Source organism: Vibrio chagasii (genome assembly GCF_024347355.1).
GTDB lineage: Bacteria > Pseudomonadota > Gammaproteobacteria > Enterobacterales > Vibrionaceae > Vibrio > Vibrio chagasii.
On record NZ_AP025466.1, the window covers coordinates 1729567 to 1787237 of the forward strand.

Annotated in this window: 50 protein-coding genes, 2 pseudogenes and 1 riboswitch; of the genes and pseudogenes, 35 read left to right on the plus strand and 17 right to left on the minus strand. The window is 43.5% G+C overall.

Going from position 1 to position 57671, the window contains the following annotated elements; all coding sequences use genetic code 11:
• Positions 1-180: 180 nt before the first annotated feature.
• A complete protein-coding gene (locus OCV52_RS23440; protein ID WP_137406781.1) occupies positions 181-732 on the minus strand; it encodes a hypothetical protein in 552 nt (183 codons plus the stop codon).
• 313 nt (positions 733-1045) lie between these two features.
• Positions 1046-1789: a hypothetical protein gene (locus OCV52_RS23445; protein ID WP_137406782.1), complete on the minus strand. Its 744-nt coding sequence runs from the start codon at positions 1787-1789 to the stop codon at positions 1046-1048.
• A 971-nt stretch (positions 1790-2760) separates the two neighbouring features.
• Between OCV52_RS23445 and OCV52_RS23450 the strand changes: the two genes are divergently transcribed.
• Positions 2761-3168 (plus strand): GFA family protein, encoded by a 408-nt coding sequence (locus tag OCV52_RS23450; protein WP_004738846.1) that lies wholly within the window; start codon positions 2761-2763, stop codon positions 3166-3168.
• A 134-nt stretch (positions 3169-3302) separates the two neighbouring features.
• Entirely contained in the window at positions 3303-3794 is a 492-nt protein-coding gene (gene lspA, locus OCV52_RS23455) for a signal peptidase II (protein WP_004738847.1), read from the plus strand.
• Between the two features lie 199 nt (positions 3795-3993).
• On the opposite strand, the gene OCV52_RS23460 is transcribed toward lspA, so the two are convergent.
• Both OCV52_RS23460 and OCV52_RS23465 read right to left on the minus strand, forming a co-directional pair.
• Positions 3994-4980 carry a hypothetical protein gene (locus tag OCV52_RS23460; protein ID WP_137406783.1) on the minus strand — a complete coding sequence of 329 codons (987 nt, stop codon included), beginning with the start codon at positions 4978-4980 and terminating at the stop codon, positions 3994-3996.
• Positions 4981-5195: 215 nt separating this feature from the next.
• On the minus strand, positions 5196-5519 hold the full coding sequence (locus tag OCV52_RS23465; RefSeq protein ID WP_137406784.1) for a hypothetical protein: 324 nt from the start codon (positions 5517-5519) through the stop codon (positions 5196-5198).
• Between the two features lie 458 nt (positions 5520-5977).
• Between OCV52_RS23465 and OCV52_RS23470 the strand changes: the two genes are divergently transcribed.
• The 12 genes from OCV52_RS23470 (at position 5978) to thiM (ending at position 16570) form a co-directional block, all read left to right on the plus strand.
• Entirely contained in the window at positions 5978-6949 is a 972-nt protein-coding gene (locus OCV52_RS23470) for a hypothetical protein (protein ID WP_137406785.1), read from the plus strand.
• Between the two features lie 350 nt (positions 6950-7299).
• On the plus strand, positions 7300-8397 hold the full coding sequence (locus tag OCV52_RS23475) for a YdcF family protein (protein WP_137406786.1): 1098 nt from the start codon (positions 7300-7302) through the stop codon (positions 8395-8397).
• 107 nt (positions 8398-8504) lie between these two features.
• On the plus strand, positions 8505-8756 hold the full coding sequence (locus OCV52_RS23480; RefSeq protein WP_004738856.1) for a DUF2999 family protein: 252 nt from the start codon (positions 8505-8507) through the stop codon (positions 8754-8756).
• 227 nt (positions 8757-8983) lie between these two features.
• Positions 8984-9373, plus strand: a complete 390-nt coding sequence (locus tag OCV52_RS23485) for an ASCH domain-containing protein (protein ID WP_008216358.1) — start codon at positions 8984-8986, stop codon at positions 9371-9373.
• 129 nt (positions 9374-9502) lie between these two features.
• Positions 9503-10240 (plus strand): helix-turn-helix domain-containing protein, encoded by a 738-nt coding sequence (locus OCV52_RS23490; protein WP_102424256.1) that lies wholly within the window; start codon positions 9503-9505, stop codon positions 10238-10240.
• An 80-nt stretch (positions 10241-10320) separates the two neighbouring features.
• The gene (locus OCV52_RS23495) at positions 10321-11238 is read left to right on the plus strand and encodes a DMT family transporter (RefSeq protein WP_137406787.1); all 918 of its coding nucleotides are present in this window, start codon (positions 10321-10323) and stop codon (positions 11236-11238) included.
• A gap of 97 nt (positions 11239-11335) precedes the next feature.
• Positions 11336-11447, plus strand: a riboswitch (TPP riboswitch).
• 98 nt (positions 11448-11545) lie between these two features.
• Entirely contained in the window at positions 11546-12430 is an 885-nt protein-coding gene (thiD, locus tag OCV52_RS23500) for a bifunctional hydroxymethylpyrimidine kinase/phosphomethylpyrimidine kinase (RefSeq protein ID WP_170222419.1), read from the plus strand.
• Positions 12420-13184, plus strand: a complete 765-nt coding sequence (locus OCV52_RS23505) for an ABC transporter ATP-binding protein (RefSeq protein ID WP_137406788.1) — start codon at positions 12420-12422, stop codon at positions 13182-13184. The genes thiD and OCV52_RS23505 overlap by 11 nt, the downstream gene beginning before the upstream one ends.
• The gene (locus OCV52_RS23510; protein WP_137406789.1) at positions 13177-13992 is read left to right on the plus strand and encodes an ABC transporter permease; all 816 of its coding nucleotides are present in this window, start codon (positions 13177-13179) and stop codon (positions 13990-13992) included. The genes OCV52_RS23505 and OCV52_RS23510 overlap by 8 nt, the downstream gene beginning before the upstream one ends.
• Before the next feature lie 118 nt (positions 13993-14110).
• On the plus strand, positions 14111-15067 hold the full coding sequence (locus OCV52_RS23515) for an ABC transporter substrate-binding protein (RefSeq protein ID WP_105023691.1): 957 nt from the start codon (positions 14111-14113) through the stop codon (positions 15065-15067).
• A gap of 8 nt (positions 15068-15075) precedes the next feature.
• The gene (gene tenA / locus OCV52_RS23520) at positions 15076-15756 is read left to right on the plus strand and encodes a thiaminase II (RefSeq protein WP_061032307.1); all 681 of its coding nucleotides are present in this window, start codon (positions 15076-15078) and stop codon (positions 15754-15756) included.
• Between the two features lie 28 nt (positions 15757-15784).
• Positions 15785-16570, plus strand: a complete 786-nt coding sequence (gene thiM, locus OCV52_RS23525) for a hydroxyethylthiazole kinase (protein WP_137406790.1) — start codon at positions 15785-15787, stop codon at positions 16568-16570.
• Positions 16571-16706: 136 nt separating this feature from the next.
• On the opposite strand, the gene OCV52_RS23530 is transcribed toward thiM, so the two are convergent.
• Complete coding sequence (locus OCV52_RS23530; protein ID WP_137406791.1) at positions 16707-18650, minus strand: methyl-accepting chemotaxis protein; 1944 nt, start codon at positions 18648-18650, stop codon at positions 16707-16709.
• Positions 18651-18911: 261 nt separating this feature from the next.
• Between OCV52_RS23530 and thiE the strand changes: the two genes are divergently transcribed.
• The gene (thiE, locus tag OCV52_RS23535; RefSeq protein WP_137406792.1) at positions 18912-19529 is read left to right on the plus strand and encodes a thiamine phosphate synthase; all 618 of its coding nucleotides are present in this window, start codon (positions 18912-18914) and stop codon (positions 19527-19529) included.
• A gap of 99 nt (positions 19530-19628) precedes the next feature.
• Here the strand turns inward: thiE and OCV52_RS23540 are convergent, their stop codons facing one another.
• Both OCV52_RS23540 and OCV52_RS23545 read right to left on the minus strand, forming a co-directional pair.
• A complete protein-coding gene (locus OCV52_RS23540) occupies positions 19629-19973 on the minus strand; it encodes a hypothetical protein (protein ID WP_004738871.1) in 345 nt (114 codons plus the stop codon).
• Between the two features lie 381 nt (positions 19974-20354).
• On the minus strand, positions 20355-21257 hold the full coding sequence (locus OCV52_RS23545) for a LysR family transcriptional regulator (protein WP_137406793.1): 903 nt from the start codon (positions 21255-21257) through the stop codon (positions 20355-20357).
• Positions 21258-21267: 10 nt separating this feature from the next.
• Here OCV52_RS23545 and OCV52_RS23550 point away from each other — a divergent pair.
• The 4 genes and pseudogenes from OCV52_RS23550 to OCV52_RS23565 all read left to right on the plus strand — a co-directional run.
• Positions 21268-21894: pseudogene (locus OCV52_RS23550) on the plus strand (HlyD family secretion protein); the annotation flags it as partial.
• A complete protein-coding gene (locus OCV52_RS23555; RefSeq protein WP_137406794.1) occupies positions 21884-22903 on the plus strand; it encodes a DUF2955 domain-containing protein in 1020 nt (339 codons plus the stop codon). The pseudogene OCV52_RS23550 and the gene OCV52_RS23555, both read left to right, overlap by 11 nt.
• A gap of 24 nt (positions 22904-22927) precedes the next feature.
• Positions 22928-23995 carry an AI-2E family transporter gene (locus tag OCV52_RS23560; protein ID WP_137406795.1) on the plus strand — a complete coding sequence of 356 codons (1068 nt, stop codon included), beginning with the start codon at positions 22928-22930 and terminating at the stop codon, positions 23993-23995.
• Positions 23996-24655 (plus strand): potassium channel family protein, encoded by a 660-nt coding sequence (locus tag OCV52_RS23565; RefSeq protein WP_102423266.1) that lies wholly within the window; start codon positions 23996-23998, stop codon positions 24653-24655.
• Positions 24656-24694: 39 nt separating this feature from the next.
• On the opposite strand, the gene OCV52_RS23570 is transcribed toward OCV52_RS23565, so the two are convergent.
• Both OCV52_RS23570 and OCV52_RS23575 read right to left on the minus strand, forming a co-directional pair.
• Entirely contained in the window at positions 24695-26032 is a 1338-nt protein-coding gene (locus tag OCV52_RS23570; RefSeq protein ID WP_261900889.1) for an IS4 family transposase, read from the minus strand.
• Between the two features lie 121 nt (positions 26033-26153).
• Positions 26154-27524: an L-serine ammonia-lyase gene (locus OCV52_RS23575; RefSeq protein ID WP_019820442.1), complete on the minus strand. Its 1371-nt coding sequence runs from the start codon at positions 27522-27524 to the stop codon at positions 26154-26156.
• A gap of 307 nt (positions 27525-27831) precedes the next feature.
• Between OCV52_RS23575 and OCV52_RS23580 the strand changes: the two genes are divergently transcribed.
• Positions 27832-28710 (plus strand): YdcF family protein, encoded by an 879-nt coding sequence (locus OCV52_RS23580; RefSeq protein WP_137409103.1) that lies wholly within the window; start codon positions 27832-27834, stop codon positions 28708-28710.
• Positions 28711-28714: 4 nt separating this feature from the next.
• Here the strand turns inward: OCV52_RS23580 and OCV52_RS23585 are convergent, their stop codons facing one another.
• Together OCV52_RS23585 and OCV52_RS23590 are read right to left on the minus strand one after the other, a co-directional pair.
• A complete protein-coding gene (locus OCV52_RS23585; RefSeq protein WP_137409104.1) occupies positions 28715-29392 on the minus strand; it encodes a hypothetical protein in 678 nt (225 codons plus the stop codon).
• 206 nt (positions 29393-29598) lie between these two features.
• Complete coding sequence (locus OCV52_RS23590) at positions 29599-29862, minus strand: putative hemolysin (protein ID WP_137409105.1); 264 nt, start codon at positions 29860-29862, stop codon at positions 29599-29601.
• A 367-nt stretch (positions 29863-30229) separates the two neighbouring features.
• On the opposite strand from OCV52_RS23590, the gene OCV52_RS23595 reads away from it, so the two are divergent.
• The 8 genes from OCV52_RS23595 (at position 30230) to OCV52_RS23630 (ending at position 40052) form a co-directional block, all read left to right on the plus strand.
• Positions 30230-30748, plus strand: a complete 519-nt coding sequence (locus OCV52_RS23595; protein ID WP_004742421.1) for an NUDIX hydrolase — start codon at positions 30230-30232, stop codon at positions 30746-30748.
• A 579-nt stretch (positions 30749-31327) separates the two neighbouring features.
• A complete protein-coding gene (locus OCV52_RS23600) occupies positions 31328-33439 on the plus strand; it encodes an LruC domain-containing protein (protein ID WP_137409106.1) in 2112 nt (703 codons plus the stop codon).
• A gap of 13 nt (positions 33440-33452) precedes the next feature.
• Positions 33453-33965, plus strand: a complete 513-nt coding sequence (locus OCV52_RS23605; RefSeq protein WP_137409107.1) for a hypothetical protein — start codon at positions 33453-33455, stop codon at positions 33963-33965.
• Between the two features lie 229 nt (positions 33966-34194).
• Positions 34195-35958, plus strand: coding sequence for an ABC transporter ATP-binding protein (locus OCV52_RS23610; protein WP_137409108.1), 1764 nt, complete (start codon positions 34195-34197; stop codon positions 35956-35958).
• A complete protein-coding gene (locus OCV52_RS23615; RefSeq protein ID WP_137409109.1) occupies positions 35952-37736 on the plus strand; it encodes an ABC transporter ATP-binding protein in 1785 nt (594 codons plus the stop codon). The genes OCV52_RS23610 and OCV52_RS23615 overlap by 7 nt, the downstream gene beginning before the upstream one ends.
• A gap of 231 nt (positions 37737-37967) precedes the next feature.
• Complete coding sequence (locus OCV52_RS23620; protein WP_061031198.1) at positions 37968-38234, plus strand: hypothetical protein; 267 nt, start codon at positions 37968-37970, stop codon at positions 38232-38234.
• Between the two features lie 47 nt (positions 38235-38281).
• Positions 38282-38716, plus strand: coding sequence for a hypothetical protein (locus OCV52_RS23625; RefSeq protein WP_137409110.1), 435 nt, complete (start codon positions 38282-38284; stop codon positions 38714-38716).
• A gap of 142 nt (positions 38717-38858) precedes the next feature.
• Positions 38859-40052 (plus strand): ISL3 family transposase, encoded by a 1194-nt coding sequence (locus OCV52_RS23630; protein ID WP_261900840.1) that lies wholly within the window; start codon positions 38859-38861, stop codon positions 40050-40052.
• A 24-nt stretch (positions 40053-40076) separates the two neighbouring features.
• Here OCV52_RS23630 and OCV52_RS23635 read toward each other — a convergent pair whose 3' ends face one another.
• Complete coding sequence (locus OCV52_RS23635) at positions 40077-40967, minus strand: LysR family transcriptional regulator (RefSeq protein WP_137409114.1); 891 nt, start codon at positions 40965-40967, stop codon at positions 40077-40079.
• A gap of 263 nt (positions 40968-41230) precedes the next feature.
• On the opposite strand from OCV52_RS23635, the gene OCV52_RS23640 reads away from it, so the two are divergent.
• Entirely contained in the window at positions 41231-42406 is a 1176-nt protein-coding gene (locus OCV52_RS23640; RefSeq protein ID WP_137409115.1) for an MFS transporter, read from the plus strand.
• Between the two features lie 247 nt (positions 42407-42653).
• Here OCV52_RS23640 and OCV52_RS23645 read toward each other — a convergent pair whose 3' ends face one another.
• The 3 genes and pseudogenes from OCV52_RS23645 to OCV52_RS23655 all read right to left on the minus strand — a co-directional run bounded on the left by OCV52_RS23645 (position 42654) and on the right by OCV52_RS23655 (position 47249).
• Entirely contained in the window at positions 42654-45410 is a 2757-nt protein-coding gene (locus OCV52_RS23645) for an immune inhibitor A domain-containing protein (protein ID WP_137409116.1), read from the minus strand.
• Between the two features lie 37 nt (positions 45411-45447).
• Positions 45448-45747: a hypothetical protein gene (locus OCV52_RS23650; protein ID WP_102478859.1), complete on the minus strand. Its 300-nt coding sequence runs from the start codon at positions 45745-45747 to the stop codon at positions 45448-45450.
• A gap of 536 nt (positions 45748-46283) precedes the next feature.
• Positions 46284-47249 (minus strand): annotated as a pseudogene (locus OCV52_RS23655) (hypothetical protein).
• A 141-nt stretch (positions 47250-47390) separates the two neighbouring features.
• Between OCV52_RS23655 and OCV52_RS23660 the strand changes: the two are divergent.
• The 5 genes from OCV52_RS23660 (at position 47391) to OCV52_RS23680 (ending at position 53023) form a co-directional block, all read left to right on the plus strand.
• Positions 47391-47858, plus strand: a complete 468-nt coding sequence (locus OCV52_RS23660) for an Lrp/AsnC family transcriptional regulator (protein ID WP_102479705.1) — start codon at positions 47391-47393, stop codon at positions 47856-47858.
• A gap of 165 nt (positions 47859-48023) precedes the next feature.
• Positions 48024-49586 (plus strand): methyl-accepting chemotaxis protein, encoded by a 1563-nt coding sequence (locus OCV52_RS23665; protein WP_137409117.1) that lies wholly within the window; start codon positions 48024-48026, stop codon positions 49584-49586.
• Positions 49587-49745: 159 nt separating this feature from the next.
• Entirely contained in the window at positions 49746-50939 is a 1194-nt protein-coding gene (locus OCV52_RS23670; protein ID WP_261900840.1) for an ISL3 family transposase, read from the plus strand.
• A 98-nt stretch (positions 50940-51037) separates the two neighbouring features.
• Positions 51038-52246: an IS256 family transposase gene (locus tag OCV52_RS23675; RefSeq protein WP_137409203.1), complete on the plus strand. Its 1209-nt coding sequence runs from the start codon at positions 51038-51040 to the stop codon at positions 52244-52246.
• A 228-nt stretch (positions 52247-52474) separates the two neighbouring features.
• Complete coding sequence (locus OCV52_RS23680) at positions 52475-53023, plus strand: hypothetical protein (protein ID WP_240700702.1); 549 nt, start codon at positions 52475-52477, stop codon at positions 53021-53023.
• A gap of 93 nt (positions 53024-53116) precedes the next feature.
• On the opposite strand, the gene tkt is transcribed toward OCV52_RS23680, so the two are convergent.
• Both tkt and tal read right to left on the minus strand, forming a co-directional pair.
• Positions 53117-55108 (minus strand): transketolase, encoded by a 1992-nt coding sequence (gene tkt, locus OCV52_RS23685; protein ID WP_116871390.1) that lies wholly within the window; start codon positions 55106-55108, stop codon positions 53117-53119.
• A 79-nt stretch (positions 55109-55187) separates the two neighbouring features.
• The gene (gene tal, locus OCV52_RS23690) at positions 55188-56138 is read right to left on the minus strand and encodes a transaldolase (RefSeq protein ID WP_032552749.1); all 951 of its coding nucleotides are present in this window, start codon (positions 56136-56138) and stop codon (positions 55188-55190) included.
• Positions 56139-56596: 458 nt separating this feature from the next.
• Here tal and OCV52_RS23695 point away from each other — a divergent pair, with 458 nt between their 5' ends.
• Positions 56597-57589, plus strand: coding sequence for a sugar-binding transcriptional regulator (locus OCV52_RS23695; RefSeq protein WP_008216278.1), 993 nt, complete (start codon positions 56597-56599; stop codon positions 57587-57589).
• The last annotated feature ends 82 nt before the right edge of the window (positions 57590-57671 follow it).

Genomic DNA, 57671 nt, shown 5'->3' on the forward strand with positions numbered 1-57671 from the left:
AGCTTCTGCATGAACAGCGAGGGGAGAAAGTTTCAGACCCTCGCTGATCATAGGCAGATTCTAAACTGGGACTTTCTTAATCACTTGCATAATTAGCAAAAGCACGAGCAAAGCCAATGAATTTTAGAGTACAAGTACTGCTTTTTGAGTATGAAAAAGTTAAGTAATTCACTCATATTTTTAGTTAGTCATAATTACTGGAACTTCAACATCGCAAAAAGTGATTTGATTTCCTGAGTTATCTGTAAACCCGTATCTTTCATTTACTCTATCTACAATTTCATCAACTGATGTGTCATAAGCCCTGCTGTCAGAATATTTTTTAGGGCGTTTTATGCGATCAGCACCGTCCCAAGACTCATAAAAATAAAGCGACTTCGATCTTAACCAGCACTCAGCTCCTTGAGCTTTGTATGCCGTAAACCAAACACTTTCGTTTCGATTATTATCGTAGTCTGCGAAATGTGAAACTTGAAAAGAACTAAAAGAAGCAAATTTATCCCTTAATACAAACCAACTACGCCAAGAGTTTAAGTCATAACCAACAGCGAGAATATCAACGTAAATGCTTTGATCAAACCAAACATTGATATAGTGATTATCTGCAGTGATAAGGCTAACACAAAGTCCAGATGGCTCTTCACGACAATTCTGAAAATTAGCTAAAGATGAGAAACTAAGTAAAGTTAAAAATAGAGGTATTAATAGGTATCTTATCTTCCAACTGACCATATTGCTAATCCTGTTACTAAGTAAAAATTACTGATAAATTAATATAATTATATTGGTGAGAATAAAAAGCCTTTAACCATCTAGAACGTGAATAAGATAATTAATCATAATGACTTTGCGAAAGATACTGGTTTGATTGAAGAGTCAAGGCCATAATTGGTAGCCCGATTTTCATACCGTTTCAACGAGCAAAAGCCAGTGCTGATAGATTGAATGCTGGCTTTTTTATAGAGTTTGCAATATCGGGCTCATACTTGAACGCTCAAATATAGGAATCAGCTTGAGACTACCAGAGTGTATCTTTTTGTGTGTATCAATCGAGGGAAGCTCTCTTAATGTTCAATAAAACCTCGCCGCTGTTATCTTGATCTGTGTCAGCTAAGAACAAATTTATCTCGCCTTGAGTCGAAATCAATACTTCTTTATCTTCTACAGCGACAAGACGTTTAACGCCTTCAGGGTCTACAAACGTTAAGCCAACACTGCCAAATTTGTCATACGCAGTATTATATATGGCGTTATTTTTTATTATTGATACAGCATAGGTGGTATGCGGTTCAACAGTATGTGTTAGGTAGTTTCCGTTTATGGCATTCATCGTATGCTCTTCAGCGTTAATGGTTAGAATATCACCTTCAACGTCCGGCTCTCCTATGATCATTAACTCAAAATCATATATGGTTGTCTCCCGAGTACTCCAAAGAATAAAATCGATATCACCACTCAAGAAAGTGTCCCCAGAGCCTACCCAACATTGATACTGACCAGGTCGGTATGTGATTGCAAAAGATGAACTGAAAAGCTCGCCCTCTAAAAAAGGGCGAAAGTAGAACGGATTGTAATCAGCAATGCTGTTGAACTTGAAACAAAGTTCTTGGACTGATTTAAACTTAGTACCAAAGTTAACATTACCACGCTGGTTTGCCGCAAACTCGAGTTCAGGATAAGGTATTTCTATTGGGAAACCATTGTCCATTTGTGCTTTGGCAGTTAGCTCAATAGCTGCATTGGCATAAGTCGCAAGCAACAGAGACGCGCAAAGGATCTGTTTTTTCATAATATATATCAGCCTAACTTGTTGTTTTAATGAGCCTGCTTAATATATTTACATTTTCCAGATATGCAACCTGTTTGTTATCGAGTTGTGTGTTGATTACATTCTTCTTTTGACCTCAAACGTTGTGACCTGATTAATTCGTTTCTACAACCACTTTTTATTACCATTATGTAAATCTACTGAACTAGTAAAAACGGCTCTATCAAGTGAATGGATCGTTTTGTCGACTTACTTCTACTGCTGATGGGATTAAAAGATTCCCTAAATCAATATTTACTAAAGATAACCCCGAGAATCTGCCTCTGAAAGCATGGAGGACTATGCGGAATAGCGGTTCGAGAAGCGTTGGAAAGGAAATGCTGTCACATGCTGAATTGTTTTCACTCAGACTATAGGGCATTTTTGAATTAAGAGAGCATGACCACGTTAGCCTAAACCGTGGATATAAAACCGACAATGCCACCTAGGTAATCGACACATTCGAACCAACGCATAACTTCTCTTGATCAGCAGGCGATTAAAGTTAGTTAGCTCCTATTTGATTGTTTTGATGAATGGTCGGTTTGATAAAGTCAATCTTACTTGTGTAAAACTAGTTGCGCATACCGTTGCTGGGTACATGTACTTGAATTTTAGTGGACTAAGGCTGTTGCCTCCGCGAGAGATAAATTTGTATAAAATATGTTTCACAATAGTCATAGACAGAATTTGTTTGTCAATCCTAGTTGGAAGCTGTTTATCAGAAATAATCAAAAACATGTATTTAACAGATTGGAAGCTTCCTCAACGAGTAAAACGTTGTTTTCACTTGAAATTAGTAGCCTATTTTTTGATTGTGGTAGTTGAAGTGATTCCAATGACGTTTGTAAAGTGAGAGGGCCGAATACAGTCGATAGGAATTGAGATGATATTTCATGGTGTGGTGCTATAAGTGCTGACGGATATTCGTAAACTAAATTCAGGAAAAGTAGATGTACAAAGGTAGCTGTTTGTGTGGTTCAATCCAGTTTGAACTTGACGGTAATATAACTGATATTATTCACTGTCATTGCTCATTGTGTCGTAAAGCGAGTGGAAGTGCTTACGCTACAAATGGTTTTATTAATGCGCAAGATCTGAAGCTAACAGACCATAGTGATTCGCTCACCTTTTACGAGAGCAGCGAGGGTAAGCGGAAGTATTTTTGTCGGACTTGCGGTTCGCCATTATACAGTTCAAATGCTCAATCTCGAGAAAGGTATCGCCTTCGCATAGGGGCATTAGATAGCGATATATTGGAGCGTCCCCTTTCTCACAACTTCGTGACTTCGAAAGCTAACTGGGAAGATTTAAATGTAGAATTGCCTCGATACCATAGGCATGAGCCGGGGCGGAAATAGCCCTACACAAAGACTTTATAAAGGTGTTTAACTCCTTACTTTAGACGCATCTAAGTTGATACTTTTTTAGAATACGAGAAACGTTTACTGCGCTTGTGCAGGGAGCAATTAGACTTTAATAACGTAGAGGTAATATGGAATTAAAAAAGAGAATACAGGTGGTAACAGTTGTCGCCTTCTTGTGCGTTAGTATTGATCAGATAACAAAGCTTATTGCTGCTGAGTACTTGCCCAGGAACATGATGCGTAGTTATTTTTTCGACACTCTTCGTATTGGCTATACTGAAAATATTGGTGCGTTTTTAGGCTTGGGCAATGGTCTATCGGATGAGATCCGATTTGGTATTTTTGTTTTGGGTGTGAGTCTCTTCTTGTGTTTAGGCATTACTTACTTAATGACAAGTCCTCGATTAAGTACGAACTCGTTGTTTGCAATCTCAATGATTCTATCCGGAGGAGCGAGTAACCTTTATGATAGAGTGATAAATAATGGCGCGGTGGTGGATTTTCTCAATATAGGCTTTGGTTCATTTCGTACTGGTATTTTCAATATTGCTGATATAGCTATAGTCGTAGGTGCTCTGTTACTACTATTATTGGGCAGTAAACCTGAAACGGGTAGGTAATTGTCTTACGATAAACGGAGTAAGAGTTACAACATTTTGAATTGGTTGATAACAGCCACTTATTTATTGCTAACCACTAGTTTAACCCCAGCGGGGTTTGTTTTTCCTATTCTCATTTTTGAGGATAACAGGCAATGTTGTAAAAGAAGCTTAAGTGGCCAGTTTAGTTTGGTCACTTAAGCTTGAGTCACTTTTTTATTTATTCAGCTTTAATGCCAAAGTAACTATCTTGAAGTAAATATGGGGTACACATTGCCGGAGCTTGCATTGGTTGATTCATAGATTGGAAATTGATCGTACGGTTTAGTGGATCGTCTATAGGTTGTGAGACTAATGGGATAGTCCCAATATTTGTCGTGTCATCGAACAGGTTATGGTAGATGTTTGTGTAGGTACTTTTGTTATCAGACTCAGAATAAAAGAATGCATCTTCTTCTGAACGAGAGAATGTAACGTTTTCTAGGGTTAGCCCGTTGATGTCAGAGTCAGCTATCTTATCTACTATGCTGGTTTTCCCATTATCCCCAGTAGGTTCACCGATAACTGTTATATCAGCTAGTGTAACGTTCGTTAAGGTTGACCTAGATACACTCCTACTAAGCAGAGATAGCGGCGATGACGACTGGCGGCTTACAAATGCATTCAAAAGCTCTAGGTTGTTAATACTAGAGCGAGAAATACGTGAAGAGAGTAAGTCTTTAATGGCTGCCAATTTTACCCCCACAAGATCAATTGAGACATCTGTAAGCTCTTTGTTATCAAGTGAATAAAACAGCTGGTTGAATGGTGCACCTGTGGTTTCTATGTTTATGAATTTGACGTTTCTCCAATGGTCATCGATCTCAAACAAGTGATCAAAGCTGTTTTCATTATGGATAGAAGTGTTTTTAAATGTGATGTTATTTAAATTTGCCTTGGTTAATTTATATCCTCTTTCACTTTGGAAGTTCAGGTTCGTGATGGCATGGCCATTACCATTGATTACTCCCGATAGGCTTTCAACTAAGGTCGGGGCACTTGTACAATCTAGATTATCGACAATATCGATGTACAGTGGTCTGTTTTTTTCATTGTATATGTCTACTAGCTGATCACAGCTAGTTACAGAATAGTAGCTTTGAGCAAATAGCGTTGGTGAAAAGAGTACTGGTATAGAGGCAGTTAAGAGTGGTAATAAACGTCGCACGTAAATGATTCCTTTAGTTTTTTGTGGAGCATGCGAAGTTAGTTAGTCTTTCGGATGTATGCAACATAATCATATGGATTAGGTTGCACATATCACAAATATGAATGAATTGTCGATTCAAGTGTTTGGTGTCTAATCGTAGAAGCTGAACCTGAATGAGCTAAGATACGATTAGTAATACCGAATACTAATCGTAGCTTATCAAACAGTCTGGATCAGTTTGCTAACAAGCTTTCCTTCATTCCAATTTCACAACCTACAAATGTCGATTCGGATAGTTCTACATGCAAGTAATAGCGCTCCGGTTGGTTCATCGCCTGTTGGAAAGTGCCAATGCATCTATCTAAACGTTGTGGTTTCTCGTAAGCGCTTTGTCGCCACTCGATGCGAATTCTCTGCCCCGTGTACTTTTCGACGCCACTCAGGCTATGTTGCTCACCGCCGAGTTTGAAAGCGGTGACTTGATCAAATAAGAATAATTCGCTGGCTGAAGCTGTGTTGAACGATAGTAGTGCTAATAATGCGAGTTTAATTTTCATTGGGAGTAGCTCTTTAAAATAACTTTCAGTTACGCAGTTTGTGGACTTTACCTTTCACTTATGGTGTGAGAGATAAAATTAGTCATTAATAAATTAGAAATCTTAGATGTTAAATTTAATGGTGGTGATACCAATTAATTTAATTGGAGGTTAATATAAGCATGGTTTCAACTTTATAAATATTTAATTTGATATCCTTTATTTTAATTTCAGTTATTTAGAATGTGAAAGAGATAAATAAAGGTCTATATTTATATTTTTAACTTTAAACAAGATCATCAACAGCTAGTTATAACTCATAGTGTTTTGTATGTTTATTGTTTTAATTGTATTTTATTCTTCTTGTATAGTTGATTGTAATCACAGATGGATTTTTTATTTTTTAATTCATGCTTTACTGGGTTGAACTTTTTATCAGGATAAAAGATATTCTCGCCAAAATATGAAGGAAGTAAATAATGAAGAATATCACCCCACTAGTAATGTTATTAATTTCAGCGAGCGCTGCGAGTGAAACCTATATTGTTAGCCCGAATACAAAGCACGGGCTCCCAACCCTGACTGAAGAACCTAATCTGTATCAAGCACCTAGTTTTGACTTTTTCGACTTTAGTGAGGGGTATTTGGCACAGAGGGCTGAAGCCAGTGCCTTGTTACCAATAGCGCTTAATAGCATAGATAGAGTGTGTATTAGTACTACCTTTAGCGAGATAGATAGAGAGGAGCGTTACCCGCAATCCGGTGTTTTGGTCTATACGTATGCGACAAACGCTCAAGGTAAAAAAACGCACAACACTACTATCGGTGACAGAATACCGTTGGCAGAAGTATCGCAGCATTGTTTGGACGAATCATCATGGGTTTATGATAATTGGTTGGCAGACAAACGTATCGACTTTACCCCTTATAGCTCAGCGTTCGCATTGATTGAAAATGTCGATGTCGTGGTTGAAGGAGACTTATCTTTGTCTCAAGATCCTGTCGAGTTTGTTGAGCAGTATTTTGATTTCATCACTAAGGTCGGTTTTAACCAGTCTGCAAGTTTCTATCATATGGATGCCATTAGAGAACTCAAATCAATCATTATGGAAGGCCTTCAAAATGGAAATCAGAACGTTCTTGATATCGTGAATATTGCCTTTGGTACCGGAGCTGCTAGAGAAGACATCGCGGTTATGGATGATAAAGTCTTTATGAATACTTTCCTAAATATTCGCAAGATTGCTCAAGGCTCCAATACTGCTAAATTATCTTCTTTCAGTGTAATTAATGACTTTGATTACCAAGGTCAAAAGTATATTACGGTCGAGAAAAAAGAGCAGTTCGGGGACCGAGTTACTACACAGTATGAAACTATTATACTAAAGAGCGATGGAGATTACTGGATGTTAAACCTTTCCGGTAACATCAAAGCACTTCTTGCTGTGTAACTTGTTTATACGGGGTTACACGAGATTTTCTCTAAACACATTAAGAGAGACAGGAAAAGGGCCTCTATGTTGGAGGTTCTTTTGTTTGAAATTCTGTTCTTGCATTGATGTCATGGTATACGAGTTATTCTGTAGTTTGAGGGAAGCAAGGTTCGCGTAGCTTTTTCAAACTGAAATTTTATCAGCAAACACGCTTACTGATATTGTCAAAATCGTGATCTCCAGTCATACCTTATGTAACAAATGAATATCACCTGTAGATACTTTGGATTAGTTCACAGTTTTTTTGTCCCAGCTGCTTACATTAGGCAGAAAATCTGACGTGAACACTTTTCGACACAGGACCCCTCATGAAAAAGAACATTATCGCCCTCGCTCTTGGCGGCATACTAGCCTTTGGCACAGCCCCATTTTCTTTTGCTGCTAACGATGGCGCAGTTCAAGCTTCTGCCGATTACGCTCAGCTAGTGACGAAGCGACAGGTTGTCGACCAATTACTTCTTGATGCATTGCAAGCGTTTAAGTCTCCGGCGAGAATTTCTCACGCCGGTTTCACAGCAAAAATGCCAAGTAACATGGAAATTGTGACCAACCGACTGCTAGAGGCTTACCAACTAGAACCTTATCGTACTGACTTACTGATCTCGGCAGCGAACGCTCAGATTTACAACAAAAATGCAGAGCGCGCGATTGAGCTGTTTGAACAAGCACTGACGGTTGCACCAGACGATGTTGACCTTCATGCTTATCTTGCGGTTTGGCAGCGATTTGAAGGCAATGAAAGTGAATCCAATAAGCACATGGAGAAGCTAGAAAGCCTGAACGAAGGTAAGGCTGAAGATATTAAACGCATTTTTGCGACGGTTGATCGCGTGTTAGAAACACCGCTTAAAGAATCTGCAGACAAAGGTTTGCTGGATGATCACGGCGCTATCGTTACTCTAGGTTATGCGCTGAATCCAGACGGCTCAATGCATCAGATCTTGATTGAGCGTCTTGAGACAACTCTAGCTATGGCTAAAGCGAATCCGGATGCGATGATCGTGTTAACGGGTGGCGTGCCGAAGAACCACAAGACTGAAGGTAAGTTGATGGCGGACTGGCTTATTGAAAAAGGGGTAAGCAAAGATCGCATCATTGAAGAAAATTATGCGACTAGCACGGTTGGCAATGCCTTATTCAGTAGTTATGCGTTAGCTCGCCACAACATTAAACACGCGACGATTATTAGCTCGGCAAGCCACGTTCGCCGTGGTCAAACTCTATTTGAAGTGGCAAGCTGGCAAACTGGACCTCAAGGCATTACTTTCGATACGGTTTCTTACCCTGATAAGCCACTTTCAGAACTCAAGAAAGCAAGTGATGGTGAGCTGCTAGGTATCTACCGTGACGCTCTTCGTACCTATGGTATGTGGAGTTACCGCTCTTACCCGTTAGAGTCTCGCTAGGTTTAGCGTTACTTCACACTAGGCAAAGTATAAGTTGCTAGTACAATCGAGCACAGCTAGATGGTATGCTGTGCTCCTATTTTATTTAGTGTTTCAAAGGTAAAAAGATGAACCCGATTCTAGCAATGTTGAAAGAGAACAATATTAGCGACGCGCAAATTAGCGAGCTATTCCAAACGTTGACTGAAAACCCTCTTGCAGCAATGGCGACGATCAGCCAACTTGGTTTACCACAAGACAAGCTTCAAATGCTTATGGGGCAGGTAATGCAAAACCCTGCGCTAATCAAAGAAGCCGTTGAAGAACTTGGCCTAGATTTTTCTAAGGTTGAAGCCGCTAAAGAGCAACTTCAAAAGTAATTGAGTGTAGAAGGCAATTTAGTTAATGAGCGATCACCAGTTAGGTTAACAGCTCTTAGCCATGCCAATCAGACTTGAGTTAAAAAGCCGTTTGAGTAGCAATACTTAAACGGCTTTTTTGATTTTGTGATTCTGTACTCATGTGAACTAAGCTCAATATAAAGTAACGGCTGCGCTTACTTGAGTTATGGTAAGCAGCACGAAACAACATTTAAAAAAGAGGGCTTATGAATTCTTACAAGCTGGAAATCTACCAACGACCGCTAGACGCAATAAAGAGTGGCGCGAAGCGTGTTGAGATAAGAACAAATAACAGTTATGAGGCCATTCAATATGACCAGCTGACTAAAGGAGACCACATTGCTTTTCAAGTGATATCAGGTCCACCGTTTGTTGGTTTAGATGTGATTAAGCCAAACGCGCTGACTGTCGAAGTATTGGACGTAAGAAACTATCCTGACCCAAGAGCGTTATTGATGACAGAGGGACTAGGAGTGCTATCTAATTTGAGTGATTCAATTGATGAGGGCGTTGAGCTTCTCTACAGCTTTCACGAATACAAAGAGATGATCCCGGTTCACGGTATCTTTGCTATTGAGATTCGCGTTATCGAATAGTATCGCTATAGGGGAACGGTCACTATTTACGAGAAGTGTGACTAACTGCAGATGATAAGTTAATGTGTCTCAAATACTTTTACTTGTATACAGTTACCTTTACGCACTTAACCAACGTCGGCGTTGCTCATGAAATCTAGCTTAAGCATTCGATCTTACACCAAGCAATTTAATACTCATGCCCATGACGGCTACCATCAACTGGTGTTGCCTATTCAAGGGAGTATTAGTATTGAAATGGTTGGGTATGTTGGAAAGGTCGCTGTTGGTGAATGCGTGGTAATTCCAGTCACTACAGCTCATGCGTTTAAGGCGGATGAAGCGGCACGCTTTATTGTTGCGGATATGGTGGAGTTACCGCAGCACTTGTTAGAGCATGAGCTTTCGGTGTTCACGATAACACCACCTTTAATGAGCTTCTTGCTGTTCGTGGAAAAGCAGTTGGAATACCAAGTGGACAGTGGCATTGAATCATCTATCTTAGATGTGTTTTCACTGCTATTAGAGCAACAAGAAGTCAGCAAGAGCATCGACCCTCGTATTCGTGCGGTGCAAAGGCTTATTGCGGATAATTACGCCCAGTCTCTCTCTATTTCTCAGCTTGCAGAAACGGCTTGTTTGAGCCCCACTCAATTTAAGAAGCGCTTTAAAGAGTGTATTGGAATCAGTGCCCTTAAATACATCACTTGCTATCGTATGGAGAAAGCACAAGCCTTGCTAAGCCATACTGATTTACCTGTTCAATTGGTCGCAGAAAATGTGGGCTATAGCGACTTGTCTGCGTTCAGTCGACGCTTCTCTCAGCACTTTGGCATGTCTCCGAGGGCGTTTTTAGGTTCAATGAAAGAGAGTCTTTCAAAGCAATAATAGCGTCCTTTTGGCAAACTAAATCTAGCGTGTGTTCACTATTATCTAGTTCAGAAATGAAAATAGACTAGGTAATAGTAATGAATCTTGCCATCAATCGCGTTAACGAATTCCAAACGGGCACTTTAGCCATCGTGTTTGCTTCTGTTTTATGGGGTACGACAGGTACAGCCGCAAGCTTTGCGCCGGATCTCAGCCCGCTAGCGATTGGCGCGTTTTCAATGGGCGTTGGTGGCTTAATGCAAGCGGGCTTGGCGTATCGGAAGATCTTATCTTCACTTGATAAGCTTTTGCTCAACAAAAAGTTGTTAGCCGCGAGTGCATTGGCTTTGGCGATCTATCCTTTGGCTTTCTACTCTTCGATGAAATTATCGGGTGTCGCGATGGGAACTGTGGTGTCGATAGCTACTGCTCCGTTCTTTTCTGCGCTTTTAGAGTGTCTTATTAGCAAAAATAATAATATTAATAAACGTTGGCTGACGAGCTTTGCCATTGGCGTGGTTGGTATTGGACTATTGGTTTTTTCTGAGTCGTCAGTAGGGAGCGAACCTAATGATGGCCTGAAGCTTTTAGGTATTGGTTTAGGTTTGGTTGCTGGGTTGTGTTATGCCATTTATTCGTGGGCGACAAAAGCTCTGATAGACCAGGGCATCAAGTCACAAGCGGCGATGGGCAGCATATTTGGTTTAGGTGCAATGTTGTTATTACCAACGTTATGGTTCACTGGTGACAATCTATTCGCTTCAAGTACTAATATATTCGTGGTGAGTTACTTGGTGTTACTTCCTCAATGTTTGGGTTATATCGCGTTCAGTTTCGGGTTAAGACATGTCACGGCAAGTAGTGCGAATTTGATTACTTTGCTTGAGCCAGTTGTTGCCGCCGTATTGGCTGTTTGGATTGTGGGGGAGCGGATACCTTTGGTCGGTTGGATAGGTATGTTGTTGATAGTCATGTGTTTATCCATTCAATCACAACCAAATAATCAGCGAAACTAAGTGCTTGTTAACAAAGCTAAATTGAATTTTATTCATGCTTGTCTCTTATAAATGAATAAAATGAGTATCTCAGTCGCGAGAGTGCTGTTACTATCGTTATCAATAGTCGGGGGGCATCCACCTTAATTGGTATTTGCTGAGATCGTTATTCGAGACCCGTTGAACCTGATTCAGTTAACACTGGCGTAGGGAACTATGATGACTTTGTCTATGTGGTCTAACAATGAGCTCTCATTGGTTTCACTTCCACACTCTCTTTACGGCCAAAGTTCGGTTCTCTTACGTCTTTTAGATAGTAGGAGCGACCATGACGCAGCATTCCAACACTCAAGCGCCACTCAAGAATACACAAACACCACAAAACCAATCTTCGGTGGTCAATACTCCGATTGTTTTAACCATTGCAGGTTCCGATAGTGGCGGCGGCGCAGGTATTCAAGCGGATATTAAAGCCATGTCTGCAACGGGTAGCTTCGCTTGTTCGGTGATTACTGCGATTACCTCTCAGAATACCCAAGGCGTATCAGCCATTTTCCCAATCCCACTTGAGCATGTTGCCAGCCAATTAGATGCGGTGTTCACCGATTTGAATATCGTGGCGGTAAAAGTCGGTATGTTAGCGGATTCGGAAATCATCAAAGTCGTTGCAGACAAAATCAAACAATACCAGCCCAAACACTTAGTAATTGACCCTGTAATGGTCGCGACAAGTGGCGACCTTCTCTTAGAAAACTCGGCTATCACCACATTAAAACAAGAGCTGATTCCGCTCGCTGACATCATCACGCCTAATTTGCCAGAAGGCGCTGCACTGACAGGAAAAGCCGTTCCTGAAAGCGAAGCCGAAATGCAGGATATGATTGAAGACTTACGCGCTTTAGGTGCTAAAGCCGTTCTGCTAAAAGGTGGTCATCTAGAGAAAGATGAAAACAGCAATGACTTACTGATTCTACCAACTGCATCTGCTGTCATTACCGCGAAGCGTTTTCCTACCAACAACACTCATGGAACGGGCTGCACGCTCTCTTCTGCTATTGCTTCTTTCTTGGCTCAAGGCAACACGCTTCCAGAGGCTGTCGACTTAGGTAAGCAATACATTTCACGCGCGATTGCCCATGCTGACGAGTTGAAAGTAGGTCAAGGTCATGGCCCAGTAAATCACTTTTTCGCTGGGCACGGTAATGTCCGTTAATACGGTTAGCGTTCAACTTAGCAATACGACGTTGCGTTACCGAGATAGCGAGTACGCGACCCTGTCGGGGCTGTCACTTAACTTAAGCGCAGGTAAGTGGACAGTGCTGCTTGGGCGAAGTGGTTGTGGGAAAACGACGGTATTGCGTTATTTAGCAGGTTTGTTGGGCGACAAGGTGGAGTGGCAGGGCACATTGGTAACGTCTGATGAACTGCCTTTAACCAATCGCATCGCTTACATGGCACAGCAAGATTTGTTACTGCCATGGTTGTCGGTTATCGACAATGTATGCCTGAGCCATCGCTTCCAAGACACTACGAACAAGCATCAAAATGCAGACCAAAAGAACCGAGCGTTCGAGTTACTCGCTTCAGTTGGTTTGGCCGATTACGCGGATACTATGCCGGATCAGTTGTCTGGTGGTATGCGCCAGCGTGTTGCTTTGGCTCGAACCTTAATGCAAGACAAGCCAGTGGTGTTGATGGATGAGCCTTTCTCAGCACTGGACGCGGTAACAAGACACAAGTTACAGAGCTTAGCCTGTGAACTATTAAGAGATAAAACCGTTGTGTTGATCACTCATGATCCGCAAGAAGCAGTGCGTTTGGCGGATAACTTGTATGTGTTCCAAGGCACACCTGCGAGCGCTCACTCTTTATCTGTGCCTCACACGGCGACGCCACGAGTGCTCGATGGTGAGTGTGCCGAGTTGCAACAGGCGATCTTAGACCAGTTGGAGCGTGATTATGACTGATTTAACGCGAAGTGAAGCTGTCACTCAGCCAACGAACGTGCAGGCTAGGTCTGAGCGTTCAACTCAGATTAATCCCGTTATGCGTTTGCTTATCAGCAGTGTTGTGATTCTCGGCTTATGGCAACTTGTGGTCGTTGTTTTCGAAATGCCAAGCTTTATTCTGCCGGCTCCTGCTGAAGTTTTCCTCAAGCTAATTGAACGCTATGACGTGTTGCTCAAACACACTTGGGTAACTGCACAAGAAATCTTGCTAGGGCTATTACTAGGTCTGACGATGGGGCTGTTTTTCGCTCTGCAGATGTTGATGTTTGACCCATTGAAACGCTGGCTGTTGCCGATCTTGATTGCTAGCCAAGCGATTCCTGTATTTGCGATCGCGCCAGTACTGATGCTGTGGCTTGGCTATGGTATCGCCTCAAAAGTAGTGATGGCGGCGATCATAATTTTCTTCCCTGTAACTACCTGCTGTTATGACGGCCTGCGAAATACTCCGACTGGGTATCTTGATCTCGCTAAGACGATGGGTGCATCGAAATGGCAACTGCTACGCCACATTCAACTTCCTGCTGCTCTGCCAACATTGGCGTCGGGCATTCGTGTGGCAGTGGTTATCGCTCCGATTGGCGCGGTTGTTGGCGAGTGGGTGGGTTCGAGTGAAGGGCTAGGCTACCTAATGCTGCAAGCCAATGCGCGCATGATCATTGATGAGATGTTTGCTGCCTTGTTTATCTTGGCGGTGCTCTCTATCTCGCTCTACTTCATCACAGACAAATTACTCAAAAAAGCTATCCCCTGGGGGAACCAATGATGGCTAGCTCAATAACTCTTTGTTTAATAAAGCTTCGCTCAGGCTATTTATCTAAACAAACCACGTTAGAAATTAGATCGACAAACACAATAATAATATTCAAAAGGAAAGGTTAACTATGAAAAACACCAAATTGGTAGGTGCAGTGGCACTGCTTGCTTCGCTAGTTTCAGGTCATGCATTAGCGGATTCGGAACACAAGAAACTGACACTGATGTTGGATTGGTTTGTAAACCCGAACCACGGCCCCATTGTGATTGCTCAAGAGCGTGGTTACTTTGCAGATCAGGGCCTAGAGATTGAAATCCAAGAGCCAGCTGACCCAAGCACGCCAGCAAAACTCGTTGCAGCAGGTAAGGTCGATCTCGCAGTAACCTACCAACCAAGTTTAACTATGGATGTCGCTGCAGGCTTGCCTTTGGTTCGTGCATCAACCCTAATCGCCACACCACTGAACACGTTGATGGTGCTGGATAACGGCAAGAACGATTCACTAGCGGATCTGAAAGGCAAAAAGATCGGTATCGCGATTGCAGGTAATGAAGAAGCGACGATCGGCACCATGCTAGCTCAGGAAAATGTTGAGTTTACTGACGTCCAAACTATCAATGTTGGTTGGGCACTGTCGTCTTCACTGGCATCAGGCAAAGTAGATGCAATCTGGGGTGGCTTACGTAACTTCGAAACGAATCAACTAGCCCTTGAAGGCTTTAAAGCCAAAGCATTCTTCCCAGAAGAGCACGGTGTGCCAGCTTACGACGAGTTGATCTTTGTGGCGAACGCAAAGAAACACGACGACGAAGCAATCAAAGCATTCAACAAAGCACTTGAGCAAGCAACCACTTACATTGTGAACCACCCGCAAGACTCTTGGAGCGAGTTTGTGGCGTATTCGCCAGATACGTTAAACAACGAGCTTAACCAACGTGCATGGAACGACACATTGACTCGTTTTGCACTTCGCCCTTCTGCGGTAGACATGAAGCGTTACGATGATTACGCGCAGTTCATGTTCGACAAAGGCATTATCAAATCACTACCAAAAGCTGCTGATTACGTACCGGCTTTTGACTAAGGAATCTCATGAAATACCAAGACTTAATCCAAGCCTGTCAGCAAGATTGGCAAGATTACACCGAGCATGATTTTGTTAAAACGCTGGCAAACGGCACTCTTGCTCAGCCGTGTTTTCTGCATTACTTGAAACAAGATTTTCTGTTCTTGAAACAGTATGCCCGTGCTTATGCATTGGCGATTTATAAGGCAAAAACACTAGCTGATATGCGCCGTGCTCTGCCAAGTGTTCATGCTCTATTGGATTCTGAAATTTCTCACCACGTGACTTACTGTGGTCAATGGGGCTTAACGGAATCTGATTTAGAAAACGAACCAGAAGATTTCGGCACCGTCGCTTACACGCGATACGTTTTAGACGCGGGTATGACGGGGGATCTTGTTGATCTTTATGCGGCATTGGCTCCGTGTTCAATTGGTTATGCTGTGATTGGTAAAGCGCTATTAGAAAGCAGTGACACTGTTTTGGAAGGTAACCCATACGCAAGCTGGTTGCAGCTTTACGGTGGTGAAGAGTTTCAGTCTGGCGTGGCAACAGGCGCTGAGTATTTCAATCAGCTACTGGCTGAAATTGATATCAACAGCGAGCGCGGCCAGAACATCGTGCATATATTTAAAACCGCAACGCGTATGGAAGTGGCTTTCTGGCAGCAAGGTCTGAATGCACTGAATGACTCAACAACGGCTTAAAGCGACTTTTACGAATAAGGACTAATCCATGCTAACTGAACAAATCATCCAATCGCTGCGCGCAGTACGAGAGCAAAAGCCACTGGTTGTGAATATTACTAACTATGTGGTGATGAACAATACAGCCAATGCGTTATTGGCAATTGGTGCTTCGCCTATCATGGCGCACTCGCAACAAGAGCTGGTTGAGATCATGTCATTTTCTGGCGCTTTGGTGATCAACATTGGCACGCTCGACAGTGTCTGGGCGCCAAGAATGTGCTTCGCGGTTGAACAAGCGAACGCGAACAACAAGGTTGTGGTGCTTGACCCAGTCGGTTGTGGTGCAAGTACGCTGCGTACAGAGACTTCTCGTCAAATCGCACGTTTAGCGGATAAGCTAATCATTCGTGGTAACGCGTCTGAGATTATTGCATTGGCGGGCGAGCAAGCGCAGAGCAAAGGTGTGGATGCGCTTGATAGCAGTGGTGCTGCGTTAGGTGCTGCACAATGCTTAGTGGCTGAATACGGTGCAAATGTGGTGATTTCAGGCGAGACGGATTATGTTGTCACCAAAGACAGCGTAGTAACGTTAAACAATGGACACCAAATGATGCCGTATGTGACGGGTATGGGTTGTACTTTAACCGCACTGACTGGCGCATTTGCTGCTGTTGGTGATGAAAGCGGTTTGGCTGCCGCGGCGGTATTAGGTGTGGTTGGTGAAATTGCTGCTGAGAACTCTCGCGGTCCGGGTAGCTTGCAAATGAGCTTGCTTGATGAGCTATATCAGTTAGACGAAGAAACTCTGATTCAACGTTTGAAGATTCAATAAGGTTCATCTGCACCTAAGAAATCAGTTAGAAGCCTAACTTAAAACGCTTTAGTTATAGAAAAGCCCCCGACACTTATGTGTTGGGGGCTTTTTATTATTGGTTTGGAACTGTACCAGCAGTGTATAGACTAGCTGACTAGGTTCTAAATCGGTTCACTTGGCTCTCTAGGTGATGCGCAACCTCAGTTAAGTCGCTAGCTGCACCTGAAATGCTGCTGACTGACTCTTGGTTACTTTGCGCGATGGTATTCGCACCTTGCGCATTTTCACCCAGTGATTTGGTAAGACGATCCTGCTCATCAACCGAAACCGCGATTTGGCTGTTGGCTTGGTTCAGGTCTTGGATGTGTTGATTTATCACATGTAAGTTCTGAGAAGCTTGCTGCGCCTGTGTTGAAGCATCTGAAACCGTACTATGGCTCTCTTTGATCGACTCTAACGCATCTTTAGCGCCACGTTGTAGTGAGGTGATGAGCTCATCAATCTGGCTAGCAGAGTCTTGAGTACGCTTAGCAAGCGTTCTTACCTCATCCGCTACGACGGCAAATCCGCGACCTTGTTCACCTGCGCGAGCGGCTTCGATCGCGGCATTCAGCGCGAGAAGGTTAGTCTGCTCTGATACGCCTTTGATTACTTCCAGGATTGCGCCAATGTTCATCGACTCTTTGTGTAGGTCGGTCACTTTCTGGCTGCTGACCTGCATGCTCTCATCGGCGCTGCCAATTTCATGCAGTGTTTTGTCTACTTCTTTGAGGCCCATCGCGACGTTCTCAGTTGCTTGGTTGGCAACTTGAGAGGCGTGATTAGCACTTGAAGCGATTTCAGATGTACTTGAAGCCAGTTGGTCGACTGCGGTTGAGATGTTCATCATCTCGCTGTTCAACTGCGTTGCGTTGGTCGAGCTGTTGTTAGTCACTTGATTGAGTGACTCAGACATTTCACCAATACGCACACTAGAGCGGTTCACTTGGCTTACGATATCACGCAGAGATTCAATGGTGATCTCCATGTTAGTCAGCAGTTCACCAATCTCGTTCTTGCTCTCAATGTTCACTTCAACATTTAAGTTACCTTGAGAAAGCTCATTGGTGATCTGTTTAACTTGTGCGATACCTTTGGTAATAGAGCGAGTCACTAAAACGGCGCTTGTCATGCCGATAACTAACGCCACACCCGTTAGTAAGATGATGATTTGAATTGAGCGCGTTTCACTGGCTTGCAGCTCTGGTGTCAGCGCCTGTTTCTGTTGTTCTAGAATGCTTTGAGCATCAGCTACCGCGATAGCTAAGCTATCACCAATCGAAGAAAGGGTAGCGGTTCTTTGAGTGTTCTCCAGCATCTGTTGATGAACTTGCTCAAAGCCTTTCGCATAGGCTTCACGCTGGTGAGAGAAGTCTTCAATCAGCTCGCTTTGGTAAGGAGAAGACTTCAGAGACTCAATATCACCCTCAATACCTGGCAGAGCATATTCAAAGATATCTTTACCTGCTTCGTAGGTTTTGAGGTTGTTGTTGTTCGAGTGGCTAATAACCGCGATCTTAGCTGCGAGAAAGTTCTCCATTAGCATACCTGCGTACAAGCTCGCGTTTGGATCGTTGTTATTGTAAGACTCATACAACAAGCTCTGTGCGGCTTTTAGCGCGTTAGTCTCTCTTTTGACCATCTCAACATTCACTAACTGGTCGATCATTAGCTGGCTCTGCTTCATTGAGCCATAGGCAGTATCAAAGGCTGCAACACTGTCTTGAACCAGCTGTATGCTTGATAGGCTATCAGTGTTAGTGGTGTTTTCGATTAAGTTATTAAGCAGATCATCGATCGCTAGTTTGCTTGATTGATAATTCGCTTCATATTGCTCATCCAATGACTCTAAGTAACGTTCAGAGGCTAAACGCATCTGAAGAAAGTGCACTTGAATGTTGCCAGACTGAGTCGCTTTGTGGCTGAGCTCGCTGTACTCGCTAAAGCCGTTCGACAAGGTTTGAATGCCTTTGTAGCTAACAAGGCCTGAAATGACGAAAAAGAGCAAGCAGATGGCAAACCCCAGCTTGATCTTAAGCGCTATAGAAAGGTGGCGCATAACTATCCCTATATTTACCTGATTCCTTCATTTTGGAGTATTTCATAAAACGGTGTATCGGGCATGCTCAAAGTGAATAGTTTGTGTAATAAGTAACGCTTTGGTTAAAAAGTTCAGATTTTTCGATATGATTTCAACGAGTTGCGTATTTGATCTGTTCGTGCAACGCAGAGATTTTAGTATTAACTCCCATGCATAGCAGGCGATTTGTCGGTAAAATAGCAGAACATCAATGATAGAAATCGATTAGAAAGGAACGGTATGAACCCTTACAAGCTCTACTTGGTTACTGACGACCAACAAGATTTAGAAACGCTTAAGTTTGTGGTTGAAAAAGCGGTCGCTGGTGGCGTTACTATGGTTCAAGTAAGAGAGAAGCACGGAGATGTGAGAGCCTTCGTCGAGCGTGCACAAGCCGTTAAATCAGTTTTAGTTGGAACAGGTGTGCCATTGATCATTAATGATCGAGTTGATGTAGCATTAGCTGTGGATGCCGATGGTTTGCATTTAGGGCAATCGGATATGCCAGCCGCACTAGCACGTAAGCTGATTGGTTCAGACAAGATTCTTGGTTTATCGATTGAGACTGAACAGCAGTTACAAGAAGCTGATGACTTGCCGATTGATTACATTGGCCTCAGCGCACTGTTTGAGACTCAGACAAAAACAAATCTGAAAAAGTATTGGGGTTATGAAGGTATTAAGTTGGCGTTGGAAACAACCAAGTTACCGATAGTCGGAATTGGTGGCATCAACGAATCTAATATCCCACAGTTGGTTGAAACAGGTATTCACGGCTTAGCGCTAGTCTCTGCAATCTGTCACGCAGAAGATCCTAAAAAGGCGACGAAAGACTTAGTAAATCTGATGGGAGAGTGAGTTTGTAGCGACTAGAAAACAAATGAAGCGAGTCATTTGTTTTCTAGTTAGCGCGTATGAAAGCGCTCAAGGGAGCTTCAGCTGAAGATAGGACCTATCTTACTGAATACACAAAGCAATGGTGCCGATGATCATCAAAGCGATCGCTGCGTACCAACCGTACTGTGAGGTTTTATCGGCAACGAAAATCTTGATGTAATTGATTTCCTCATGTGCCATCGCAATAAAGTCGGTGTAGTTAATGGATAACTCGCGACTTGTCTCTTTTAAGTCATTTTGTAGTTTGTTGAAAGCCTCATCGATGAAGCCTTTTGTTTCCGAAGCTGACGGCGTTGCAGCCATCGTTAGGCTGTTCCAAACCGCCATACGCGATTCATATTCACTTTCACTGACACAATTAAGTACGCGTAAATCATACTCTCGTTTGTTACGCTCTTTACCCATTTTCTCAGGGCAAATGTTTCTTAAAACGTTCACGACAAATTTTCCAAAAGGTTCATTTAGATATAAAAAAGCACTCGAAGAGCACTCATAAACTGGGGCGAATTAAATTCAAAAAGTGATCTATTTGAAGCTGTTATAGTCGACGTTAGCAATGCCTACACGGGAGATTTGAGGTTAGGTCAGTAGTGTTAAAGAGCGATTTGGATTGATTCGTTAACCATGCATAGGCACGACAACCCCTTTCGGATCGCAGTTTAGTTATGTCACTTTGGGACATCAACTAGGGTGTTTTGTCCAGACGACAAAGATATTTATCGGTGAAATGTGTCGAAATGCGGTAGTGCGGCGAAACGCACTACCGATATTGCAATGTAGTTTTAGCTAGTTTGCTTGCCATTGATTGTATTGCAAAGAGTAACCTTCCAGCTTCTCAATCAGACTCGTGAGTACCGGGCCATTGATGTGACGGCGTGACACCAAGCATCCTACCGGAGTTATCCAACCGCCATGCTCGTGTGCAACAGGCAGAGCAACGAGTTTTCCTTTATTTATGCCTTCCATGACCATCATTTCAGGCACATTTGCCCAACCAACGTTTTGCTCTACTAGGTCGATGATGGTTTTGTGAGTGTTGGCATACCAAAGCATGGAGCTAATGCCATAGGTGAACCACAGCTCACGTTGCTTTGAACTGCGTTGTACACACTGCCGATAGCGTTTTAAGTCTGAATCTTGAACTACTGGCAGCTTGCTGAGCTCATGATCAGCAGAGCTGACGGTTAGGAAGCGTGCTTGGCCTAACAAAAAGAAATCCATATCAACTTTGAGCTCTCCATCCGCATAGATAATGCCGATATGTGCTTTTCCTCGTTTTACTAAATCCTCTACATCGAAGGTGGATGTCGTAATAATTTCGAAGTGTGTGATTGGAAACTGATCGGCTAGGGAGCTGATTATCTTAATGAAATTTGTATCTATGATGCTTTCATCGATAGCAATAATAAGCTCATGCTCGTCTTCTTGTGCCAGTGATTCTACTTTTTGGTCGAAGTACTTTTGTTGATCAAGAATCGATTTAGCGACAGGCAATAAAGCTTTACCTGTAGAGGTTAAAACGGGGGTGTTCTTCTCTCTATTGAACAGCTCTTGGTCGATGGCAATTTCTAAGTTGGCGATCGACTGACTAACATCGGATTGAGCTCGTTTTAACTTACGCGCTGCCGCAGAAAAAGAGCCACTTTCACACACAGTGACAAAGACTTTTAATTGCTCAAAACTGTACATGTTATCTCTCGCGACTTTGGCAACAGCGCGAGCTAACGTGACGAATGCTGAAGCAGACTTGGAACGCGCGAAGCAACAAATGGGTAAAGAGGGTGAAGAGAACAGTCAAGTGAAAGCAGCATTGCTGGCGTTGGAACAAGCTCAACTTAACCTTGAACGCACTGTTATTAAAGCACCAACACAAGGTGGTGTGTCTAACTTCAGCTTGTCGGAAGGCTTTTATGCTTCCGCAGGCCAAGCGATCATGACGTTTGTCTCGACGGAGGATATCTGGATAGAAGCTTACTACCGTGAAAATAGTTTAGGTAATGTCACGGTTGGCGATGAAGTGGAAGTCGCTCTAGATTTTGCTCCGGGTCGAATCGTGAAAGGTCGTGTAAGCAGCATTGATTGGGGTGTCGATTGGGGACAAAACGATCAAGCAGGTAAACTTGCTCAGGCGAGTCAACAAACTGGCTGGTTGCGCCAAACTCAAATGCTGCCAATTACTATCGAATTTGAACGAGATGCGATGCAAGGCATGCTGCGTGTTGGTGGTCAGGCGGATGTGATTGTTTATAGCGGCGATAACTTTGTTTTCAACGCAATAGGCAAACTTTGGATTCGATTTATAAGTGTATTGTCTTATGTCCGATAAGCCTGTACTCGATCAACAAACACAGCAACGGATCCTGCGCTATACCGTCGGGGTCACGTTAGCTGTCTTTTTAGCTGCATGGATTAACTGGCCGCTTGCATTTGTAGCGCCAGTGTTTACGGCTAAGTTCTTAATTGATAAACCAAACCTACATAAAGAAACTGTCTACGAACTGTTATTGGCGGTGGTTGCCATCATGGCTTTAGGTTTGCTGCTGTCTCGCGGGATAACCCATTATCCAATCCCTCTGTTGATTTTGGTGGGATTAATGATGTTGTGGGGTTACTACTTGTTCGTAGACCCTAAATGGAACCTATTTGCTACCGTGTTATTGATTGCTGTGTTGATGTTGCCATTTATGGCGATTGATAACCCTGGTGTCTCAGTATTACTGGCATCTGGCTTGGCGGCATCAGGTGTGGTTTCTGTGATGATCTTTGCGTTAGTCCACGTTTTTTTCCCAGAACCTAAATCTGAATTCTCAGGGTTTGCAGCGGCGCCACTCGAAAAGAGACAGCGCTGGTATGCGGCATTTCGGGCTATGATTATCTCTTATCCAGTGGTGTGTTTTTTCTTTATTTTTCAAGTCTCTGAAGCGTTACTGACAATGATGTTCATTGCGCTACTATCGTTAATGATTACGTCAGAGAAATCGATAAAGTTAAGTGCCTTTTTGGTGATCAGTAACGGTATTGGAGGCTTGTTGGCGATTGCGGCATTCTCGATTCTTTCGATTGTTCCTAACATTGTCTTCTATTCTTTGTTTATCGGTCTTGTTGCTATTCTTATGGCGACCAAGATCTATACCGTTTCAGAAAAAGCGCCGATCTTTGCCACTGCATTTAGCACCTTATTGGTACTTGTTGGGAGCACATTGATGAGCTCTGGCGATATTGATAGCAACACTTTTATTCGCATATTCCAGTTAGTGTTAATTGGGATTTATATGATTTTGGCTTCGCTTTTCCTCGAGACTAGGAATTGGAAGTTCTTACAAAATCAGCCTTAATTTTTGCCTCTACAAGGACGTGTCATGAAGTTAACCGATGATTTTTCTAAACAGGCGATTGACGCCGCAATTAAAATTGCTGCCATCGCTATACTGGTTTATTGGTGTTTTTCAATTTTACGCCCATTCATTTTGCTGGTGGTGTGGGGCGCGATTATCGCGACAGCGCTGTACCCAGTAGCTGTTGCCATCTCAAACAAAACTGGGCTGTCGAAAGGTAAAGCCAGTGCATTATTGAGCATCATTGGCGTGTTGTTGCTGCTTATCCCATTAGTGGCATTGTCTTCTGGCATCTACACGAGTGCATCCGACTTAATGACAGGGCTTCAGGACGGAACCTTGTCTCTACCTAAACCAAAAGAGTCGTTACAAGATATCCCATTCATCGGTGAAAAGGTGTATGCGACCTTAGTTCATGCCTCTTCAAATATCGAAGGCGTGTTCATCAAGTACGCGGAAGAGCTTAAGGCACTTGCCACTAAAGCGGCTTCAATATTAGGATCTCTTGGTGGTGGTTTTATTCAATTCATTATCTCGACCATTATTGCTGGCGCGTTTATGAGTAATGCAGACAAATGCCAGACGGGTGTAACGCTCTTAGTCGCGCGCTTGACTGATGGTAAGGGTGTTGAATTAGTCCAGCTATCGAAATCAACGGTGCGCAGTGTTGTGCAAGGTGTGATTGGTGTTGCTGTCATTCAATCAATTATGTCAGCAATCGGATTAGTGATTGCAGGTGTTCCTGCAGCGGCAATGTGGGCGTTGGCTGTGTTACTTATTGCGATTATCCAGCTACCTCCGATTCTTGCGCTATTGCCTGCAATTATCTACATGTTCAGTGTTGAATCGACTCTTGCGGCAAGCTTGTTCTTGGTGTGGTGTATTTTGGTGAGCGGTAGTGACGCTATCTTAAAACCTATGCTGTTAAGCCGTGGTTCTCATATTCCAATGTTGGTGATTCTGCTCGGTGCGTTAGGTGGTATGGCGATGTCTGGTATCGTAGGCTTGTTTGTCGGTGCAGTTATCTTGAGTTTGTCTTACGAGCTAATGGTCTCTTGGTTAGACTTGGAGCCAAAAGAAGAGGACAAATAGATGAAGGCAGTCTCGAAAGACGACAACTTCTATTTCCTGTTTTACGCACTATTGGTGTTGTTTTTTGGTTGCGCGGTGATGCAGCAGTTTTATCCGCAAGGCCAAAAAACGATTCTGTTCTTGATCATTATTACCTTAGCGGTTTCGATTGTCGGCATTCATAAAGAGCGGTCTCTGTATCGCTCTTGGTACGGTTTGTTATTGATTACTGCATCGGTGTCGGGTGTTTTCTCCTTTCTAGAAGGTTACAACTTGTCGATAGTGACGCTAACGGCATTAACCATGTTCCTGTTTTCGCATATTTACTCTGCATTAAGACAAGTGATGCAAGCGAAAACGGTCACTCCCAATCACATCATAGGCTCTATCTGTATTTATTTGCTGCTAGGCTTTGCGTGGTCGACTATCTACTTGTTGATTCTCGAGATCTTTCCTAACGCATTTAATGGCTTAGAAGAGCAAATTTGGCTAACCAATTTGTTTAATGCGATGTATTTCAGCTTTATTACTCTGACAACGGTAGGCTATGGAGATATTTCTCCAGCCTTGCCAGTTGCTCAGTTCTTTGTATTTATGGAATCGATAATTGGTAGTTTTTACCTAGCTATTATGGTGGCAAGTTTAGTCAGTATTCGGTTGGCACAGTCTCAGTCAGATTAGCGTATATACAAAAAAGCCCGGCGATTGTCGCAATGTAGTTCACTTAAGCGGAGCTGCTTTGCGATTAATTGGGTAGCGAGTCTTTGATATTTTTACCGCCCTAGGCCGATTAGGCTTAGGGCGTTTGTCTATAAAGAGGATTGATAAGTCTCCCCTTAGACTCTTTAAACGCTTAGGTGTATTGCCTGGCGATATCGCTTTACTCATCACCTTCAGTTGGCTCGCTATAAACTGACAAGCGTATTTAAAGCTAATTTCATTCGGCATTCTTCCATGTTCAACTGCTGCCTGACTTGCTTCACGTCTTACCAAATTATAACCAAGCAACAGCCCCCAGAGTTCTTGATAAACAAGGTTTACTGTTTTACTGCGTAATACTAAGGCATTGTGTTGCATTGAGCTTTTGATATCACGATAACCTAATTCGATTTCCCAACGTTCATGATAAAGTTCGGCTACCGCTTTCGCGTCGTAGTCTGCTCTTGGAAGGGATGTAAAAACAGTTTTCTGCTTACCTTGTACTTCATAGGTCACCGCTCTGACTTGCCATTTTTCAGGTAAACTAGGGTTCTTTTTGAGAGCTTGCGGTGAGACGTTCATTTCGATGAGCATATCATTGCTTTCTTCTTCATCTAAAAGTGTGTATTTCAACCCTTTCCTTGCTGGTATCAACCAATGTCTATTAATACCGCTATTTTGAAGAGAGAGAAGTAAGTCTGCACCGTAAAAACCTTTATCTAGTAACGTCACAGAGTTATCTGGTAAAGAGTCGATGAAGGGCATAGCAAGTGGGATTTCACCACGCCGATAAGGGCTTATGGCAGCGTCAACGATGACATGAGAACGGACATTCATCATAGTCACAACTCTTAGCATTGGATGTGGTGTCTGCCTGCTACTCGAGGTATTACCCGAGCCAAAGTGCTCTCTAAGTTCGGGCGTATCCGCGGTGCGAAAAAGAGCACCGTCTACAGCAAAAACTTGTAATCCTTGCCACGTATCATCACGGTATCGTTCAAGACCCCACGTTCGCCCACATTGTTTAAACAACCACTCTGGTGCAGCACTGCCTAAACGTTGTCTTGCCTGGGTTAAAGCACTTTTTGCTAATAACTCTTCATCAGCCAAGCCATCCGCACAGACATTCATTCTTCGTGCGACTTCGGCAATTGGTTCATTACGGAAGAAGGCCATGCCGACAATTAGCCACAAGACCATGTCACTTGGTAGTCGACGTCGGCGAATAGTCGCTTTATCAGAAAGACTAGCTGCCTTAACAACCCATTCATCTGGGATATGTTCAGAGAAAGTGGTGAGTTGAGCTACATCAACAGGATTTTCTTCGAGGAAATCGACAAAATAGTTTTGGATAGACATAAAAAATCGGAAGCCTAGAAACAGGCTTCCGATTATCTCTCAGAAGAAGGATCGGTCAACCGATCCTTATCTGATCTACATTGCCTTCTACAAGGGCATTGTGAACTCGTGTTCTTGTCTGCTATTCACACGGTGGCGCCATGTGAATCACCGCTAAGCCGCCTAACGACGTTTCTCGGTACTTCTTGTTCATGTCTTTACCGGTTTGGTACATGGTCTCGATAACTTTGTCTAACGAGATAAGACATTTACTCGTACGTTTTAGTGCCATACGTGATGCGTTGATCGCCTTCATTGCGCCCATCGCGTTACGTTCAATGCATGGTACTTGAACCAGGCCGCCAATTGGGTCACAGGTCATGCCTAGCGAGTGCTCCATCGCGATCTCAGCTGCAATACAGATTTGCTCGTTGCTACCACCACGAAGGGCCGTTAAGCCTGCTGCTGCCATTGAAGAAGATACACCGACTTCGCCTTGACAACCTACCTCCGCACCCGAAATCGACGCATTGGTTTTATATAGAATACCGATAGCGCCAGATACCGCTAAGAAATCTTTGAGCTGCTTGGTATCAAGCTCTTTGATAAAGCGATGGTAGTACATTAAAACAGCAGGGATAACGCCAGCCGCACCGTTGGTTGGTGATGTCACTACTTGGCCACCTGCTGCATTTTCTTCACTCACGGCAAAGGCAAATAGGTTAATCCAATCCATGATCTCCATTGGATCATTTTCAATGGAGGCATTCGCTTCAAGTTTTTTCAAAAGAGCGGGTGCTCGACGTGTGACTTCAAGGCCACCATCTAGGATACCTTCAGTATCAAAGCCACGCTGCATACACAGTGACATCACCTTCCAGATTTGATCTGCTTTTTGGTCAATAGCTTCCATATCTTGGAAGGATACTTCGTTGCGTAGGATTAATCCGCCAAGGCTCATTCCATTCTTATCAGCGAGCTCAAGGAGTTGGTCAGCAGATGAGAAAGGGAATTCAACTTGGGTTTCAGACTCTTGTTTGCCGTTTTGCAGCTCATCTGCAGTTGCGATGAAACCACCACCAATCGAGTAGTAGGTCTCCATATCCAGAAGCTTACCGCTCGCATCAAACGCAGAGATTGTCATACCGTTTTCATGAAGCGGCAGATTGGTTTTGTGAAAGAGCAAGTCGCTCTCTACATCGAAGTGAATCTCATGGTGACCACTCACCATAAGAGACTTGTCTTCAATCGCTTTGCGCATTGCTAGATTAGCACTGGTTATTTTGATGGTATCTGGGCGGTTTCCAAGTAGACCTAACAGGGTTGCTCGGTCAGTGTGGTGGCCGATACCTGTTAATGATAGTGAGCCGTATAAGTCGATTTGAATACGGGTAACTTGGTCAAGTACAGATTCAATCTTTTGGGTAAAATTAAACCCTGCGATCATTGGTCCATTTGTATGGGAGCTAGAAGGCCCAACCCCAATTTTATAGATATCAAAAATAGACAGCATAGTAACTTCCTGTGAAGACGGTTCGATGGACGAACTCTGTGTAAAATTTGTATTTTGTTCGTTTCACTTATATGTGTGAAAGCGTTCTCTGTTTAAAACTAACGCTAACCAGCGTAACCCTGTGGATCCTATGATCGTGCTATTGTGCTTTTAAGCTGCACTTTGATTGTCGAGTACCTTATTGTGTTGCTTTGCAATAGTGAGCATTATTGCGAGCAACTTATAAGAATTTCAAAATACTTTTGTTCACAAGTATTGTATACATAATTCACTCCATCTAATCCCCAAAACGAGACTTGAACATAAAATGAGCATTAATAACCTCCTTATTGTGCTGGGTAAACGGCTTAATGAGAATGAATTGACTGAGGAAGGAATCAGTCGAGTTGATGCTTTGGTGAAGTATCTGGCGGAGTCCTTGAACGCAGAGCGTCGCTCGTCTACAGCGGTCGCTTTTTGTGGTGGGGTAACCAAAGGGCAGAGTGTTTCGGAAGCCGATGCGATGCACCGATACTTTCGAGAGTTGGAAAGCCTCAGCGAAGTCCCGTTTACTCTGGGAGCGATTTTATTAGAGCAGCATTCAACCAATACTGTAGAAAACATCCAAAATTTAGCTGCTGAGATGATAGAGAGTGGTCTGTTTACTCGTGGGCAAGGTGTAAAGATAACGTTTGTGTCGAATGACTATCACTTGCAACGAATCTTTGAGATTCAAACGCTAATGGACGAGCAAGGTTTGCTCAAAGTTCTCGTTGAAAAGTGTTCGGCGCTTGGCGTAGAACTGCAGATAGATCGCAAGTTGGAGGCTCATGTTGCAGTCCCATATCCTCACAAAACGACTCAAGGTCAGCTGTTTTTATTGATGGATGTGCTTACAACGTACCGAGTGTATCTCGAAGGAGTATGTGCCGGAGCGTTTAAGCGAGATTTGAAGATGGTGAGGTCGGAGCCAGAAAGGCTTTCCTTGGAAGCTTTGGCGAAAGCAAAAGGCTTAGTCGGAAGTTCACCTAAGTTTAGTATTGTGGAAAGTCTGCTTCCGGTATTGGAAGGCTGTATTCGAGGTACTCCAGTAGGTACGGATATAAAAAAAGTCAGGGAGTACCTAGCGTTACTGGATACCACCCTAACTTTTCTGAATCGATTGTTAGATCCTGAATCGGATCATACGCATCGCTGGTGGCGATAAATCGTTATTTTTTTCTGGTGATGCCTAGAACTGTTTTTAGGCTAGCAAACGCAATTAAGCAGTAGGCAAGTAGTTCTGTGCCTTCTTCTGCAATGTTTTTAACGGCGCGAACGTAATCATCGCCCATCACATTGTGCCAAAAGCTACCCATACAGAATAGGCGAGAGAATACTAGTAGTAGCATTACGCCTGTCACTAATAGGTTCATGTGTGGAGAAGCCAAAATTAGGGCAAGTTGATCGATAGTACGCTTACCGTTTTTTACTGCATAAAAAATAGCGCTGCCAGCAACTAGCGCAGCAGGAAAAACCCAGGCGCCGTGTGCGATCTTATCAAACCAAAAATCCATTTCACGGATGAACAATACAGCGAAGAAAGCGCTAATGAGAACCGCAGCGTTTTTCACTTCATTTCTCTTTCTCGCTAGGTAAACAAAAGAACCTGAACTAACGATAAGTAGCAGCTGCTGTAACATTTCTGTAACTGAGATCTCACCAACATTTCCGTTCAATAATACGAAATCAATTCTGAGCACTGAGTTAGCAATAATACCAATCGCAAGAACGAATAAAGCGGTTTGACAGCGCTTGTAAATCACTTGAGAGGTTGATTGAGAAACGTTGAACTCAGTGGATTCATAAGACATGTGAATTTGCTTTTCCGTTTTCGAATGATTTTTCATTTCATTTCAATTCAACTTGTAAATGTTTGTAACAGGTCGATATTTTATTTACTTATATATTGGCAGTGTCAGAGAAATGTCAGAAATAAAACAGTGTGCAATTGGTGTGTGTATACGGTAAACCGCTGCCAATTGGCAGTCGGTTTACGTAATTGATTGAATATAAAAAAAAAGAGGGAGGGATTGGTGGGTATCAGAGTGGAGCGCTATTCACTTTTAGCTTCTGAGTCTTGCTCATGATTATTTCGGTAATATTCCCATTGCTCAATATGTTCACCGCTATCAAAAACACAATAAGTGGTGCGTTGATTGTTTTCTGTGACCGTGTCTAATTCGCCATCCTGTTGGACACAATAAACGGCCGCTGGATTAGCGACTGAAACACGTTGGCCTTCGCTATACTCTGCATAGTCGTTTGCACAACCACCTAATACAACGGCAAATACAGCCATCAAACCAATTTTCTTCATGTTTATCTCCTACGTGATAACTCTATAGTTGAATACAACAAGTTCTACAGAACCCAATTAGAAGCTCTATCAAATGAGTATATTTTAGATTTCAGAAAAGGTTGTTCTAATTTGGTCAAGATATTGAAATAGTTTGATATTTCGCCATATTTAGCTGCTTTTTGAGGGCTAGATCAAACTAAGCTGGCCGGGTTATAGAAGGGTATTAATTGTTGAGTGGGGGCTTTTCAGAGGCTATGTGATGTTTTCTTGCTTGCCGGCTATGGGGTACAAAGTTAGAAGGTGTGTTGATGTGAACCGCTATGAACCTCGAATCTATGATTGATTATGATATGATGCCGCCAAATTCAGTTGAGAAGTTAGAGCCATGAGACACCTAAAAACCACCATTCACCCAGATATCGACCACCTAGATAACAAAACAGTTTACAAGCGTAATGCCGCCAGAGCGATTGTCTTAGATGGTGAAGATATTCTGATGCTGTATACCGAGCGTTATCACGATTACACCATTCCAGGTGGTGGCCTTGATGAAGGCGAAGACGTGATTGCGGGCATGGTCCGAGAGCTTGAAGAAGAGACGGGTGCAAAGAACATTCATGGCATTAAGCCGTTTGGTATTTTTGAAGAGTTTCGTCCTTGGTATAAAGATGATGCAGATATCATGCATATGATCTCCTACTGCTATTCGTGCAAGATCGATCGTGAACTTGGTGAGACGGCTTACGAAGATTACGAAGTTAAAAACGGAATGAAGCCTGTGTGGATGAACATCCATGAAGCAATTGCTCATAATGAAAAGACGATGGCCGAAAGCCCTAAAAAGGGTATGAGCATTGAGCGCGAGACGTTTTTGTTGCATTTGATCGCGAAAGAAATGCTGTAGCCTCACCAAACCTTATATTGCAGTCATTGCACGGAATTAAGTGTTCAGCTGTAACTAAAGCGCAACCGATAATGATCTTTGAACTGTTTAACTCACCCCGCATTTAAGCAGTTCATCGTTAGCGCTTGCAGCCCCCCCCCCCCCAACTTTGCTTACAGCCAATAGTCATTATTTCTCCAGTTTCATGCAGTTTCCTGCTGTTTGAACGACATCTTTATTCGCTTGGAATCTACTTCTCTCACTCCTATCTATGACAAGCTGTCAAATTGAGTTACTTCATTCATCAAATTGATTCCTATTTTGAAGTTAGTGTTTATTGGGTCTAGAACCTAAGGAGAATGTAGGTAAATAAACTAATACTTTCATGATGTTAGATTTGTTTTCTAAGTTTAAAAAAACTTGGCTTCACTCTTGCTTAACCTACTTATGCAACTCGTTTTGTCGGCGCCAAAATAAAAAAGTAGACATCCTTTGTCTCGTAGCATCAGATTTTAGGGACACATTTATTTAGCTTTGCCGTTCAAAGTTTACGTACTTTTCAAGGAAATCGCCTAAGCGAAGAAGAAGTCGAGGTTAACTATGAAATACAAGCAAATTATTTATCTCATCGGAGCAATAGTTAGTGTCCCGGTCCACGCAACCATAGTGGACTTGGATTTTTCAAATCACATAGAATCAACAAATGGCAGTAGCAGTTGGGCAGGGCCGACCTACGATGGCGCCTCTATGCATTTTCTAAATGTCGGTACACACGATGGAAAAACCATAGATGCAAAGGTATCCAGTAGCGTATTTGGTGATGCGACATTTTTGTTTCATGCACCCAATTACAAAGTAGGCGCAACACAACCGTCAGGTGATATTGGTTTTCTCTACCAAACTAATTCTGCTGGTTCTGCGGGGCTGATTTATACGTTCGAATTTTTTGATGGTACTGACGGTCTCTCAGGTACGTTCTCTGTTCCTTACACCATCCCTGAATTTGAAATGATTGGCTATGACATTGATGGTGAGCCCGTTCAGTCAGAGCAAGTTCGAGTATTTAAAAGTGAAGGTTTTTACAGTTACCAGCTAGGTAGTGCGAGTGCCAGCTTGACTGCTGAAGAGAGTGCTGATGGCAATTCAGTTCTCTTCACCGGACCAGGCACCAATTATTCTGAAACTGATACGTCAGGTGCGGTTAAGTTTACCTACAAAAATACCTCTATTGTTACCCTTCAGTTTGAAACTGTTACAACGAGTGGCAGTGGCTTCCCTAACCCAATCTTTTCAGCGTTTGATGGTAACTGGGATTTAAGTGGTTTTACGAATCCGATAGAGAGTTCCAATGAGTCTGATTTCGGCGATGCGCCGGATACCTATGGAACATTACAAGCAAGCAACGGTGCGGAGCATGCTGTTTCTTCAACGCTCTATCTCGGGGCTAATATCGATGCTGATTCTGACGGACAACCGGGCGCCTTATCAAACGGTGATGACTTGGATGTTGACGGGAATGATGACGACGGTATTACGCTACTTACTAACTTAGAAATTGGTTTGGATAGTCTCATCAACGTCAACGTTGTGGGTAATGGTTACCTACAAGCTTGGGCTGACTGGGACTTGAGTGGTACTTTCGATGATGATGAACAAATCTTGAAAAACCATTCGGTTGTTGAAGGGGGCCAAGTGGTTCCAATTCGAGTGGCTGATGATGCGAGTGTGGGGACTGTACAAACACGTTTCCGTCTAGCGAGCAGCCCTAACATCCCAAGTGATGGTTACGTTGGTGACGGGGAAGTCGAGGATTACGTGTTCAACGTGACTGATCCGGGAACCACAATTCAACACTCTAACTACTACACTGCAGCGTTCGAAGATAACTGGCCTGAAGTTGGTGACTTCGATTTAAACGATGTTGTCGTTTATTACCGAACCACCATTCTGAGTAAAGACGATGCTGTATTGCGTATGGATATCAGCGGTAGCATCATGGCCTACGGTGCCTCTTATGGTAACGGCTTAGGTTGGAAATTGAGTGGCTTTGATGAGTCGGATGTCGACTTGCAGACCGCCAGAGTGCAGAAAAACGGCGCAACTCGTGTGAATATCTCACCGTTTACGGGCGAAGACAAATCGGTTGCATCACCAGGAGGTGACCTTGTTGTTGTCGCTTCGTTGAACTTAAAAAATGATATCCCTATTAACGATGAGTGTATGTTCCACCGTACCAACCCATCTTGTAATCCGTCTCTTGAGTCAGATCAAATGACGTTTAGCATCTCACTACCGTTTAACGACGACGATCAACCAACGGTGAGTTCACTTCTGCCACTAAGTGGTTTCGACCCATTCATCTTCGGTCCGGGTGAAGGGTATTACCATGGCTCTAGCTTTACTGGCTCTCCGGGTAAAGATCTTGAGATTCACACAGCGGATCTTCCACCAACGTCACGTGGTACGTTAGTAAGCGACTTTTACGGTGTGGCACAAGATGATTCAGATCCAGATAGTGGAAAATACTACAGAACTACGCAGAACATGCCTTGGGGTATCTTAATTTCATCTCCTTGGAATCACCCATCCGAGTACATTGATATCAGTGAAGCGTTCCCAGACTTTGCAGAATGGGCGACGTCTGGCGGTTCTTCTAAACCTACTTGGTATCTAAACCCTAACTCAGACAAAACTTGGTCTACTGAAGATTAATCAAGGAGGATTTATGAAACTATCAAAACTAATGCTAAGTAGTGTGACTCTTGTCTTCCTTGCAGCGTGTGGCGGAGGCGGCGGTGGTGGTGGCTCTACCACATCAGCTCCAAGCTCTGTCCCACCTGCGGATGATTCTTCATCAGGCAACTCGTCATCTGCTAATAACACAGTGACGTCTAGCATCGCGCCTGCGGCACAAGTGTTGAGTTCGGTCGAGCTGACCATACCGGAAGGCTTTGATTTCTCAACTGAGAGGGAAGTCGCTGTGACGGTCGATGTCGCAAGTTCACAAAGTTCGCGGGGCTATTTGAGCTTGTACACTGAGTTTGATGGGGACGTTGTCGACTACACCTCACAAGTGTTAAGAATGCCTATTAATGAAGACACTGACTTTTCAACAACGCTATTGTTGCCCAACCATGTTGATAAAGTTTGGGTCGAAGTGTGGTACCCATCAGCATTGGGTAGCGAGGTGAGAAACTCATATAGCATAGAAAATGACCAAGTCGATGTGATTCTCTAACATGGTATGAGTGTTAGTTAGCGCTTCATATTCGAACCATTAATATCTTTGCCGCCATATTGGCGGCAAAGTTGTTTCTGCAATACAAAAAATGAATAGGACTGACGAATAATGGAATGTGGTTGATATTGTCAACTAAGTGTTTTTGGTGTATCTTTACCATCGTGATACAACCCTAATTAAAGAGTATCACTATGTCGCTTTATGTCTGCCCTCAACAAAGAACGTTATGAATAAAAGACAGTTTATTGCCCATTACTTGCGCATGAATCGCACCTCGTACTTACTTGCGGTTGTGTTCATTTTTCTCGTTAACTGGTTACAAGTAGAAATCCCTCGTTATATTCAATTGGCAATAGATCTGATTGATGACGCCTCTTCAAGTGGACATCAACAGTTGCAGTCCTATGTGTGGATCGTTGTTGGTATGTCGGTTGCTATGATCGTTGTTAGGATTCTGTCTCGCATTTACGCGCTTAACCCCGGGCGAATTACAGAAGCTTCACTTAAGACCACTCTTCTACAAAAACTGAATCGCTTGCCAAACAGCTTTCACGAGCGCTTTGCTTCTGGCCGTTTAATCTCAATCATTAACAATGACCTAAGTGGTATTCGTTTGATGTTTGGTGTTGGCTTTCTGCAATTCTTTAATGCGTTGCTCGCTCTATCGCTAACGCCGCTATACATGTGGCGTATATCGCCAGAACTAACCCTGTATTCGATCATTCCGATTTCAATCGCTTTCGTGATTTTCCGAGTTGGCTTTAAGCGCATGAAAACGCTCCATCTAGAGCATATGAAGCGCCTTCAAAACTTGTCTGCGCAACTGATGAGTTATCTGTCTGGGATTGATCTGATTAAAAGCCAGCAGATGTCACCCTGGGTAAAAGAGGAGACTGAGAAACTGAATCAGTTGTTACTTGAATGCCGCCTTAAAATCACACGTATCCAAGTCTTCTTTATGCCGGTTCTCGATTACGCCAATGACCTGATGAAAATTATTATTCTAGGTCTCGGTGGTTTTATGTTGATGAGACAGGAACTGACCCTAGGTGAAATCACTGCATTCCTAACTTACTCAGTTTTGCTCGCCATGCCGCTTATGCAATTAGGACGAATCGCGACGATTTATCAGCGTGGCATGGTCGGTATTCAAAGCGCACAAACTATTCTTAATGCCAAGATACCAGAGTTGGATGAGCAGAAACTGTCTGAGCTCGATGTGGATTCCTTAAAAGGAAAAACGTTCTCCGTTCGTAATCTTAGCTTTAGCTATCCGGGCGAGGAACGTCTGATTCTAGATGACATCAGTTTTGATATTCCCGCGGGGAAGAAAGTCGGTGTGTTAGGTGGTATCGGTGCGGGAAAAACGACGTTGGCGAACTGTTTGAACCATCACTTAGACACTCCACAAGGTTCAGTACTGCTTGGTGAGAGAGATATCACTAGCTTCTCGCGTAGCGATTTACGTCGTTACGTTAAAACGGTCACCCAAGACCCGTATTTGTTTTCAGCCACTGTTGAAGCGAATATTCGTTTTGGTAGCGCCGATACCGAGCTAGCAAAAAGCCAGGTTGATGAAGTGTTAGAGCTTAGCCAACTAGCCAGTGATGTGACGCGCTTTGAGCAGGGCGACCAAACTTTAGTCGGTGAGAAGGGCATCATGTTGTCAGGGGGGCAAAAACAGCGCCTGAGCATTGCTCGTGCTCTATTACAACCAACCGATCTCATCATTATGGATAACGTTCTGTCTGCCGTTGACTACGAGACTGAGAGAAAAATCTTAGAAGGCCTATTTAAGCGATTGGAAAATCAGTCGGTTCTTGTTGTCTCACATCGTGTTAATGCACTTGAATACATGGATGAAGTTATCGTGTTGAATGAAGGCAAAGTGATTGCTAAGGGCGACCATAAAACCCTAATGAAAACTTGCGATTACTACTACGAGACATGGCTACTACAGCAAAATGAAACGGAGGCAGCAGCATGTTAAAAGGTGTTGACCTCAAGTACCTCAAGCATTTCTTTAAGTTTGCTAAGAAATACAAAGGCTCGGCGATTTTGGGCATTGCGATGCTTCCGCTTTCTGTCATCACAAGCTTGTTGTTCCCTTGGTTGATTATTCAAGTGATCGACGTTCAGTTGAGTCATGGTGATATGGACGGGCTGTTAGAATACGTTTTCTACCTCGTTGCTGTACTAATCGTCAGTTATGTAGTGGATACCACTTACGCATATAACCTACGTAAAACAGGTCAATACACGATTACTGACATGCGCTCAGTTCTGTTTGCTCGTGTTTTGAAATTGCCACGCAGCTACTTTGACAATACACCAATCGGTGTCACGCTCTCGCGTCTAACCAGTGATTTAGAAACCATCGGTGAGACGTTTGTTCAGTCGGTTGTCGGTTTGGTAAAAGACAGCATTAACACCATTGCGCTGTTGGTCATGATGTTCTTAATTGATTGGAAGCTGACGCTGATCGTATTGATCATCATGCCTCCGGTCATGTATCTGACTGTACATGTTCGAAATCGACTTCGTGCTCTGTATAAGGTGACTCGTTCGTCACTGGCTCAAGGTATTGGCTTCTTGCAAGAAGTGCTGTTTGGTATGAAAACCGTACAGATGTACCGAGCAGAAGAGCAAGTCGAACAACGTTACCAAGGCTATACCGACGAGTTTTTGAGAGCGCAGAAAAAGATCAATAAATACGACGCTATTCTGTTCTCATTCATTTCTGGTATTACATCCATCACCATCGCGGTAATGATTTGGTACGGTTCTGAGCAAGTGATAGAAGGGGTGCTCACCTTGGGTGTGCTGATTGCGTTCATCAACACCTTAGAAAAAGTGTTCGTACCGATTCGAGACTTCACCTCACAGATTGCTTCGATTCAGAGCTCATTTGCCGCGTTCGACCATATCGAAGAGCTGTTTGTTGAACCGACCGAAGAAGAGGGGCGCAACCTGCTGCCATCAGAGAAGGTTGCTAAACCGTTAGAGCAGTTTGAAAGCCTCGAGTTTAAGAACGTAAGCTTCCGCTACAAAGATGATGCTCCGTACGTTCTAAAGAATGTCTCGTTTGTATTGGAGAAAGGGCATCAAATCGCACTGGTGGGCTCTACAGGCTCAGGTAAGTCAACGATTCTGCGTTTGATCTCGAAAACCTACCAAGACTATGAAGGCAGCATACTGCTGAATGGCATTGAGCTGTCGCAGATCTCTAGTGAAGACTCGGCACATTTGTTCTCGATGATGATGCAAGATGTGCATTTATTCGAAGAGACGATTGCGTTCAATATCGCACTAGGTAAAGAACATTTATCAAGTACCGAGATTGAGCAGGCGGCGCGTTATGTTTATGCCGATAAGTTTATTGAACAACTGCCTCAAGGCTATGGCTTCCAACTAGATAAGAACGGGGCGAATCTATCGGTTGGGCAAACTCAGCTTATCTCGTTTGCAAGAGCCGTTGCTCAAGGGGGACAACTGATGATGCTGGATGAGGCAACCAGTTCGGTAGATTCGATTACCGAGGATCTCATTCAAAAAGCGATGCAGCGTCTGTTCAAAGAGAAAACCGTGATTGCGATTGCCCACCGTTTGAGTACTGTTCGTCACTCAGACACCATTTTGGTGTTGGAAAAGGGTGAAATTGTTGAGCAAGGTAATCATCAACAACTGGTGGCGCACAATGGTATTTATGCTGGCTTGTTACAAGAATCGATTGTAGAAACGGGCGATTCTCAAGCTACGTTAGCCTAATTGCCCAAAATCAGGCTGTTGCTTTCAATAAGACGAATTGGTCTTGTCTATGCTTCACCAATTTATCTTGTTTCTAATATTCCCAGTAGGTTAGGGAAATTAAACATATTTTTCGATTATTAATATGTTATGATCTCCCTACTACTAAAGGGGTGTCTTTGGGCATCGGGATGTATGCGAGCAAATTTACGTGCTTGTGTCAGTCACTTTCTGGCGAATATGGAATCGAAAATGTTGTTGGAAGAAGTTGTAGAAATCATTGAATTAACCGACTCAGACCATTTATCTCACGCAATGGACCTGTTTAACGAGCATGGCTTTGTTTCCGCAGAGCATTTACCTTTCATGTCGGTGGTTTTTGAAACCGCACCTGAGCATCTTGCGAAGAAACTGTCGCAAATTGGCTTCAAAGGTTTAGTGCAAGTAGAGAAAAGTGAAGACGCAACTGGCTTTGTGATCGTTGACGCTGAACGAGCTCAGCTTAGCAAAAGCGCGTAATCAGAAACGCTCAATAATATCCGTTATGACAATTTGAGGTTAACACAGTGACAACAGCTACCGTTTCAGCAACAGAGCAACAGATCTCCAATGAACATGCACTTTTGGGTGCATCGTTACTAGCGGCCCAAAAAGTAGAGTTGGCGCTGTTTAATGTGATCTCTAAATTAGCGAAAACCTTGTCAAAAGATGCTCAGAAAGAGCTCGGTTTAGACCTAGATACTTTTTTGAGAGAGAAGGCGAGCCACCAAGAAGCAACGCTCAGCTTGTATGAGAAGACGTTCGGTGAACAACTACCGCTGAAAAAAAACGAACTTAGCGATTTTATTTATCATAGAAACGTAGTGACTCGCAGTTTCTGGCGAGTGACTGGTGCTGATGTTAAGGGCGGCGAGAAGCTAGCTAACCCTGAACTCTACCTAAAAGAGTTTCTTGCTAAATGTGAATACTGGCAAGTGATACTGGATAACCAATCCAATTAATCACGCCGAAAAAGAAAGCCATATAAGAAGTGCTATGGCTTTTTTTTGGTTCATCGCGGATTAGCGGGAACTAAAAACAAAAACGGTAGTAAGTGATATGGTTTAGTCGCCAAACAAAAATCATACACAAACTACCGTTTTCATGCCGAATCATACTTTCCTATCTTCATTCTGGGAAGGCTTTCAAGTCGTAAAGTCTCACCAGACAGCATCACTTATTACCCTGACTCTTGAACCGAACTCTGAGGCTAAGTGCCTTTGTGGTCTCGAGGCCGAGGCTATTCATGAGTATCAATGGCGTCATGTAAAAGAAGCCATGTTGCTCGGTGTTCCTGTTGTTCTTTCTGTTCAAACGCGAAGAATCAAGTGCCGTGAGTGTGGCATAAAAACAGAATCTCTATCTTGGTTGGAGCCTTATGCTCGTATAACGAAGCGCTTAAGAAGCTATATAGAACAATTACTGCCTCTTCTTCCTATTAAGCATATCTCCCGGTTAACGAACGTTCATTGGCACACCATTAAAGAGATAGATAAATCCCGACTTAGAAAAGTGGTACCGCCAGTGAAATGGGAGGAGCTAAGGCAACTCGTCATGGACGAGTTCGCCATCTTTAAAGGGCATCGATATGCCACGGTCATCGCTGACGCTAAGACACACCAAGTCATTTGGATAGGGTTAGGCCGAAGCCGTAAGGACATACGGCCGTTCTTCGAGCAACTAGGCAAGCATGGCAATAATATCGAAGCGGTCGCAATGGACATGAATACGGCTTTTGATCTTGAAGTTAAAGCACACTGTCCGAACGCAAAAATCGTTTACGACTTATTCCATGTTGTTGCTAAGTTCGGTCGAGAGGTGATGGATAGAGTCAGAGTCGACCAAGCCAACAAACTCAAGCAAGATAAAAAAGCGAGGCAATGGATCAAGCGCTCACGCTGGGTGTTGCTAAAAAACAGGGGTAATTTGAATACACAGCAAAACAGCTATCTTACCGAAATATTGAATATCAATAAGGACTTAATGACCACTTATATACTCGGAGCACAACTCAAAGAGCTTTGGTATTGTGAATCAGAAGTACATGCTAAAGGGCTCTGGGAGGCGTGGTGGGCACAAGTACAAGAGAGTGGAATTAAGCCATTGAAAGAGTTCGCACGAAAACTAAGGCCTTATCTTCACGGCATTATCGCATCTGCGAGTTATCCGCTTAACACCTGCACATTGGAAGGGATAAACAACAAGATAAAGCTAATCAAGCGAATGGGATATGGGTATCGAGATACAGACTACTTCTTCTTGAAGATAAAAGCGGCTTTCCCCGGAAAGCCGCGATGAACCTTTTTTTATCTGTGCACTAACCTAATTGCTGACATTCTGTTTGATTAAATCAATCACGGTGTTGTATCGATGAGGGAGCTTGCGGTTTCGCTTTTGGACTAAGTACAGCGTTTCCTCAACTTCTACTTTTGGCGGGACGACGTGCAACTTATCTTTTTCAGCAAAATGTTCCACAGCACCAGCTGGCAGCACGGTAAACCCTAATCCTTTTGATACAGGCAGCAGTATCTGATGAAGTTGGTTGATATAGCCTGATTTCGGTATCTCATTAATGTTGATGTTCGCGAGTTCTTTATCACCACACAGGTCAAAGTACAAAGAGAGGTAATGCGCAGAATCTGGGTGAGCAATCAGACCAATCTCGTGAAGTGTTTGTGGCGTTATCTCAAGGTCGGCATGGCTGTGGTGCACGATAAGACACAATGCTTCTTTTCCGATAACTTGGCTTTGGTAGTAGCTGTCGTTCGGTGAGTGTCTTACGATACCGACATCGGTCGTGCCTTGAAGTAGGTCATTTAATATCTTTCGATTCGGTGCAGCCTCAAGATTAATGCTTAGGTCTGGGTGTTGCTGCTGCAGTTCAAGAAGTTTGGGATATAAGCGTAAAGAGAGTGAGCCTGAACAAGATAGGTGACACTGCCCAGAGTAAGGGTTATCAAAACTGAGCGACTCGAAAAGGTCTTCTTGGTCTTTCTCTAGTTTAAGTGCATAGCGATACATAATCCGACCTTGCTCGGTCAGCTCGAAGCTCTTATTTTCTCTCGAGAGCAGTTCACAGTCACATGCTTGCTCAAGCTTTTTGATGTGTTGGCTTACACCTGGTTGAGTCATGTACAACTTTTCAGCCGTTTGGGTGAAATGACCGACTTCTACCAGAGTCTTAAATGTGTTGAGCCAAAGTGGATTAATCATACTCGCCTCTTAATGCCGAAGTTTGTAAAACACGCCATAATGAATAACAGAAAATTATTATTATCCCCATTAATGATAAATGCAAATCCAGAATGAATTGAAAATATAGGCAGAGATGCACTCGATATCGTTGAAGAACCAAAAGGAGATGGCTTTAAGGCAATACATTGGTAGCAGGTGAGTTTCATTTTTTGTAACAAAGTGTTGTGACTTTGTTGGTTATTTGGTCTAGTGATCAGCCGCGCTCATATTTAGGAACAAAGATGAATAGAAATGTTTGGCTACTGTCACTGTGTCAGGCCTTATTAATGACAGGGAATATTTTACTGATTTCCGTGATTGGATTGATAGGAAAACAGATTGCGCCCAGTGCCAGTATGATTACCTTACCAGTCGCGTTGCAGTTTTTGGGCTTGATGGCTGCCACCATTCCCGCTTCTTTGATTTCAGGTAAGTTAGGCCGAAAGCGAGGCTTTAGTATCGGTAATCTCGTCGGTATAACGGGGGCGAGCCTAGCAACTTACGCGTTATTGCAACAAAACTTCTATCTGTTTTGTTTTGCGACTTTTTTATTAGGTATCGGCATTGGCTTCGGAACGCTTTATCGCTTCGCGGCTATTGAAGTGTGTGATGAAAATGCACGACACCGCGCAATCTCGATTTCAATGGCTGGTGGTGTCCTTGCGGCGGTACTCGGGCCGAACTTAGCGATTATGTCTCAGCAATGGTCGCAAGATGGCCTGTACATTGGGGCTTTCGCTTCATTAATTGGCTTAAACATTTTGGCCCTCGTTATCTTACAAACCATTCAATTCCCTAAAGTGTCGTTTAGCAACCAGACACCAAAATCTGATCCTTTGAGTGCAATCGTCAAGGCTCCGAATTTTGTCGGAGCCGTCTTTGCAGCAATGGTTGCCTATGCGGTGATGAACATTCTGATGACGGCTACACCATTGGCAATGATTGGCTGTGGTTTCGACTTTACTAAAGCGGCGGGTGTGATTGAGTGGCACGTGTTGGGTATGTTTGTCCCTGCCTTCTTTACTGGGTCACTCATCGAGAAGTTTGGTTCAAGAATGATGATCTTGGCAGGTGGGATACTGTTTGTGTTTTGTATTGCCATCAACATCCATGGTGAGTCGATTTGGCATTTCAGAGCGGCTTTGGTTTTACTCGGGGTAGGCTGGAACTTTATGTTCATCGCGGCAACCGGTTTGTTCAGTCAATCTTATCAACCGCAGAACAAAGCGAAGGCTCAAGCGTTTAATGAGTTTATTGTCTTTGGCTGTGTGACAGTAACGGCGTTGCTTTCTGGTTGGTTAGAGTCGACAGCGGGCTGGCAAAACCTCAATATCTACGTATTGCCATTTGTGTTAGCCGTTATCATATTGTTTGCATTTAGCGCACGTAAATCTCGCATTCAAAATCAACCTGTATGATGAGTTATCGCTTGTTTGGAGATATTAACTCCTTCATTTGAACAGAGCGTTAGGCTAGCTTTTCCGAAGCACAGACCAATAAAAAGCCCTACCGATGACGGTAGGGCTTTTGCTTACGGCTTAAATAATAACGTTTTCTTAAAACTGCTGTCCTGACTCATGCCAAAGACAGCAGTACTTAAGTTGGTTTATCAGTACGCACGTTATTGTCTACGTACTTATTTCAATGATTTGAGCTAGAAGCGACTTATAGGTTGACCATAATGGTCTTAGTCGTGATCCCGCCTTGGTCATCGATGATTTTTAGCTTCACTTCATGCTTTCCGTATGAAGGGAAGATAGAAGTGAATGTACGACCTCGTTTCACTTTTCCATTTGGTAATGTCCACTCTGTATCGACAATTCGCCCATCACTGTCTGAGCTTGTTGACCACATAGTGACCCAACGACCTAAGTGAATGTACTTCGCACTTGCTTCAGGAAGCGCGTTTGGAACCTCAACATTAACGATTGAGCGAAACGATGCGTTGGCACCTTTGTCGTCGACTACCGTTAGGCTGACTGTGTATTCGCCGGCTTCTTGGTAAGTCCATGTTGGCGCGATTTCACTGCTTGTTACGCCGTTGCCGAAGTCCCATAGGTAGCTGATGATTTCGCCATCTTGATCCGAACTGAAGTTGCGAGCTGAGACGCTCAACCCATCTGTATTGAGTTCGAAGTTCGCTGTTGGCGCGATGTTGTGTTGGCTTACTTTCGACAGACGTACCACACCGTATTCGTTGACATCGCTTTGGTTAACAATGTCTACCACCAAGCCAAACTTAGTCAAAATACGACCCGAATCAGGAGCTTGTGGTGATGTGTAATCTTGGTCATCAGAGAAGCTTGCTGTACCCACTAGGCTTGTGTCCTGAAGCACATCGTTGTCACTGTTCACAAGACGCATAGGAGTATGGTCTTTCAGTGAAAACGCGGCATCACGGACTTGGTAACGTGTTTGAGCGACTTTTCCTGAGTTTTGCCAAACCATGGCATTTTGGTCGGCATCGACCACACCCAACCAGCCTTCACCAGGGTGTTTGCCTACCCAGTTATCAGTGAGCGACTCATCGACATACCAAATGATCAGACCTGGATCGAACGACATGAGTTGGCCCATGCGCTTGATATTCGCCAAACCTTCATCCACGTCCATATGACTACGCCATTGCATTAGGTAGTAGTGTTGAGCTTGATGGAAGCCATTACTCAATTTGAAGCCATTAAGTGCAAAGCTAGAGTTATCTTCGCCGTCATCTATCGTAACCGTGTCACCGTCAACTATAAGGCTAAGGTTGTCTAGGTAGAAACCTTCCATGGCTAATCCACCATCGGTGATGTACTCGAACGACAGTTCTACTTTTTGGCCTGCCCATTGAGAAACATCAAATTCAGCATCAATCCAACCGTCAGACTCGCCACCAACCGCTGGAACTAGGCCAGTATTGTATGGGTCATCCATAGAGGTGATGTTGCCAGCGATGGCTTGTCCGTTCACAAGGACACGAGCAAAGTCATAGTCTTTCTCGATTTGGTACCAAGTTTTGAAGGAAAGCACTGCAGAGTCGCCAGCCGGGATTTCCAACTTACGAGTCATGCTATTTTTCAGGTCGTCGCCTTTTTGAGAGTGGAACGAGTACTCACCCTCGAACGGTTTCAAACCTTCGATTTGTTTCTCTGGAAGGTCGACCTTAATCATGTTTGGACGGTCGTTATCTGTCGTTTGGAACAAGGTGTAAATTTGTGGCTTGTCTTCTAGGTCATCAATTGATATTTGATCATCGTTAATCCAGCGACCACCAATCGACTTTTGTAAGAAGTGTTTTGCCCAAGAACTGAAAGCGGTCGGTTGTGTACCACCAATTTGACCAGCCCAACTGCCTGAAGACATGATAGACCAATAAGAGACAGGTTCACCTTTGCCTGTGTATTGCGTGTCGTACTCGTCTGGTAGACCTAAGTCATGGCCATATTCGTGCGCACAAACACCAGCTGCGGCATCGATCGGTTGAATCGTGTAATCAAATGCTGCGTACTGGCCATTAAAACGGTCTGGAAGCGAGCTCGAGGTGCCTTCTAGCACATGGGTGCGTCCAAGGTTGAATCGGTGAGACCAAATTGCATTAGGACCTAACACACCGCCACCGGCTTCTTCACCTACAGAGGCATGGAACACCATTAGGTGATCAATTACGCCATCTGGCTCACGGAAGTCTCCGTCACCATCGTAATCGTAACGATCTTCAATATCGTAATCAGCAAGGTTGATACTAGGATCTTGAGCTAACTGGTTAAGGGCTTCACGCACCAGCTCTTGGGCGTTCAGATCATTGTCTGTAGTAGGGGAGTTACCGCCATAGAAAGCGGCAGGTTTAGAAGCACGATACCAACCTGCAGCCTGACCAGCCACACTATAACTGTCGCCTGATTCGCTTTGATAATACTGGCGCATCGAGATTAAGTTTTCGCCATTTGGTCCAGTATAGCCAGTGTCAGAGAACAACAACTCTTGGTAGTGTTCAGGGTTGTAGCTCTCGTAGAGCATTTGGGTGTGTTCTTTGGTCAGTCTGTTGTCATCCCAGTTTAAGTCGGGAAAGTCGACAAGTAGCGCGAGCACTTTGTCTGTACGCTTAGTACCGACTTCAAGTGCAAAAACACTCGCTTTTTTAACGCCAGATTCTTTTTCGATGGCTTTGAGAATCTTGGCTCTCAGCTCCATGGCTTTTTTGCCGAACTGAGCATCACCTTTAAAACCAGAGTTAAGCTTATTTTTTAGGTAACGGTCCAGTGCATCATGTTTTACCGCGTCGGTTGCATCTTGGTCAACGAAGCCCTGTCTCACTAACATTTCTATTAGCTTGTCTTCATTAACAACACCAAGATCTATCGGTGTTTTGGCATAGCTACTGACGCTAAATAGAGTAAGCATTGCTGAAGCGAGCAATGTTTTTCTCATTATTTTCATTGTATTTCCTTTTTATATTTCCATGTCGATATAAATATCAACTTCCTTCATCGGTGTTATTCACCGATATTGGTCTAATGCACTCTTTTGGTGCTTTATTTACCTGACGTTGGTTTGTTATATCTTTATTTAAATCGAAATTTGGCTGATGGTTCTTATTTGCTTTGGCATTGAGATAGATACGCAAAGCTTCTTGGTTGTCCTCATAATTTAAGCCGGGACAGATAATGCCTTGTTCAATCAATGACTTCAGCAATGGCTCATCATTCTCTATAGTGGAAGCCTGTGACAGTGAGGATAAGGACAGAACCATTAAGACCATTGTTTTATGTGACATTGTTATAATTAGCCATTTGTTTCGGTTATGTAACAAAATATATTTATAAAATTAACCAATCAAACTGTAAATTTTTACAAGTTATTGTCTATCCTATTTTCAACATTAAGAGTTAATATCAAACACCCTTAGATAATTACCTTATTATCAGTTATTTATTTTATTTTTGTGAATTTATAGTTGATTGTTTTAATATTAAGTATCAGTGTGAAATATATGGTTATTGTCTCTCGTGTTAATAGAAGTAAGGCTTTAGATAGTAATAAAAATATCGTTATACTTTGTGTTGATATAAGAATAGTGAATTTTATTGTCAGTCCAATGGTGGATTATTTGTGTTTAAATTATTTTCACTCGAATTATCACTATTTCTTCGACTGTGGAGAGGTGAAAGCGCTTATGGGAGCAATGTTACGCAAATTTTTGAGTTAGTACGGCTGGTGGTAGTGGCGAACAAGTTGGCTAGTGAAAAAGCTGATGATTAAAGAGCCTGTGTGTCGGCTCTTTTACTAAAGGGTTAAGGTGAGTTTTCGCTGTTATGATTGGGATACGTCGCGATAAAAGTAACGCTCACAAATCGTTGGTTTGACACGTTTAATAGCGTGCGAAATTAAAGCGACGATGAGAACTGAGAATACGATTCTTCCCCAGGATATGGTGTAAAAATCAGCCCCGATCAGTAAGATCAACAAGGTGTCTTCAATCAAACTGTGGAGCAGATTGAGTAGCATAATGGCGGTAAACACGTCTCTTGCGGCTATATGTCCTTTCTTTGCTTCGTTGATCAATAGACCTCCTCCGAACGAAAGACCGAGCGTGATCCCTATGATGGTTAGATTGGTCGCATCTTTGCTGATGCCTAGTAGTCTTAAAAATGGTCGTAGCAGCAGAGCCATTAACTTCTCGATGCCAAGAACCTTTAAAACTTTAAGTTACAGTAGCAGTGCTGAAATCACCATGAATATCACTGCAAAGTTTTTCAGCTGTTCGATAGCCCAACCAATATAACTGCTATCTGAGGATACTTCTGGCTGCCATAAAACGGTTGCTGGATAGTTGAGTAAGTCTCCGTATTGGTAACCAATATTCAGTAGCCATGCCAGTACTAAGCTGCCACCGACTCTCACCGACAAGGTGGCAAGCCAACTTACCCCAGCTTTTTTCGCGATAGCGCCTTCGATTGGTAGAGAATGAGCGAGAAGCATCATGCTCTCTAATACAGACGCTTGGGCGACAGTGAGGGGCACATCAGAATTAATCAATATAATTAATCCAGCGTAAATATTGGTGAGTATTGTGGTAGCCCACACTAAGCCCATCTCTTTAGGTAAACCAACAATCTCCATTATTGGGCTTAACCACTCGCTGAGAATCACTATGCCACCGAGTTCTTCGACGACTTTGATGACGATGATGATGGGAATCATGATCCGAAAAAGCGTTGAGGTGACATCGAAAATCTCTTTTAAGAGTTCTTTAAAAAATTGATAAGTGGATTTCATTGATACGTCCATGTCGCGACTGTTTGATTTAAGAAGATCTTATCGTGATTGCTGTGATCGTAATTTCTAAATCTCGTTATAATTTTTTAATTACTTTGATATTAGAAATTATTACTCACAAATTGGTGGGTTTAAGAAATTATGGAAATTGATCGCATAGATAGAAGCATACTCATCCAGCTTCAAAAGAATAACCGTATTCCCAATTTAGCATTGGCCGAGCTTGTTGGTTTGTCACCGCCTGCGTGTTTAAAGCGCGTAAAACGTTTGAGAGAGGAGGGAGTGATCGTAGGCGATGTATCTATTATCAACCCTGAGCTCGCTGGTCATAAGATGACTTTGGTCGTGTCTGTCGAAATGGAGCGAGATAGAGGCGATATTTATCAAATTTTTCGCCATTCTATTTCGAAGGCTGCAGAAGTTACGCAGTGTTATCAGATCTCAGGTAGCTATGATTTTATGCTTATCGTGACTGTTAAAGACATTCAAGCCTACGAGGATTTCGTTGAGCGAGTACTACGCAAAGATCTTAACATTCGTAAGTTCCACACATCAGTATCTATGAGAACGGTGAAATTCAGCACTGAAGTGAAGTTAGAAGAGTCATGATAAGAGAAGGAGAATCAACAGTAACTGACGTCGATGTGAGCCAACTAGCTTAAATTCGTATAAATAGCAGGCATTTACACAAAATGTGAAGTTCACATTTTGTCATAACTTTAATAATTGTATATATTCCTCGCCTAAAATAATAATTAACAAAAGTTAATAACAATGATTGTCAGTTCATCTTCTCCATCTCGTGAAACGTTACTCAGCGAGCACGAACAACTCGTATCAACGACGGATCTTAAAGGCGTGATTACTTACAGTAATGATGCTTTTTGTCGTATCGCAGAGTACAGCCAACAAGAATTGCTAGGACAACACCACAATATTGTGAGGCATGGTGATATGCCTAAGGCTGCTTTTGCCGATATGTGGTTGAACCTTAAGCAAGGTAAAGCGTGGCGCGGTATCGTAAAAAACAAAACTAAATCCGGTGGTTTTTACTGGGTAGATGCTTATGTGACACCAATTTACGATAATGGAAAGGTGAGCGGTTACCAATCTGTACGGGTAAAGCCTAAAAACGAATGGGTACAAGTTGCCGATAAAGCATACCAAGGTCTATTGAAGTCTGAGAAATCTGGTCGTCAATGGTCGCTTCAGATCAGTGATAGTGTTCGTTATGCTGTGTTGCTGGGCTCGCTGGCTGCACCACTGATTTCAAACCTTGTCGAAGTAGGGCAAGTGTCCCAATGGCTTCTGAGTTTATTGCCTGTTTCTGCTCTTGCGTTATTGTTCCGCCAAGAACTCATCGACACACCGTTGCAGTTGAAAAAATTACAGTCAAAGTTCGATAGTGTAAGTCGCCTTGTTTATTCAGGGAATAGCAAGTTTTCTGTGGCTGATTTCCACTTAAAGCTGTTGTCTGCTCGCATACGTACCGTATTAGGCCGAATGACAGATTCAGCGAAACCATTGCAAGATTTGGCCGACAATCTTAATGCTACGTCGTTTGAAGTGTCTGAAGCGCTAGACCAGCAAACAAAAGACATTCTGCAAGTACGAGAGGCTACTGAAGAGGTTGAATTAACCGCGAATGAAGTCTCGTCTCGTACAGAAGAAGCGCATCAGATTGTCGATGTGACTTTAGAGACGTGTGCTGGTGCTAAAGAGAGCATTAACCAAACTCATCGAAACCTTGAAAATTTAGCTTCGCAAGCTGAGAAAGCGACGCAAACTACTTACCAATTGAGCGATCAAGCGCAAAGTGTCAGTAAGATAATGGAAGAGATTGGTGGCATCGCGGAGCAAACCAACCTGCTGGCGCTAAACGCAGCAATAGAAGCGGCGAGAGCGGGTGAGCAAGGCCGAGGCTTTGCCGTAGTGGCTGATGAAGTACGTGCGCTGTCTGGGCGTACCTCGAACGCGACAGTACAAATCAAAGAGAGCATCGAAACCATGTTGACAACCATTGAAGGTTGGCAGAAAGATATTTTGGCGAACAGAGAGCAGACCGATGCGTGCAGTGATGTGGCGAAGGTGAGCGCAGAACGTTTATCTGAAGTTGAAAACCTAATGCAATCTATGAACGAGTTGATGCAGTCGGTAGAAAACTCAGCCCATAAGCAACGCACTCTCTCGAGCGAGGTGAATCTTCACATGCAATCTATCGCGTCGACTGCAGAACAGAATTTGGTCGCCACTCATTCAGTAAAGGACCATTCGACAGAGCTGAAAGACCAAGTAAATGAGTTCTATCAGTTAGCTAAACGTTTTGAAGAAAAGTAGCGACCTTAAATAACTTCATGAAAAAATATAAGAAAGCCTTGCATGATGTGCAGGGCTTTTTTGTGGTTCATCGCGGATTAGCGGGAACTAAAAACAAAAACGGTAGTAAGTGATATGGTTTAGCCGCCAAACAAAAATCATACACAAACTACCGTTTTCATGCCGAATCATACTTTCCTATCTTCATTCTGGGAAGGCTTTCAAGTCGTAAAGTCTCACCAGACAGCATCACTTATTACCCTGACTCTTGAACCGAACTCTGAGGCTAAGTGCCTTTGTGGTCTCGAGGCCGAGGCTATTCATGAGTATCAATGGCGTCATGTAAAAGAAGCCATGTTGCTCGGTGTTCCTGTTGTTCTTTCTGTTCAAACGCGAAGAATCAAGTGCCGTGAGTGTGGCATAAAAACAGAATCTCTATCTTGGTTGGAGCCTTATGCTCGTATAACGAAGCGCTTAAGAAGCTATATAGAACAATTACTGCCTCTTCTTCCTATTAAGCATATCTCCCGGTTAACGAACGTTCATTGGCACACCATTAAAGAGATAGATAAATCCCGACTTAGAAAAGTGGTACCGCCAGTGAAATGGGAGGAGCTAAGGCAACTCGTCATGGACGAGTTCGCCATCTTTAAAGGGCATCGATATGCCACGGTCATCGCTGACGCTAAGACACACCAAGTCATTTGGATAGGGTTAGGCCGAAGCCGTAAGGACATACGGCCGTTCTTCGAGCAACTAGGCAAGCATGGCAATAATATCGAAGCGGTCGCAATGGACATGAATACGGCTTTTGATCTTGAAGTTAAAGCACACTGTCCGAACGCAAAAATCGTTTACGACTTATTCCATGTTGTTGCTAAGTTCGGTCGAGAGGTGATGGATAGAGTCAGAGTCGACCAAGCCAACAAACTCAAGCAAGATAAAAAAGCGAGGCAATGGATCAAGCGCTCACGCTGGGTGTTGCTAAAAAACAGGGGTAATTTGAATACACAGCAAAACAGCTATCTTACCGAAATATTGAATATCAATAAGGACTTAATGACCACTTATATACTCGGAGCACAACTCAAAGAGCTTTGGTATTGTGAATCAGAAGTACATGCTAAAGGGCTCTGGGAGGCGTGGTGGGCACAAGTACAAGAGAGTGGAATTAAGCCATTGAAAGAGTTCGCACGAAAACTAAGGCCTTATCTTCACGGCATTATCGCATCTGCGAGTTATCCGCTTAACACCTGCACATTGGAAGGGATAAACAACAAGATAAAGCTAATCAAGCGAATGGGATATGGGTATCGAGATACAGACTACTTCTTCTTGAAGATAAAAGCGGCTTTCCCCGGAAAGCCGCGATGAACCTTTTTTGTAGGTGAAGTGAAGGTTAGAAAAGGAGCCTGTAATTTAAATTGTGTATCTGCTTATAATTAAGCCAGTCATGGCTAAGGATAAGCAATATGGATAAGAAAGCTTTAGAAGCCTTCGCTCGCGAAGCCGCTAAGTCAATTAAGACTCCTTCGGATCTTGATGACTTCAGGAAAATGTTAACCAAGGTGACGGTTGAGACAGCTTTAAATGCTGAACTTGATGATCACCTTGGCTACGAAAAACACTCACCGACCAACGATAGTAACAGTCGAAATGGCTACTCATCTAAACGCCTAATTACTGACGATGGTGAGATCCAACTAGAAATCCCTCGTGACCGTGACGCGTCCTTTGAACCCAAGCTCGTTCGTAAGCATCAAACTCGATTCCAATCGATGGACGACAAGATCTTAAGCTTGTATGCCAAAGGAATGACTACCCGAGAAATCGTCGCAACCTTCAAAGAAATGTACGATGCTGATATCTCCGCCAGTCTAATATCTAAAGTCACTGATGCTGTTTTAGAACAAGTTGTTGAGTGGCAAGCCCGCCCTCTTGATTCGGTTTATCCCGTCGTTTACCTAGACTGCATTGTTGTGAAGGTGCGCCAAAATAAGCAAGTCATCAACAAAGCCATTTACCTTGCTCTCGGTGTCAATATGGAAGGTCAGAAAGAACTTCTTGGGATGTGGATGTCCGAAACTGAAGGGGCGAAGTTCTGGCTCAGTGTACTTACCGAACTTCAAAATCGTGGTGTAAATGATATCCTCATCGCTTGTGTTGATGGCCTCAAGGGCTTTCCTGATGCCATCAATGCCGTTTATCCAAAAACTCAAATCCAGCTCTGTATCGTACACATGGTACGAAACTCAATGAAATACGTTCCGTGGAAAGATTACAAGACTATTACCGCAGACTTAAAGGAAATCTATCAAGCTACGACTGAAGATGAAGCTCTGTTGGCGCTAGAGCACTTTGGTGATAAATGGGATGAAAAGTACCCTCAAATCAGCCGCTCGTGGACGGCTCATTGGGATAACCTCAACACTCTGTTCAGCTATCCTCAAGATATCCGCAGAGCTATCTACACGACCAATGCGATAGAATCACTAAATAGCGTCATCAGGAAAGCGACCAAGAAACGTAAGCTGTTCCCGACAGATGAATCCGCCAAAAAGGTGGTGTACCTGGCGATTATGGATGCTTCCAAGAGGTGGACAATGCCAATTCATCACTGGAAGCAAGCGCTAAACCGTTTTATGATTATGTTCGAAGATCGATTAACTGAATACTTGTAACCAAGAGCAGTTACACAGAATTATTTACAGGGTCTTAGAAAAGCTTTGAAACAAAAATAAAACATCGTTCAATTGAGGTTAAGTTACACTTCTCATATTCCAATCAAAAGACAGAGCATCAGCATGCGCCCCCTTATTGTTACCACCATTTGCTTAAGTTTTATTAGTGTTCCTTGTATAGCCTCCAAAGGATCAAATTATCTCTATACGGGATATCAGAATACGAGGGTGAGCGACGATGGCTTTCAAGATTACTTTGACAATGCCTACAATAACTCTGGGAGTAAGCAGCTTTACGGTGGCTATCTCGGTGGTAACTATGCCTTAAACGATACTTTCTTCGTCGGCTTTGACTCGTCAGCAACCACACGCTCTTCAACGACACTGTCTGATTTGTCTATTCAGTTGGGCTGGTATCAGCCCATTACTTCACAGGTTGAGCTTTATGCCTCTGGCGGGGTAAATTGGGTTAGACCACAAAGGCGTTCCTCGTGCCGAAATGACACCATCCTCGGTCCGTGTTATAGAGAGACCATCAAAAACTACGATGAAGGCTTTATCGGTGAGGCTGGGGCGATTGTTTCTATTAACGAGCGTTGGTCGTTGCAACCATTTTATAGCTATTCGGACACGCATAAGCATGGCTTAAACAACTTCGGTGTGGTGAGTTCGGTTGACGTTCTTTCTTGGCTCGCGGTCGATGCTGGGTATGAACACACTTATAGCAAAAACCTAAACCAGAACACGCTTCGCCTTGGGGCAAGGTTTACGTTTTAATGATGAAAGGCGAGATACAAAAAAGCCCTACATGAAAATGTAGGGCTTTTGGTATGCATCAGCCTATTTCAAGGCGAGACAATTGAATCAAGATTAAGCTAGAAGCTCTTTCGCTGTGTTTACTACGTTTTCAGTAGTGAAACCGAACATCTTGAATAGCTCACCTGCTGGTGCAGATTCGCCGAACGTTGTCATACCGATGATCTTGCCACCGAAGCCAACGTACTTGTACCAGAAGTCAGCGATGCCAGCTTCTACTGCGATACGCGCTGTTACGTCAGAAGGAAGCACAGACTCACGGTACTCAGCGTCTTGCTTGTCGAATGCGTCAGTTGCAGGCATAGATACTACACGTACCTTCTTACCTTCAGCTGTCAGTTCAGCCGCAGCGTTAACCGCTAGCTCAACTTCAGAACCTGTAGCGATAAGGATTAGCTCTGGCTTACCTTCACAATCTTTCAGGATGTAACCACCCTTCGCGATGTTCGCTACTTGCTCTTCGCTACGCTCTTGCTGTGCAAGGTTTTGACGAGAGAAGATTAGAGACGTTGGGCCGTCTTTGCGTTCGATAGCCAGTTTCCAAGCGACTGCAGACTCAACTTGGTCACATGGGCGCCATGTGCTCATGTTTGGCGTCAGACGTAGAGAAGCGATTTGCTCAACTGGTTGGTGAGTTGGGCCATCTTCGCCAAGACCGATAGAGTCGTGCGTGTAAACTTGGATGTTCTGAACTTTCATCAGAGCAGCCATACGCATTGCGTTACGAGCGTATTCCATGAACATTAGGAACGTTGCGCCGTATGGTACGAAACCACCGTGCAAAGCGATACCGTTCATGATCGCCGTCATACCGAATTCACGTACACCGTAGTGGATGTAGTTACCTGCTGGATCTTCAGCAGAAACAGACTTCGAACCAGACCACATAGTTAGGTTAGAAGGTGCAAGGTCAGCAGAGCCGCCTAGGAATTCAGGTAACATAGCACCGAACGCTTCTAGTGCGTTTTGAGACGCTTTACGTGATGCGATGTTTGCTGGGTTAGCTTGAAGGTCAGCAATGATTTGGTTTGCTTTCTCTTCCCACTGTGCAGGAAGCTCACCGTTTACGCGGCGTTTGAATTCAGCTGCCAGCTCAGGGTGTGCTGCTTCATAAGCTGCAAGTTTCTCGTTCCACGCTGCTTCCTTAGCTGCGCCTGCTTCTTTCGCATCCCATTCTGCGTAAACTTCCGACGGAATTTCAAAAGGACCGTGCTCCCAACCAAGTTCTTTACGTGTAGCTGCAATTTCTTCAGCGCCTAGTGGTGCACCGTGACAGTCGTGTGAACCAGATTTGTTTGGAGAACCAAAACCGATGATAGTCTTAGTACAAATTAGAGTAGGGCGTGGGTCCGCTTTAGCAGCTTCAATTGCTGCGTTGATTGCTTCAGCGTTGTGACCATCTACTGCTGGAATTACGTGCCAGCCGTAAGCTTCAAAACGCTTAGGCGTATCATCAGAGAACCAACCTTCCACTTCACCATCGATAGAGATGCCGTTGTCATCCCAGAAAGCGATAAGCTTACCAAGACCTAACGTACCCGCTAGAGAACATGCTTCGTGAGAGATACCCTCCATCAGACAGCCGTCACCCATGAATGCATAAGTGAAGTGGTCAACGATGTCGTGGCCTTCTTTGTTGAATTGTGCCGCTAGAGTTTTCTCAGCAAGCGCCATACCAACAGCGTTAGTGATACCTTGGCCTAGTGGACCAGTTGTTGTTTCGATACCCGGTGCGTAACCGTACTCTGGGTGACCTGGAGTCTTAGAGTGCAGTTGACGGAAGTTCTTAAGATCTTCAATTGATAGCTCGTAGCCTGCTAGGTGCAGCAGAGAATAAATCAGCATAGAGCCGTGGCCGTTTGAAAGAACGAAACGGTCGCGGTCAGCCCACTCTGGGTTAGACGGGTTGTGGTTTAGGTGATCACGCCAAAGAACTTCAGCGATGTCAGCCATACCCATAGGTGCGCCTGGGTGGCCTGAATTTGCTTGTTGTACGCCGTCCATGCTTAGAGCACGAATAGCATTAGCTAAATGTTTACGATCCATAATAACTACCAGTGTTTAAATATTGGAATTGGAAATTGAAAGGGGAACGCAAACGTTCCCCTTTTTTAATTCTGTGTGGTTACAGCTTAGCTGCGATCATGTCTTCTAGTTTGCCTTGGTCAACTGCGAAGTTGCGGATACCTTCTGCAACCTTCTCAACTGCCATTGCGTCTAGGTTGTGCTCCCATAGGAACTCAGCGTGAGTCATTGGAGCTGGGCGCTCTTTAGAGCCTTTAGAGTCAACTAGCTTCTCTACAACTTCACCTTCAGCAGCTTCTAGTTCAGCTAGAAGAGCGGGAGCGATAGTTAGACGGTCACAACCAGCAAGTTCTAGGATCTCGCCGATGTTACGGAAGCTTGCGCCCATAACTACAGTGTTGTAGCCGTGCTCTTTGTAGTAGTTGTAGATGTCAGTTACTGAGATTACGCCTGGATCTTCAGATGCTTCGAAGTCGCGACCTTCTTTCGCTTTGTACCAGTCCATGATACGACCAACGAATGGAGAGATTAGGAATACGCCAGCTTCAGCACATGCACGAGCTTGTGCAAAAGAGAATAGAAGCGTTAGGTTACAGTTGATGCCTTCTTTCTCTAGGATTTCAGCAGCACGGATACCTTCCCAAGTAGAAGCAAGTTTGATTAGGATGCGATCGTTAGTGATGCCAGCATCGTTGTACATTTTTACTAGCTGACGAGCTTTAGCTACGCTGCCTTCAGTGTCGTAAGAAAGACGAGCATCAACTTCTGTAGAGATACGGCCTGGGATTGTTTTCAGGATTTCTTTACCGATGTTTACTGCAAGCATGTCACAAGTGTCTTGAACTTGTTGAGCTTTATCAGCGCTTTGTGCTTTAGCGTATTCGATTGAAGCATCGATAAGTGGCGCATACTCTTCGATTTGAGCCGCTTTAAGAATCAGAGAAGGGTTAGTTGTTGCATCTTCTGGCTGGTACTTTTTGATTGCATCGATTTCACCAGTGTCTGCTACTACTGTCGTTAGTTTACGAAGTTGCTCTAATTTGTTGCTCATTTTGATCATCCTATCTATCGCATTACATCTCGTGAGAAGAGAGATGTGGGCATTTGCAAGCTAACTAATGAAGTTCTCAGTGGAGTTTCCAGTGAGCCAAACTTACATTAATTTAAATTTTTCTTCGAACGAACATTTGCACAGAACATTTGATCGCTCGATGAGTAAATGATGTAGCCATATTTATCTGATCTAGCACCAAAGTCAACGACAAATAGTGCGGTATGGTGACTTCAGTCAAATATATTTCGCTCTAGTAATCATGGGCGATACAAGCAAACGTTTAATACGCTGAGCAAGGTGAATTAATCAACAATAAAACTATGGCTAACACCTTGAGCAAATGTTCCTTGTTGTTACATATGTTCAAGGTGTAAACTTGTGTATCACTTGCTTAGCCATCGAACATTTGTTCTTCAAGCAGGTAAAATAATTGTTAAATATAGGTTGAGTGGTATATGAGTAAGAATATCCAAGATGTTTCCGAAGAAAACACTGATCTCCTGACTGAAGTCGCGGTTGCTTATTATCAGGACGGTGCCACTCAAGAAGAGATCTCGAAAAAGTTCTCTATCTCTCGTGCAAAGGTTGGTCGTATGCTCAAGCAAGCCCGTGATGAAGGTATTGTTGAGATAACCGTTAAGTACCACCCAGTCTTCAGCGCCAAAATCGAGCAACGCTTAATTGAACGTTTTGGTGTTAAGCGTGCACTTGTCGCTCTGGATCAACCGAATGAAGAGCAACAACGACTTCAGGTCGCAGGTTTAGTGTCTAACTACCTAACCAGTACACTAAAAAACGGCATGGTGGTAACAGTAGGCCAAGGTCGTAACGTGTCTTCTGTTGCTCACCATACTGGTGTAATTACCCCTCGTGATTGTAAGTTCGTGTGTGGCATCGGCGGCATTCACCCTAGAGGCGGTATGTTCAATGCTGACCACATCTGTCGACAGCTAGCGAAAAAGTACGGTGGTTCGTCTGAAACTTTGTATGCGCCTGCTTATGCAGAGAATAAAGCGCAAAAAACCGCCTTTATGGAAAACAGCACAGTAAAGCAAACACTCGATCTCGCTCGAAAGGCAGATGTTGCTTTAGTGGGTATCGGAGACATGAGCGAAAACAGTTACATGGTTGACCTAGGTTGGTTTACCGCGGGTGAGGTGGTTCAATCTCGTTTATTACAGGGCGTTGTTGGTGACTTTGCTGGCTATGACTTTTTTGACGTTCACGGTAAAGCGGCAAACACCGTTATGAGTGACCGAGTCATCGGTTTGGGGTTAGAAGAGTTTCGCCCAATCGCTGAGGTGATTGCGATAGCTGCCGAGAACAGTAAACCGCTCGCGTTGTTAGGTGCTTTAAGAACTGGTGTGGTTGATGTAATAGCAACCAGCGTAAGTAATGCACTAACCGTACTGAACTTAGATGAGCAGATGACATTAATTGATAAATAAATTATTTATTGTTGGTCTTCCTTTTTAATGCGCTTTTATTCTGATTAAAAATGGGTGGGTTATTCAGCCTTCCCATTTAATT

Excerpts from the sequence above, each read along its gene's own strand:
- OCV52_RS23440 (WP_137406781.1), bottom strand. The coding sequence starts at position 732 with ATGGTCAGTTGGAAGATAAGATACCTATTAATACCTCTATTTTTAACT.
- OCV52_RS23445 (WP_137406782.1), bottom strand. The coding sequence starts at position 1,789 with ATGAAAAAACAGATCCTTTGCGCGTCTCTGTTGCTTGCGACTTATGCC.
- OCV52_RS23450 (WP_004738846.1), top strand. The coding sequence starts at position 2,761 with ATGTACAAAGGTAGCTGTTTGTGTGGTTCAATCCAGTTTGAACTTGAC.
- lspA (WP_004738847.1), top strand. The coding sequence starts at position 3,303 with ATGGAATTAAAAAAGAGAATACAGGTGGTAACAGTTGTCGCCTTCTTG.
- OCV52_RS23465 (WP_137406784.1), bottom strand. The coding sequence starts at position 5,519 with ATGAAAATTAAACTCGCATTATTAGCACTACTATCGTTCAACACAGCT.
- OCV52_RS23470 (WP_137406785.1), top strand. The coding sequence starts at position 5,978 with ATGAAGAATATCACCCCACTAGTAATGTTATTAATTTCAGCGAGCGCT.
- OCV52_RS23475 (WP_137406786.1), top strand. The coding sequence starts at position 7,300 with ATGAAAAAGAACATTATCGCCCTCGCTCTTGGCGGCATACTAGCCTTT.
- OCV52_RS23480 (WP_004738856.1), top strand. The coding sequence starts at position 8,505 with ATGAACCCGATTCTAGCAATGTTGAAAGAGAACAATATTAGCGACGCG.
- OCV52_RS23485 (WP_008216358.1), top strand. The coding sequence starts at position 8,984 with ATGAATTCTTACAAGCTGGAAATCTACCAACGACCGCTAGACGCAATA.
- OCV52_RS23490 (WP_102424256.1), top strand. The coding sequence starts at position 9,503 with ATGAAATCTAGCTTAAGCATTCGATCTTACACCAAGCAATTTAATACT.
- OCV52_RS23495 (WP_137406787.1), top strand. The coding sequence starts at position 10,321 with ATGAATCTTGCCATCAATCGCGTTAACGAATTCCAAACGGGCACTTTA.
- thiD (WP_170222419.1), top strand. The coding sequence starts at position 11,546 with ATGACGCAGCATTCCAACACTCAAGCGCCACTCAAGAATACACAAACA.
- OCV52_RS23505 (WP_137406788.1), top strand. The coding sequence starts at position 12,420 with ATGTCCGTTAATACGGTTAGCGTTCAACTTAGCAATACGACGTTGCGT.
- OCV52_RS23510 (WP_137406789.1), top strand. The coding sequence starts at position 13,177 with ATGACTGATTTAACGCGAAGTGAAGCTGTCACTCAGCCAACGAACGTG.
- OCV52_RS23515 (WP_105023691.1), top strand. The coding sequence starts at position 14,111 with ATGAAAAACACCAAATTGGTAGGTGCAGTGGCACTGCTTGCTTCGCTA.
- tenA (WP_061032307.1), top strand. The coding sequence starts at position 15,076 with ATGAAATACCAAGACTTAATCCAAGCCTGTCAGCAAGATTGGCAAGAT.
- thiM (WP_137406790.1), top strand. The coding sequence starts at position 15,785 with ATGCTAACTGAACAAATCATCCAATCGCTGCGCGCAGTACGAGAGCAA.
- OCV52_RS23530 (WP_137406791.1), bottom strand. The coding sequence starts at position 18,650 with ATGCGCCACCTTTCTATAGCGCTTAAGATCAAGCTGGGGTTTGCCATC.
- thiE (WP_137406792.1), top strand. The coding sequence starts at position 18,912 with ATGAACCCTTACAAGCTCTACTTGGTTACTGACGACCAACAAGATTTA.
- OCV52_RS23540 (WP_004738871.1), bottom strand. The coding sequence starts at position 19,973 with ATGGGTAAAGAGCGTAACAAACGAGAGTATGATTTACGCGTACTTAAT.
- OCV52_RS23545 (WP_137406793.1), bottom strand. The coding sequence starts at position 21,257 with ATGTACAGTTTTGAGCAATTAAAAGTCTTTGTCACTGTGTGTGAAAGT.
- OCV52_RS23555 (WP_137406794.1), top strand. The coding sequence starts at position 21,884 with ATGTCCGATAAGCCTGTACTCGATCAACAAACACAGCAACGGATCCTG.
- OCV52_RS23560 (WP_137406795.1), top strand. The coding sequence starts at position 22,928 with ATGAAGTTAACCGATGATTTTTCTAAACAGGCGATTGACGCCGCAATT.
- OCV52_RS23565 (WP_102423266.1), top strand. The coding sequence starts at position 23,996 with ATGAAGGCAGTCTCGAAAGACGACAACTTCTATTTCCTGTTTTACGCA.
- OCV52_RS23570 (WP_261900889.1), bottom strand. The coding sequence starts at position 26,032 with ATGTCTATCCAAAACTATTTTGTCGATTTCCTCGAAGAAAATCCTGTT.
- OCV52_RS23575 (WP_019820442.1), bottom strand. The coding sequence starts at position 27,524 with ATGCTGTCTATTTTTGATATCTATAAAATTGGGGTTGGGCCTTCTAGC.
- OCV52_RS23580 (WP_137409103.1), top strand. The coding sequence starts at position 27,832 with ATGAGCATTAATAACCTCCTTATTGTGCTGGGTAAACGGCTTAATGAG.
- OCV52_RS23585 (WP_137409104.1), bottom strand. The coding sequence starts at position 29,392 with ATGAAAAATCATTCGAAAACGGAAAAGCAAATTCACATGTCTTATGAA.
- OCV52_RS23590 (WP_137409105.1), bottom strand. The coding sequence starts at position 29,862 with ATGAAGAAAATTGGTTTGATGGCTGTATTTGCCGTTGTATTAGGTGGT.
- OCV52_RS23595 (WP_004742421.1), top strand. The coding sequence starts at position 30,230 with ATGAGACACCTAAAAACCACCATTCACCCAGATATCGACCACCTAGAT.
- OCV52_RS23600 (WP_137409106.1), top strand. The coding sequence starts at position 31,328 with ATGAAATACAAGCAAATTATTTATCTCATCGGAGCAATAGTTAGTGTC.
- OCV52_RS23605 (WP_137409107.1), top strand. The coding sequence starts at position 33,453 with ATGAAACTATCAAAACTAATGCTAAGTAGTGTGACTCTTGTCTTCCTT.
- OCV52_RS23610 (WP_137409108.1), top strand. The coding sequence starts at position 34,195 with ATGAATAAAAGACAGTTTATTGCCCATTACTTGCGCATGAATCGCACC.
- OCV52_RS23615 (WP_137409109.1), top strand. The coding sequence starts at position 35,952 with ATGTTAAAAGGTGTTGACCTCAAGTACCTCAAGCATTTCTTTAAGTTT.
- OCV52_RS23620 (WP_061031198.1), top strand. The coding sequence starts at position 37,968 with ATGTTGTTGGAAGAAGTTGTAGAAATCATTGAATTAACCGACTCAGAC.
- OCV52_RS23630 (WP_261900840.1), top strand. The coding sequence starts at position 38,859 with ATGCCGAATCATACTTTCCTATCTTCATTCTGGGAAGGCTTTCAAGTC.
- OCV52_RS23635 (WP_137409114.1), bottom strand. The coding sequence starts at position 40,967 with ATGATTAATCCACTTTGGCTCAACACATTTAAGACTCTGGTAGAAGTC.
- OCV52_RS23640 (WP_137409115.1), top strand. The coding sequence starts at position 41,231 with ATGAATAGAAATGTTTGGCTACTGTCACTGTGTCAGGCCTTATTAATG.
- OCV52_RS23645 (WP_137409116.1), bottom strand. The coding sequence starts at position 45,410 with ATGAAAATAATGAGAAAAACATTGCTCGCTTCAGCAATGCTTACTCTA.
- OCV52_RS23650 (WP_102478859.1), bottom strand. The coding sequence starts at position 45,747 with ATGTCACATAAAACAATGGTCTTAATGGTTCTGTCCTTATCCTCACTG.
- OCV52_RS23660 (WP_102479705.1), top strand. The coding sequence starts at position 47,391 with ATGGAAATTGATCGCATAGATAGAAGCATACTCATCCAGCTTCAAAAG.
- OCV52_RS23665 (WP_137409117.1), top strand. The coding sequence starts at position 48,024 with ATGATTGTCAGTTCATCTTCTCCATCTCGTGAAACGTTACTCAGCGAG.
- OCV52_RS23670 (WP_261900840.1), top strand. The coding sequence starts at position 49,746 with ATGCCGAATCATACTTTCCTATCTTCATTCTGGGAAGGCTTTCAAGTC.
- OCV52_RS23675 (WP_137409203.1), top strand. The coding sequence starts at position 51,038 with ATGGATAAGAAAGCTTTAGAAGCCTTCGCTCGCGAAGCCGCTAAGTCA.
- tkt (WP_116871390.1), bottom strand. The coding sequence starts at position 55,108 with ATGGATCGTAAACATTTAGCTAATGCTATTCGTGCTCTAAGCATGGAC.
- tal (WP_032552749.1), bottom strand. The coding sequence starts at position 56,138 with ATGAGCAACAAATTAGAGCAACTTCGTAAACTAACGACAGTAGTAGCA.
- OCV52_RS23695 (WP_008216278.1), top strand. The coding sequence starts at position 56,597 with ATGAGTAAGAATATCCAAGATGTTTCCGAAGAAAACACTGATCTCCTG.